This window comes from Mycobacterium sp. 852002-50816_SCH5313054-b, from assembly GCF_001667185.1.
Lineage (GTDB): Bacteria > Actinomycetota > Actinomycetes > Mycobacteriales > Mycobacteriaceae > Mycobacterium.
Map to the genome: position 1 here is coordinate 56,304 of NZ_LZIC01000068.1, position 56,234 is coordinate 112,537.

Here is a 56,234-nt window from a genome sequence, read left to right on the forward strand (position 1 = left end):
TGCTCGATTTGAAGATGCCCGAACTCGATGGCCTTGAAGTTATCCACGCGGTGTTGCGTGATCAGATACCAACCAATGTCGTGTTGCTCAGCGCATTCGATGACAATTCGGTTGTCTACAAGGCTCTCGCCGAAGGCGCCACGGGCTACTTGACGAAGGAGGCCGACAGCGACGAAATCGTCGCCGCGGTCGTCAAGTGTGCGTCAGGCGCCACGTACCTTTCGGCGCATTTGGCCGGTGGCTTGGCCGCCGAGGTCAAACATCGGGCTAAGGGCGAGGCGACGCTGCTGACGCCGCGCGAGCATGAGGTGGTGCGGGGAATCGCCGACGGGCTATCGGTCCCCCAGATCGCGGATCAGCTGCATCTGGGAGCCAGCACGGTGAAGACACATGTGCAGAACCTCTACGAGAAGCTCGGTGTGTCTGACCGTGGCGCTGCCGTGGCCGAGGCGATGCGCCGTCGACTTGTGGAATGATCCCACGGTCGCGGGCTATGGCCGCGGCGGCGCTCGACGCGGATGTCTGCCTCCGTGCCAGTCAACCGGTTCCCGGCGGGGCCAGGAGCTACGCGCCGGCGAGGCAGGGCTACAGCGCGCGCCCGATGATGTCCTTCATGATTTCGGTAGTGCCGCCGTAGATGGTCTGAACACGAGAGTCCATGAAGGCCCGCGAAATCGAGTACTCCCGCATGTAGCCATATCCGCCGTGCAGCTGCAGGCAACGTCGGTCGACCAGATGCACCCGCTTTTCAGCGCTGTACCACTTGGCCAGGGCGCAGCGACGTCGTTGTGCAGGCCGAACCCGAGCCCACTGTGCTGGCCGCCGCTATTTCTTCGGCGATGACGGCGTTGTAACGGACGTCTGAATTGCGCGACCGCCCCCTATTCGCTGGGCATGGCCATGCCCAGGAATCCCTGTTTGCCTGCCTCCAATCACACCGTTCGGTCGACGATATTGTTCTGCTCCTATTGCGGCTTGAACGGCTCGGCGTGGCGCTTCAGGAAGGCATGAAGTGCGGTCCCCGGTTGGGGACGGCGCCTGTAACAATGATCAGAAGGTCTGGCTATCGCCTTGTTCCGTCTTATTGAAGCGGTGACGAAAGTTGATGAGCCCGGCGACATCCTGGTTCGGGTGACTGACCTTGGCTCTGCACGATCGGTGGAGTGGTTTTCGTCCGCGGCATCCGGCATTTGCCCGAGAGACGCGAAGCCATGGAGGCGGAATCCTAGTCAGTACCGGATAAAACGCCGGATCGCAATGAAAAACCTACCAACAACACCACCTACAGGAGTAAATAGATGACCAACACCATTGTTCGCCGGATGACCCGGAGCGGACTGCTTGTGCTTGCGGCGGGCGGCATTGCCGGCGCCGCCGCGATAGGGATGAGCACGATCGCGGCGGCGCAGCACCAACACCACGGTGTCACAGCGCCGGCCGCCCCCGCGGGGCCTGCCACCCCGGCGCCTATGCCCGCACCGGCCGCCAAGCCTGCGCCGGCCACGCCCGCGCCGGCCGCTAAGCCTGCGCCGGCCACGCCCGCGCCGGCCGCTAAGCCTGCGCCGGCCACGCCCGCGCCGGCCGAGAAGCCGGCGCCGGCCACGCCTGCGCCGGCCGAAAAGCCCGCACCCACCGCGACCGCGACGGACGCCGAGCCGGCGCCCACCGAGTAGGCTGCCGATGCGCTGTCAGACCACAGATCTCAAAGAAATTTGCGATCTGTGTTCTGACGCGCCGACGGTCTCGCCTCCGTAGTGACGCCGTCAGATCCAAGGGCCCCATCGAGCGGCGCCCACCGCAGAGATCGGCAGCCACAATGCAAGCCAGGCAGGCGAACTCGTCACGATTGCTCGAAAGCCTCCATCACTGCTGCTGGCGCGCCGCGCCCGGCGTGATGGTATCGGCCGGCCTGCGCGTCGAAGCGTCGAGGCGCCGGCAGTCCAGTTCTGCGGCAATCGACCGCTACTGCCGCCGATTACACATCAGAACAGCTGGCGACCACCTTCCCTGGCACCGGGATCCGGCCGCTTCCAGCGCCGCGGCGATGAGGCCCGGCCGTATTGCTCAACAAGCCGATGCTCAGTAGACCCTGGCCGATGGGATCGGCCGGACCATAGGTCCACTTGATAGCAGCTTCCTCATCTCTTCAGCCCTGCAGACCTTCCGCGTCGCCGTGACGGCGCTCGGGTGGGCCCATTTCGGCGGCGCAGCAAGCATATTGGCCTGATCGCGAAACCGGCAGCGTTCGTCGCGGGTGCGTGGGAACACCTCACGCATCGCCTTCCAAAATCCAGCGCGCCATCGCGGACGGCCAGCACCGGTGCGCTCATGGTCCGACGTTTGCGGTCCCGCAGCGGATCAGCCCACGACTCGGTCGATTCCCGGTACACGTCAAGTCGGCGCGAGGAGCTCTTTGCGGCCAGCACGTTCCCGCCGGCGTTGGCGCCGCTGGACCGGCCAGAAAGCTGTGTATCAGCGAGACTGGTCGACTCGCGCAGATACGGGGCGACCGGGACCGGTCATTGCACCGGCACACCCACCCGCGCCCGGCGGGCGGTGTACACCCGCGCAGGTAGCACGTTGGGCCAGACAGTGCGGCCGACGATGACCTCCTCGAAGGTCTCCGTGAGCAGGCCATGGAAGCGGCGGGCGCGGGGCATGCCGCACAACGCCGTGTACGCGACCGCGGTGAACGCGCCGTCCGCGGCGAGGCAGCGCCCGATCACGTCGACCAGGTCACGCTGCAGCTGCGGCGCAAACGACGCCCACGGCAGACCACTGACGATCACGTCGGCAGTAGCCAGGCCGCGGCTGGCGAGCAGTTCCGGCAGCTGGGCGGCGTCGCCGACGGCGACGTCCAGGGTGGGGAAGCGGCGGGTGAGCTGCCCGGCGAACTCGCTGTTCAACTCGACCGCCAGATGGTGGCCGCGGCCCGCCAGGCGGCGGTCAATCGCGGCGGAAAACGCTCCGGTACCCGGGCCGAGCTCGACGACGACGGGGTCACCCCGCTCGGGCACTGGTGCCGCCATGCGGTCGGCGACCCAGCGCGAACTCGGCAGCATCGAGCCCGTACGGGCGGGGCTTTTGGCAAATTCCCAGGCAAAGGTCCGAAACTCCCCGTGCTTGATCGGAGTTTCCGGATGTAGCTGTGCCAGCGCCGTATTCGTTCTGGCGATCGCAGCGGCCTCGCCAAGGATCACCGGGGTAGTGGTGACGGCGCCGTTGGTGCTGACCCTCACGGGCGTACTCCTTCTAACGTGGGTGTGTCTGTTGCAGTGCCGGGGATTTCGGCGTTACCGCAACTATGTCGCGAACAATCCGGTCGTGTCTTTCCTCTAAACAGTGCATGCAGGGGATGAACTGGGCTCAGCCGATTTGCGGATTGCTGGACATCGGCGTTCTCCGCAGACAGCGGATGGTGGCTGCTCGCGAGACCTACAAAATCCACCGGTCGGGAGTCGGACAAACCGGATGGATGGCCGCGCGGCAGCAGCACGATCGCGCTCTAGGAGGCGACCACCGGGCCGCCGTCACACACTCGAGCGCTCGCGGGAATCAACCGACCTCAACTCGGTGCAGATCCTGGCCCAGCTCGATGCGGCCTTCGAACGCCGATGCGGCGCGTTCGCGCCACTGCCCTTCCTGCTCCGGGACCAGCCCGGGCACATAGTGGGTAAGAATCAAAGTACCGACGCCCGCCCGGGCCGCCGTCGCCGCGGCTTCCTCGACCGACGAGTGGTAGTCGCAGATGTCTTTGATGCGCTGCAGCGGGGCCAGCTGAAGGAGATCCTTGCGGATCGCGGTGTGCACGAGCGCATCCGCGCCACGTGCCAGCGCGTCCAGGCTTGCACACGGCACCGTGTCACCGGCCAGCACGACGGACACGTCGTCGTGTTCGACGCGAAATCCGATGGTGGGCTCAACGGGCCGATGGTCCGTGGGTGCCACCACGATACGCACGCCGTCGCGATCCCAAACCACGCCCGTGATGTGCTCATGTACCTCAATGGCTGGTGGTTCCGCGAGGTCGCCGTGATGGGCAATCCGGTAGTCGATGTCGCTGCCGAACGCTTTCAAAGTAGCCTCGACCACGGCCGCGGTGCCCGGCGGCCCGATGACCGTCAGCGGGTTGGGCTCGGGCCCGAAAGTAGTGATCCATCGGGTGATGAGCAGGTCGCCGAGGTCGGCGATATGGTCGCTGTGTAAGTGCGTGAGCAGCAGTGCGGTCACTGCGTTGGCGCCGATGCCGATGGCAGCGGTGCGCTGCAGCACGCCCCGCCCGCAGTCCACGAGCAGCAGCTGACTGCCGGCGCGTACCAGCGTCGAGGGCCCCGCCCGCAGCGGATCGGGGACGGGGCTTCCCGTGCCGAGCAGCGTGATCTCGATCATGACTGGAGCGCCGCTGGTGCGGACCGTGGGCCCGCGCTGAAACCGACCGAAAGTGCTAGAGACATGCCGGAAGTGTAGGAGCGCGTACCGGCGCTCCGCACCCGCCGATTAGGTGCCTGCGCGGTGGAATTGTGGTCCTACGACTGGGGGATTCACGTTTCTAGGTCGGCGTGATCGTAGGAGCCCTCGTCGGCCAATCGACGGAGTAGCACATCAACGAGCGAATCATCTCAACGGTGGATGTAAACCGCGACGTGGTCTTATAACTTCGCCTCATCGACGGCTTTCTCCCGCAGTACCGAAGCAGGTTTGGGCCCGCCGCGATCAACCCGTCCACGGAGCAGCACGGAGCATCATGTGACCGACCCGACCACGCGCGCGACGTTGCAGCGGCCCGATACCGTTGGCGGTTCACGCGATCATGCTGCGGCGGGCAGGCTCGACACGACTTTGAGTGACCAGCGCCCTGACAACCTCGCCGGCGACAAGAGCGCACAATGCCTAGTCTGAATGTGAATCGCCCAGGGCCTTCCGAGTAATCGCTACGCGCAGATCGCCCAACAGGTTCAGGCGGTGTGCGCCACCTATGACCTGCCCTATACGACCGGGCCGCTGGCTCGCCAGTACCTGCTCACCCTGCGCACCGTTTTCGCGCTGGCGCTTCCAGATTGGCTCCATTGCATGCCGTCGCCGAAGCCTTCGTATCGGAGGGCATCGCGCTGATCGGAGGTGCCGCCGGACCGGCGCTATGCAAGACCACACGGCCGGCGCCGAATCGACCCCCGATCCCGCGATCTCGCAGCAAGATTCATCCGTCCCTGACCATGAGGCCACTGCCGTAACGAAGGCACGTTCGAGGGCCCTCGTCAACGCTCGCGCAACGTACGCCGCTCAGACCGATGCCGCAACCCATTCCGGCTCTCGCTGAGCCTGCGCTGTGAAAGGTTCGTTGCGCCGCCGGGCTCGGCGCGCGTGGACCACGGCTTGTGCACCCAGCGCGGGCGCGCCCGAAACCCCGCGCGTGTCATGCGGCTCGTCCGTGGCGGATGTTGTGTCGAACTCGAATTCGCGCAGCAGGGTTCGCAACACCACGGTCATCTGCATATTGGCGAACGCTGCGCCGATGCAGCGGCGCACGCCACCACCAAACGGAATCCACATGTAGTTCTGCGGCGCGTTGCCGATGAACCGGTCAGGGTTGAAGGTGTTGGCGTCCGGAAAGTTCTCCTCACAGGAGTGCGCCAGGCCGATACTGGCGATCACCGTGTGTTGCTCGGGGATAACCCATTCCCCCAGCCTGATCCGCTGTTTTGTCACGCGGAAAACCCCGTCGATGACCGACCGCGTTCGCTGGACCTCCCAGATCGTCGCTTGCCGCAGCTCCGACCCGCCTGCGTCCACCTCTTCGGCCAACCTGGCAAGGAGTCGCGGGTGCCGGCGCAGCCGCTCAACTGCCCATGCGAGAGTCGTCGCGGTGGTCTCATAGCCGGCGGCCAGCAAGGTAAGAAGCTCGTCGGCGATGTGCTGCTTGGGTATCGGCGAGCCGTCCTCATAGCGAGCCCGCAGCATTAGCGAGAGCACGTCGTTGCGCTGCTCGAAGGCCGAATCGGTAAGCGCGTCGCGGATCAGACTATCGATGATCGCGTCATAGCGCTTGCGGTAGGCCCGGTGGCATCCCCCCGGGCTCCATGGGCCGAAATCCCGTCGCGCGATGGACGGCAGCACCGCGATCCGGGAGCCGAGTGCCACCCAGGGTGGGAGCAGCCCACGCAGTTCGTCAAGCGCGGCGCCCTCGGCGCCAAACACTGCCCGCAGGAGCGCGTTGAGGGTGATGCGCATCATCGACGGCAGCGTCTCGAACTCAGTGCCCTCGGGCCAGGTCGCGGTCTCGCGCATCACCTCGTGTTCGATGAGGGATTCGTAGCACTGCATCCGCTTGCCGTGAAATGCCGGCACAACTAGCTTGCGGCGCTTGCGATGTTCGTCGCCGTCGAGGCTGAACGTCGACCCTGGACCGAACACTGCGCCGAGGAGTGTCGCCCCTCCGACGAGGTCGGCGCTCATCGTAAAGAGGTCCTTGATCTGGGCCGGGTCGCTGATGACGACGGTTTTGCCGAAGATCGGCATGTTGAGGGTAAAGGCCCTGCCGTAGCGCCTGGCCAGAGTCCTCTCCGTCCTTTCCCGCGCCGTAGCAAAGACGACGCCTTGAACGACCTTCGGTATCCGCGGCCCACGCGGAAGCCGCACGGGGTCGGTCGTTGCTGCGCCCATGTTCTGACGCCTCCTGACGTGGCCGACGGTTATTGAGAAGTCGCAGACGGGCACTGTGACGTCCCCGCCTGAAGGCTAGGGGGTCCGCGACAGTCGCCGACGAATCTCCTTGTGCCGGTGGGTGTACAGCGATGCGGATACTTGCGGCACTCGCACCACAGTCTGCAGCGATCGCGGGGAAAGGCCCATCCGGTAAAGGGTTGATTAAGCAGACGAGTCGCTGTCCCCCGATTGGGGACTGCTGGCTGTCCCGACCGCCGCGCGCCGGCGCATGTCGCCGGGCCGGCGCAGCTGTGGGTTCTGCACCGGCTGCTGTCAGCCTGGTAAGCGGGGTTGCTAGTGCCCTCAGGACCCCGGCGGTCGGTGCCGTCTAACGGCCGCGCAAAGTCAGACCACGCTGGCGCGCGCCAAGCAGGACATGGTCGGATGGCGCAAATCGCGACCCCACCCGATTGTCGGAACACCCAGCCCCGGGCGCGACTTACCCACGCGCGTGCACGTTCCCGCCGGTTTTGATATCGATTACGACGATGTATTCCGAGCGGCCTCGTTTGATCCATCACCTGAATTGCACACTGTTTGCGCCGGGCTCATCTCAGGAAAGGGGAGGTCACGTGGTTCCCAGAAGCCTCATCGTTGGCCAGGTAGGCGAGGTCAACAAGCAGGCAGCGGCGTTTCCGGTGCACCCGAAGCTGGTTGCACACAATGATTCTCGACTCTTCGTGCGTGCCCGGACCACCCTCAACTCGAACACCGATTGTTATGGACGGCCCGCAATTTCCAACCCGGTGAGCAGGGTGAGCAGTTCCTCGGCCAGCCGCTCGCCGCGATCTTCCTGAAGGAAGTGCGCGGCGCCCTCGATCCTCACCTGGTCGCTCGCGGTCGGGATCAAGTCGCAAAAGAGTTGTCCGGCCTGAGGGTAGGGAAAGACGGGGTCGGTGTCGGAGAACGCAACGAGCGCGGGCTTATGCCACCGTGACAGCTCATCGGAGATCGCTAGCATCTCCTTGGCACCCACGGCGTCGTCGCCGGTGGGCACCAGCAGCGGGAATTGGGCTGCGCCGGCTTTTGACTCAACGGTAGGAAACGGAGCGTCGTAGGCGGCGACGACGTCATCGGAAAGCTCACTCGTGGTGCCGCCTTGGACAACAAAGCCAACGGGTAGGTCAGGGTTCTTTTCAGCGAATGCGCGCCAGGCCAAAAAACCTTTGGACACCCGCCCGCTAAACAGACCGGTATTGAGGATCATCAGCGCACCAACCCTGCTGGTGTTCTCCACCGCCCATCGCAGCCCGATCGGGCCGCCCCAGTCCTGCACGACAACAGTCGCGTCGTGCAGGTCAAGAGCACCAAGCACTTTGGCGATCAATTCACTGTGGCGATCGAACGTGTACCAGCGGCGGTCAGTGGGCTTGTCGGAGCGGCCGAAGCCGGCGTAATCGGGAACTATGACCCGGTGCCCGGCCGCGACGAGCGGTGGCAGCATCTTGCGGTAGAGGTAAGCCCAGGTTGGCTCGCCGTGAAAACACACCACCGGCGATCCCTCGCGCGGGCCCTCATCCAGGTAATGCATCCGCAGCCCATCCAGTTCCAGGTAGTGCGGTGCGAAGTCGTACCCCGGCAGATGCTCGAAACGCGAATCTGGCGTGCGGAATACCTCCGCGGGATTGAGGCTCAACGTCGTCTCCGTTCGGTGCGGGGGCCGCGCCATTGACGCGTGTGGACACTGCACAACATAACTGGGTTTTGACCGACCGGTCAACTATCCGATACGATTCCTGGATGCCGCGGACCTCCGACGCTCGTGACCGCATCGTGTCAACGGCGGCGCGATTGTTCCTCGAGCGCAGCTACCACGATGTGGGCGTGGAGGAACTTTGTGCGGTGGCTGATGTTCGCAAGGGCAGTTTCTACCACTACTTCTCCTCGAAAGCCGAACTGGCGAACGCGGTTATCGATCTGCACATGCAGGTATTCCAAGCGCGTCTGGAAATCGCGCCGGGCGCTACATCCGCCGAGAAGTTGCGCGCGATTCCCGAAGCAATCGGCGCCATCCAGGCAGCTCTCCATGCGCAGTTCGGGCGGTTCGTCGGCTGTCCATTCGGCAACATTGCCGCCGAACTGTCGACCACCGACGAAGTGGTACGCGTCCATCTGGCTGCACGGTTGGCCACGCTGGAAGATCAACTCGCGAAAGTTTGCCGAGAAGCCGCCGCTCACAACATGTTGCGAAAAGGTGTCGACCCGGACCGACTCGCACATGCCTTGTTCGCCCACTACCAGGGACATATCTTGCTCGCCAAGTTGCATGGTTCGAGTGTCTCTGCCCTGGCGCCCGCGCTGCACGAGTTCATCGACGGCTACCTAAGTGACCCGGCCGGGAAGAGGTCGCGCAAGCCTGTGTGACGCTGCTCGGTGATGCGGTCGCGGCGGAGCTGATCGCCTCCTCGAAGGGTTTCGGTTTCCTCATAGACAGCCAGAAAACCGGCCGCACCGATGTGATGCTGCCGGCGATCTCCTGCGCGCCGGTTTAGGCATTCTTTGGACCCCGGGCCCGACGCTAGAGCGCAGCGCACTCGCACTTTTCCACGCTGCCGTCGATTTCGACGAAGAGTTGCCGCAGTGCGAGTGCGCGGCAACAAAACCGGCTTTCCAGCGCTCCGCCCCGATCATCACGATCATCAGAAGAAGAACCCGGCGTGCGGCGCGTCGGGCACCGCGAACATGCGATCGGCGAGGGCAAGCGTCGCCGGGTTGTCGGCTCGGGCCAGCCTGGCGACGGCCAGGTCGCGCCAGGTGGCGCCGCCGAGCAGCGCGGCACCCAGCGCCTCAACGCCGGTGCGCAGCTGGGCGGGTCGGTCCGTCAGTTCCGCGCCGTCGACGGTGATGGTGAAGCTGGCCGAATTGTGCGGCAGCAGAGGGTCATCGACCGCGATCGTGACCGACTCATCGCCGGCGTATCGACGCGCAGCCAGTGCGGCTTGCGCGTCGACGACGCGCAGCCACGTCTCGTCCCGCACCGCGGTTACCCGCACGGCTCGCCGATCCATCAGCAACCAGGGCAGCGGATCGTCGACGGGCAGCATCCAGAACACCACGCGGTCAATGAGATCGAGCCCGAGCAAAAAGCGCAACAGGCCGACGTAGGCGTCGGGAGTGGGCGCGAAGAAGTCCTCGACGGCGATGGTGCGCTGGTCGCTGACGAACCACGCCCCGGTGTCGACGGGACGGTAGCGGGCGAAACCGGTCTCGGACCCTGGGTCGCCATGCACCGCGACATACGAAGGGCCCGGCGAGGATTCGGTGCGCAGTCGCACGCTGTGCCACCACACCTCGGGTCGGTCGATGGTACCCGGGCGCGCCGGTCGATGCGCGGTGTAGATCCCGGGCAGGACATCCCACGCCTGACCCGGGTCCAGCAGTCGCACCGGACCCCCCGGCGCCGCCTCGGGACGCAACGCCGCCCGTGCCGTCTGGACCTCCACCGTCTGCGACGAACTCGCCACACCGTAGCCGAACCGCTCATAGATCGTCGCCTCCGAGGCGCGCAGCGTCGCGACCACCTCGCCCCGTGCGGCGAAGTCGTCCAGCTGATGGCGGATCAGCTCGGTGGCGATCCCTTTGCGGGTGAACGACGGCAGCACCCCGATGTGCGTCACGGCGGCATGACCGACGATCGCTCCGCCGGGGAGGGTGAGTCCGCTTGTCACCGCATCGGCGGTGCCCACGAGTTGCCCTCCGATGAAAGCTCCGATCGTGCGGCCGGGCTCGAGCAGCTCGGTGATCTGACCGGGCGCCAGGTTCGACAGCGGGGGAAACCCGACCATCGCGGCGCGAAACACATTCGCCGCGGCGATCAGGTCGTCCTCGCTGTCGAGGACGCGGATGTCGGAGGTCATGCCGCCATCATGGCGCGTGGCCTTGGCGACGGTTCCGGCGCGGTGCCTAACGGATCTGCAGGCCGGTCAGCGCGCGCGAAATGACCAGGCGCTGAATCTCGCTGGTGCCCTCGAAGATGGTGAAGATCTTCGCATCGCGGTGCATCCGCTCCACGGGGTAGTCGCGGGTGTACCCGTTGCCGCCCAGGATCTGGATGGCCTCGTCGGTGACGTAGACCGCGGTCTCGCTGGCCACCAGCTTGGCCATCGACCCCTCCGCCGAGTCAAAGCTCTGGTTGTTGCGCGCCATCCATCCGGCGCGCCACACCAGCATGCGCGCCGCGTCGATGCGGCTCTTCATGTCGGCGAGCTTGAACGCGATGGCCTGGAACTCGCCGATCTTATGGCCGAATTGCTCGCGCTGGCAGGCATAGTCGAGCGCGTATTCATAGGCCGCCCGTGCCACCCCGACGGCCATCGCGCCGACCGTGGGCCGGGTGCGCTCGAAGGTCTTCATCGCGGCCTGTCCGCGCGACGAGGCGCCGGACTTGACCCGGGCGATGCGCTCCTCGAACTTCTCCCGGCCGCCCAGGATGGTGTCCTCGGGGAGCCGGACGTTGTCCAGCACCACCTCGGCGGTGTGCGACGCGCGGATGCCGTGCTTCTTGAACTTCTGGCCCTGCGACAGCCCGTGGGCGCCCGGCGGGATGACGAATGTGGCCTGGCCGCGGGTGCCGAGTTCGGGATACACCGACGCCACCACGATGTGCACGTTGGCGATGCCGCCGTTGGTCGCCCACGTCTTGGTGCCGTTGAGGACCCATTCGCCGGTCGCCTCGTCGAACCGCGCGCGGGTGCGGATGGCGCCGACGTCGGAACCCGCGTCGGGCTCCGATGAACAGAACGCCCCGAGTTTGGGTTCGTCGGGCGTGCCGAACATCTCGGGCAGCCAGCGGCCCAGCTGTTCGGGAGTTCCGTTGCCCGCCAATGCCGCTGCCGCCAGCCCGGTGCCCAGGATGGACAGCGCGATGCCGGCGTCACCCCAGAACATCTCCTCGAACGTCGTGAGAAAGCCCAGGCCCGTCGGCTCGGCGGCCTGCTGCGCAAAGAAATCGGGGGAGTACAGGCCCACCTTCGCGGCCTCCTGGATCACGGGCCACGGGGTTTCCTCCCGCTCATCCCATTCCGACGCGGCGGGACGTATCACGTCGGCTGCAAACTTGTGCACCCAGTCGCGCACCTCGATCACGTCGTCGCTCAGTTGCAGTGAGAATGTCACAGCTTCACTCCTGAAATGTATTGATAGTTAACGGTTCCGGTATTGGGCGAGGACGCTCACGGTCTGGTTGACCCATGCCTCGAAGTAACGGTCCTCGTCGATGTTGCCGGGCAACCGCCCGGTCAGGGCTTGCAGCGTCGCGGCATAGGACAACGACCCGATCGCCGCCGCCGCGGTGGCCTCGGGATCGGGTATGCGCGTGCGGCCGGAGTTGTTGGTCGCGACCAGCTCGTCGGCGAAGCGCTGATACGCGTTGTCCGTGATGACCTGCCACGTCTTCTCGTCGAGATCGCCCAGCTCGTCGGGCTCGCGCAGCATGACCTTGAGCAGTTCCTCACTCTGTTTCAGGTTGTCCCAGATCAGCCGGCCGGCGGTGCGCACCGCCTGCTCGACGCTGCCCGGCGCCCCGGCGTCGTACTGCTCCCGCGCCGCCACGATGCCGTCGATCCGGTGCGCCACCGCGGCCTCCAACAGCTCGCGCTTGGAGCCGAAGTGCTTGTACAGCGCGCCGGAACCGGGCGCCAGGCCGGACGCCCGCTGGATGTCGGCCACCGAAGTCGCCGCGTAGCCCTTGGCGGCGAACAGGCTCATCGCCGCGGCCAGCAGCCGATCACGACCCGACGTCTGCATAGGTGAGAGAGTACTCACTCACCCCGGCAACGGGAAAGGCCGTGTAGCGCAACTCACAGCGCGGGGTTTCGCTGCTCGGCCAACGACGCCGGAGCCGGTGTGTGACCTGGGCCGGCACACGCCACGCCTATATTCTGAGTTCGATGTCCAACCCCGGGGCGAACACGGAATGCCGGCTGAGCGACGGCGCCGCGGCCGAATGTTTCGGCGGCCGCCACGGGTGGGCTGAGCGATGACCCCCGACGCTCCTCTGTTCGGCCAAGTTCGCCTCCCGATGCGCGTGCTGTCGCTGCGCACCATCGTCATAGTCGCCGCGCTGTCGGTGATCACTCTGGTCGTCCTGTTGGGCGCATGGGTGTGGATCGGCGTCACCAACGATCAGTACAGCCAGCTCGATCGCCGGCTGGATTCCGTGAGCAGTTTGGGTGACATCAATACGTTGATCAACAGTGGGCGGCTCACCAGCCCCGACCACACCCTTCCGGACGGCAACTTGGTGCGCACCGCCCGCATCGGCGACATGACAGTGTCCGTTCCCGGCAACATAGTGCTGCCCCGACTGCCCAACGGGTACGCCAACACCACCATCAACGGGGTGCAGTACCGGGTGCGCACCTTCACCGCCGGGCCCGCCTCGATCGCGCTCGCCGCGCCGCTGGCCGAGGCCCAGCATCGAATCAACGAACTGCACCTGCGGGTGCTGTTGATCTGCGGCAGCGTCATCGGCGGCACCGTGCTGGTCGGCTGGGTGATCTCCTTGATCATGGTCAATCCGTTCCTGCTGCTGGCGCAGCAAGCCCGTGCGATCAGCGCTCAGTCCAGTCCGGACGAGGTACAGGTCCGTGGCGTCCGCGAGGCCGTGGAGATCGCCGAAGCGGTCGAGGGCATGCTGGCCCGCATCGGCGACGAGCAAGGGCGCACCAAGGCCGCGCTCGAGTCGGCCCGCGACTTCGCCGCCGTCGCCTCACACGAGCTGCGCACACCGCTGACCGCCATGCGCACCAACCTAGAAGTGTTGTCCACCTTGGAGTTACCCGCCGAGCAGCGCCACGAGGTGCTCGGCGATGTCATACGCACCCAGAGCCGGATCGAAGCGACGTTGACGGCGCTCGAACGGCTGGCGCAGGGGGAGCTGACCACCGTCGATGATTTTGTCCCCTTCGACATCACCGAGCTACTGGATCGCGCCGCGCACGACGCGTTTCGCATCTACCCCGGTGTGGACGTGTCGCTGGTGCCGTCGCCCACGGTGCTGATGGTGGGGCTGCCCACCGGGCTGCGGCTGGTCATCGACAACGCCATCGCGAATGCCGTCAAGCACGGCGGGGCCACCGAAATTCAACTCAACGTCAGCAGTTCCGGTGAGGGCGTGGAGATTGCGGTCGACGACAACGGCACCGGTGTCCCCGAAGACGAACGCACCGCGGTCTTCGCGCGCTTCTCCCGCGGTTCCACCGCATCGCGCGCGGGTTCGGGGTTGGGGTTGGCGCTCGTCGCCCAGCAGGCCGAGTTGCACGGCGGCTCGGCCGCCCTGCACGCCAGTCCGCTGGGCGGCACGCGTCTGCTGCTCAAGCTGGCCGGCGACGGGCGCGGCCCGGCATAACGCGTGGCCTGATATCAGGCATCTTGACATGTATCAGCCAGATTGATATCAATTGAGGCGAAATGTCTGATTCCAAACCACCGGCCTGGCTCAAACCGATGAACAAGGCCGTCATGGCCGTGCAGAAGCTGGGCATCGCCACCGGGCCGGTGCGGGTGCTGACGGTGCCGGGCCGCAAGTCCGGCGCGCAGCGCAGCACACCGGCGACCCCCTTCGCGCTGGGCGAAGGCCTGTACGTCGTGGGTGGATATTCCCGCGCGGACTGGGTGCTGAACGCGCGCGCGGCCGGCGCGGGCACCGTCACGCGGGGTCGCCGGTCGAAGCGTGTCGCCTTCGTCGAGCTCACGGCGGAGGAAGCGCGCCCGGTGCTGCGCGCGTTTCCCGCCAAGGTGCCCCGGGGCGTCGGCTTCTTCAAACGCTCGGGGCTGGTACAGCGGGGAACCGCGGATGAGTTCGAGGCCCTCGCGGGTCGGTGCGCGGTGTTCAGGCTCGATGCCGTCCCTCCGCCGAGCGGGTGATCGTCCCGCCGCGATCGGCTACGCCGGTGACACCAAAATCGTCGCGCCCCTGCTGGGCGACGAACCGATCGAGTAGAAGCTCTTACATCGGGGTGGCCTGCTGGGCCAGGTTCAGCAGGACGTAGGCGATGCAGAAGAGGAAGTTCAGGACCACCAGGACCAGGCCGGCGAACATCAGCGACCGGGTGCCTTGGCGCTTCAAACGCTTGACCCGCGCGCCCCGCGCCTCCCGGTTCAGCTGCATCGCGATCAACGCGAAATTGACATCCGTCACTTCGTCTTCCCCGACGGGGGCGCCGGCCACCATCTGCCGCAGCCGATCGGGAGCGGTGTGCACGCCGACGCGCTCGAAGCGGTGACACAGCCGTCGCGCACGCCTTCGGCCGAGAGCCTGACATCGCATCTGTACCTGATGCATGACCTGCCGCCGTTCGTAGCCCCAAGCGTCGGACGCACTCGTCACAAGCCGGGATTCTAATTCGCTTATACCCGTTTTCGGGAGGTCTACAGCGATTACGTCGGTGCCTTTTCATCGCGGCTCAGCCGCTCGGCCTCCGGCAGTTCCCCGGATAGATTCAAGTAACGCTCGAGGTTTCGATGCATGTTGATCACGCGCCGTTCCTCGCTGGAGAGCACCAGGTGGGTGAAGCCCGGCTGGTGCAGACCGCGCTGCAGGCCCGCGAGCAGGCGGATGTCCTGGGTGAGCACCAGGCCCGGTTCGGCTTCGCCGGCGGTCGAGCGCATGTCGGCGGGTTTGCTGCGCGGGGCGCCCGGGGCCATCCGGGTCATCAGGAACATGACCAGCTCGCCGTGATCAGGGTCCGGGCCGGGGCGCGAGCACATGACGGTCAGGTGGTCGGCGTTGGCCAGCAACGTCATGTTGGGGAACACGTTGTACTGGTGCAGCCGGGTGATCCGGTCGGTGTCGGCCCAGTCCAGGTCCACCCCGCGGCTGGCCGCGAAGGCTCGCGTGCGCGCCGCGATCAGGTCGGCAACCGTGTCTGTAGTCCGGCGCTCGTCGGCGGGGAAGGGCGTGCCCTCGGCGGCGCCCATCAGCGCGCCCTGGGTGTAGACGTACGCGTCCCAGACCTCCTCGTCGCTCAGCGCGCCGTCGAAGCGCGGGCTCTGCACGCCGTAGGGCTGGTCGGACTTGCCGGTGTGACCCCAGATCTGTTGTGGCGCATGGATGTCGTCGACGCAGCGCAGCAGCTCGGGATGCAGCGTCTGAATGTGGTAGGTCTCGCTGTAGCCATCGGCGATCGTCTTCCAGTTGGCCTCGACGTCGATGGTGAGCGTCGCGTAGCAGCGGAAGTCGCTCAGGTGACACCAGGCGATGTCGTCGGGCACCGCCTCCAGGTACTCGGCCAACGGCATCGCGTCGATGTCGAGGTTGACGAAGACGAGCCCCTCCCAGGTGTCGACCCGGGCCGCAACCAGCGGAAAGTCGGACATCCGCAGCGAGCCGAAGCCCTTGCGGTTGGGCACCCGCTTGAGCGTGCCCGCCAGGTCCCAGGTCCAGCCGTGATAGCCGCACTTGAGTTCGCGCAGTCCCGAGCCCGAGCCCGCGCACAGGGTGTTGCCGCGGTGGCGACAGGCGTTCTGGAACGCCCGGAGCTTCCCGTCGTCGCCCCGGACGATCAGCACCCCGTACGGGCCGCAGCGGTACTCGAAATAGTCCCCCGGCTCGGCGACGTGATCGACCATGCAGGCGAGCTGCCACACCTTCGGCCACATTCGCTCGATCTCGAGTGCGGCGAATTCCGGAGAGTAGTAGCGCTGCGCCGGCACCAGGGTCGGGCACTCGGGCGGGGCGCCAATCGCGTCCTCGTCCCGGGTGCGGGCCGGATTGCCGGTGGGCGCGTTCATGGGTGGAGCCCTATCGCGCTCCGCGCACCAACCGGCCCGGGCGCGCCCCGGTGTCGACGTCGTTGCGCCGGGTCACGGTCCCGCTGACGATGGTGGCCGCGTAGCCGCTGGCTCCCTGCAGGATCCGTTTCCCGCCCGCGGGCAGGTCGAAGGCCATCGCCGCGGGATGCAGCGTCAGCGCGTCCATGTCGATGACGTTGATGTCGGCCTTCTTGCCCGGCTCGATGGTGCCGCGGTCGGTCAGACCGAATAGGTGAGCCGTGTCGCGGGCTTGCTTGCGGATCACGTACTCGAGCGCGAGCTTGTCGCCCCGGTGCCGGTCGCGCGCCCAGTGCGTCAGCAGGAAGGTGGGATAGGAAGCGTCGCAGATCATCCCGCAGTGGGCGCCGCCATCGGAAAGCCCGAGCACGCCGGCCGGGTGCAGCAGCATCTCGCGGATCGCGTCGTGGTTGCCCTCGGCGTAGTTGAACAGCGGCAGCATCAGCATCGCCGTCGCGTCCCGCTCGAGCATCAGGTCGTACAGCGTGGACAGCGGGTCGTCGCCGCGGGCCTTGGCGATGGCCGCGACGGTGCGGTCGGCGGTGGGCTCGTAGTCCGGCGGATCGCCGAGCGCGAAGAGCCGTCCCAACGAGTGCTGCACCAGGGCGAACATGCCGTCGAACAGCAGGGTCGGGTCGGCGGGCAGGTCGTCCTCGGAAAGGATGGCGGCCTTCACCGCAGGGTCGGCCAAGCGCTGGGTGAGCTCGGCGCGGCCGCACTCGGCCTTCAGCCGGCGGTAGGTGGGCCGGTGGCTGAACCCGTGATGGCCCTGGAATCCGATCATCATGCCGAACGGACGCGCGGCGACCTGCGGGTACAACCGGGCGCCCTCGGCGTGCGCGTCCGCGGACAGGTCCAGCATCTCGCGCCACAGGTTCGGGTCGGCATCCACCTGGATGAGGGCGAACGACACCGGCCGGTCGATCTCACCGCTCAACCGGCGCATCCAGTCCAGTTCCTTTTTGGGCGCGACGATGTCCTCGCCGGCGGATCCCTGCGGGGCGAGCTCGAACACCGCCTGGCCGCCGGCGGCCATGGCCCGCCCTAGGCCGAACAGCTCGTCCTCGGCCGCGTAGGTGCCGGGAACCGGCTCGCCGTCCATCGCGCGGTGGCCCATCGTGCGCGACGTCGAGAAGCCGAGCGCGCCGGCTTCGATCGCCTCCCGAACCAGCCGGCCCATCGCCTCGATGTCATCAGGTGTCGCCGGCTCGTTGCGCGCACCCCGCTCGCCCATTGCGTAGGCGCGGATGGCGCCGTGGGCGACCTGGCTGCCCACGTCGATCGCGAACTTGTGCTTGCCGATCGCGTCGAGGTACTCGGGATAGGTCTCCCAGCCCCATTCGATGCCCTCGGTCAGGGCGGTGCCGGGGATGTCTTCCACACCCTCCATCAACTCGATCAGCCACTGCTCGGTGCCCGGCCGCACCGGCGCAAAACCGACGCCGCAGTTGCCGGTCACGATCGTCGTGACGCCGTGGCCGCTGGACGGCTCGAGCAGCTCGTCCCAGCTCACCTGCCCGTCGTAGTGGGTGTGGATGTCGACGAAGCCGGGGGCCACCACATGCCCTGTCGCATCGATGGTTTCGGCCGCTTCGCCCGTCATCGCGGGGTCATCGGCGCCGCGCCGGACGACGTCGACGATCACGCCGTCCTTGATGCCGATGTCGGCCCGGTAGCGCTCCGCGCCGGTGCCGTCGACGACGGTGCCGCCGGTGATCTTCAGATCGAACATGAGGGCCTCTCCTTGTCGCCATGCGTTGTCGACGTCGGACACGCGGCATTACGCTACTCGGCGTAGCGTAACTACTGACGATATTCCTCCGGACAGGTCGAGTCAATGAATCGCCGGAACTTCGCGGCCGCACCGCCGCGCTAGAGAGAACCCTTCAGTGCCGCAACGGTTTCCAGGTCGTCGAGGGCCGCGACGCCGCGCCGCAGACCCTCCATGGCGATGCCTTCGACCTGCATTCCGCCCATCCCCGCGGTGATGAGCGGAGCGACATATCCGTACAGCGCGCTCTGGCGGTACCGCAGCCACAGGTCTTCGCGGTCCAGGTCGGGGCCTCCGGCAGCCGCGAGGGCGCGCCGGTAGTCGTCGAGGAGGTCGCGTTGCGTTGCCCGCCGGTCTTCCGGCGTCAGGCTGGTGATCAGCGTGTACGCCAGTTCGCGGGAGGGGTGTCCTCGCCGCACCGCCTGCCAGTCCAACAGGCCCGCCTTGCCGCCGTGGAAGTACATGTTGCCGGGGTGGGCGTCGCCGTGCATGACGGTGTGCGGGGGAGTGTCGATCAGCGCGGCGACGGCGCGATAGTTGTCGGCAATGAACCGCCCGTTGTCGACGGGGAACGGGCTGCGCTCGGCGAGGCGCTTCATCGATGCGTGCATCAGTGACCCGGTCAGCAGGGACGTGACGTCTCCGGACGGGGTGTAGAGCCAACCCAGGGGGCCGCGACCGTCGCGCGGCAGCCGGTCCCAAAAGACGGCGTGCAGATCGGCCAGCAATTCGATGACGAGGCTGGCCTGGTCCGGGGAGATCGGGTGCAGGGTGTCGGGAAACTCGCACGACTCGGCGGGCAGGTCTTCCAGCACCAGCAGGTACCGGCCCGTCCAGGTGTCGAAAGCGGCGCCGTAGGCGTACGGGAGGCCGTTGAGCTGCGGCGCGAGTTGGTTGTAGAAGCGCACCTCGGTCTGCCCCAGCCGCCCGAGTTCGCCCATCAACCGGGTGGCGGCCGTTTTGGCGGCGACCTTGACGAACACCGACTCGGGCACCTCTTTTCCGGTCAGCACCAGCCGGGCCCGCGACGACGTCCCCGCGTCGCGGTCCAGGACACGGACCGACCTGACGGTGGTCCCCAGGACCTTGGACAGGACCCCGGCGTCGATGTCTTCGACGGTGCGGGGCAACCCCAAGCGCCCGCCCACCACAGCGTCGGTGGTCACTCGGCGGACCCCGTGGCCCAGGTGGGCGGCCAAGCCGGCGACGGACAGAGCTTGTCCCGCAAGGTTTTTCATATGTGTCCGTCCTGCGTATGCCCGTCACCTGCAGGGAGCGGGCCGCAATCGGCTCAGCGCCCCGTCAGACAAAACTAGCCGAATGTCTGGACTTCAGACAATACCCGATTATTGTCTGATTTGTGGCACCAGGGCCCGCACCACGAATTGCTCGACGAATTGGCGCTTGTCGGCTGTCGGGCGGCGCCGCCAGGAGGGCGCCAGCAAAAACAACGTCGTGGTGTGCAGCCACTGGACGATCGACCGGGGGTCGAGGTCGTCGTGGAGACGCCCCGCCGCCTTCCACCGATTCAGCAACGGCTCGTAGTGCCGCAGCAGCAGCCTCACGATGGGTTCCGAGCCCTTCTCGAGGGCGGTGGCCACCGCGGTGCTCTCCGCGGCGAACAGCGCTTCGTTCAGCGGGTTGCCGTCCACCGACTCGACCCGCGCCAGGACCATCTCGGGAACCGAGCGGACGGGGTCGTCGGGCGCGGGCAGCGATCCCACCAGGTCGCCGAGCGCCTCGTCCACCCGCATCAGCATCAGGCCCAGCAGCACGTCGTCGCGCGCGGGGAAGTAGCGGTACACCGTGGATCGCGACACCCCGGCCTCGTCGGCCACCTCGCCCATCCGGAACTGGGTGTTGCCGCGGCGGACGATGCAGCGGCCCGCGGCGTCGAGGATCAGTCTGCGCGCCTCCTCGTCGTCGTGGATCGCGCGGTCATCACCCCACCACCGGCTCGGTTCCATGGCGCCGATGCTACGGGATGCGTTGTGCTACTTCAGTATCTGATGCGACGAGTGACCGCGGCCCCACCGGGCGCCCTCGAATCATGATGTGGCACAAGCGCTCAGCACGACAGAGAGGGCAATGATGGGGTACTCCGCCGCCGACGAGTCGTTCACCCACCAGCTCCCGACGACCTTCGACCAGGTGCACGATCCCGATCCGACGTGGTCGGATCGGTGCTACTTCTTCGCCGCGTCGCCGGACGGCACGATGCTGCTGGCCAGCGGCTACGGCAACAACCCGAACACCGCCGGCGGGCTGGGTTACGTCAAGGTCAGTCTGGCCGACGGCCGGCACTGGGATCTGTTGGCCGGCCGGCCGGTGACCGGCGACGACCGCGCGGACCTGCGTGCCGGACCGATGCGCTGGACCTGCGTGGAGCCGATGAAGAAGTGGCGGCTCGACGTCGAACCGAACAACTCGGGAATCGAGTGGGAGCTGTACTACCAGCCCACCGCCCCGATGTGGGAGCTGTTGCCCATGAAGGTGCGCGGGGAGGACGGCCAGACGCTGGCCGACATGTATCACATGAAGGAGCCCGGGCGATGGAGCGGCTGGGTGCAGATCGACGGCGAACGGATCAGCGTCGACGGGTTTCACGGCGGCCGCGACCGCACGTTCGGGGTGCGCGTCTCGGACAAGATCGACTTCTGGCTGTGGCTCGACGCCGGGTTCGATGACTACGCCATCGAGGCCTGGGTCATCGAATCGGCCGACGGCACAGTCAAATACGTCGACGGCGGCGTCACGCGCACCGACGGCACGCTGTCGAAGCGATTCGTCAAGATCGAACACGACGTGGAATTCGACGGCGACCGCAAGCGCCCGGCCCGCGCGGTGCTGCTGTTCACCGACGAGGACGGCAAGGCCTACCGCGTCTTCGCCGACGCTGCACACCAGCACGTCAACGCCTACTACGGGCTGCCGATGGCGCACTGCGAGTACGAGGATCTGGGCGGCGGTGGCTATTTCATCCATTTCCACTGGGACAGCGCCGATTCCGGGGAGCTGGGCGAGACCGAGGGCAAGTCGATGGCGCTCGATCAGCTGATGCGCTTCGAGCAGGACGGCGATACCGGTTGGGGCATCTTCGAATTGCTGGTCGGGGGGCACGGCTACCGTCGCTACCCCAACTGGTCCGCGATGGACATGTCCGCGTTCACCCAGGACAAGACCCCGGTGGAGCGCCTGCCGGCAGACGGGAAACGAGTCAGTCAATGATGCTGGACGCCCACGTGAGTCAGCGCCTGGCGGCGTGGCTGGCCGCGCAGCTGCCCGACGCCGACGACGTTCGCGTCGAAGGCCTTGACCGGGTGAACTTCGGGCATTCCGCCGAAATGATGATGCTGAGCATCGTCACCCGGCGCGGCGACCGGGACCACCGCCAGGACGCGGTGCTGCGCCTGCGACCCAAACCACCGGCGCTGCTCGAGCCCTACGACCTGGTGCGCCAGTTCACCATCCTGCGAGCGCTGGCGAACACCGAGGTGCGGGTTCCGCGGGCGCTCTGGCTCGAGGAAACCGGCGAGGTGCTCGGGAGGCCCTTCTTCGTGATGGAGCGGGCCGCCGGCCAGGTCTACGAGATGGAGCCGCCCACCGACGTCGCCGACTCGGTGGTGGTGCGGATGTGTCAGAGCCTGGTCGAGCAACTCGCGGCCATCCACACCGTCGACCTCGCACGCACCGGGCTCGACGCCTTCGACAGCGGTGCCGACCATTTAGACCGCGAACTCGACCACTGGGGGGCGGAGCTGGACCGGGTCAAGCGCGGTCGCCTGCCCGCCCTCGAACGGCTGCAGCAGACGCTGCGGGCAGGCAAGCCCGAGCCGTGCCCGAACGTCACCCTGGTGCACGGCGACGCCAAACCGGGCAACTTCGCGTTCGTCGGCGGCGAGGTCAGCGCGGTCTTCGACTGGGAGATGACCACGGTCGGCGATCCGCTGACCGACATCGGCTGGTTCGAGATGCTGTGGATGCAGCCCGTCGGCATCAACACCCACCCCGCGGCCCCCGGCGTCGATGCCCTGCTCGCGCACTACGAGTCTTCCGGCGGGGTCGCGATCCAAAATCGCCCGTGGTACCGGGCGTTCAACGCCTACAAGATGGCCGTCATCTGTCTCATCGGCGCGATGCTGATCGACGATGGCCACAGCGACGACCAAAAGCTCGTGCTCGCCGCCTACGGCACCTCGCTCATGACGAAAGCGGGTCTCACCGAGCTGGGTGTCGAGGAACTCCTCGACGACGGTCCCGTCCTGCCCCGCGACGAACGCATCCAGCAGGTCCTCGCGCCCGCCACCTGAGGCGTTGTTTCAGGCGTCGGACCGCTGGACCTGTCGTGACAAGCCGGTCCACACCAAGGTGACATGCGTCCCCTGGGGGCTGCGGTCGATGGTCACCCGATCGGCGAGCGCCCGCATCAGCGGAATGCCGCGCCCCCGGACCTGTGGTCGGGGCGGCATGGTGGCAGGTTCGGGCGCCTGCTGGCGCCACCGGCCGCGGTCATTGACGGTCACGGCGAGGGTGTCGGCCGCGTCGTCGTAGGTTGCGCTGAGGTCCACGGTCCCGCGCCGCGCCGCGTCGACATAGGCGAATTCGGCCGCGTTGGCCAGCGCTTCGTCCACCGCGAGGAGCAGGTCGTTGCCGCGCTCGGCACCCAGCCTGAAGTGCCTACCGAGCCACATCCCGAACTCGGCTCGGGTCCGAGCGGCGCTTCGCGCGTCGGCGGCCACCCGCCTGCGCACGAAGCGGGATCGATCATCGATGTCGGACACCTCATCGGGCCCACGTTCAGAGCGTCCCATCGCCCAGCTGCATCCTCACTCTGTCAGGGTTCACCCATCGGCGATACGGCTCAGCGCGCTGTCGAGCGTGCTGTAGAGCGCCAAGACGTTGTCCAGGCCCATGAGCTTGATCGGCCGGCTGGTGGCCGGCCCGTTCGCGACCACCGCGAATCGCGTGGGCGGCGCGACCTCGGCCTGGGCCGTGACCAGGACGGTCATCCCGGCCGAGGCCAGAAAATCCACCTTGGTCAGGTCAATGACCAGAGCCGGCGGTTCCGCGGCCAGTGCGGTGCGTACCGCCTCAGCGAGCCGCGGCGCGCTGAGCATGTCCACTTCACCCGAGACGGTCAGCACGACCGCGTCGTCCACCTGGTGTTTTCCGACGTCGAAGGTCGTCGGATCGACTGAATTGCCCGATTGTTCGATCATGCTTCGTCACTCACATTCGCCCCGTGCGGGACACCAAGGATCACACAGCCTTCGCCAAGCCGGGGCTGTCGACTCAACCCGCGCAACACGCCTTACTGGGGAGAAACATTCCATCTCTTCTGCACCGCTAGGCGGAGGCGCAGCCGCACGTGTTCAAACAATTTTAGGCCATGGCGAAAACGACGGTTGCAGCCCTCGCTTTGTGACCAATCCAACTGAACGAATGCCGGGGCATTGCCGTAGTCCGGATGTGCGCGATCCTCGCCGCAGATGTTGCGCACGGCAGCCTCTCGTGGGTGAATGCGTCCACCGAGTTCGTGCCCAGGGCTGCGCGGTTTGGCCCGGAAAGTGGGAGAAGGACGGTGGGCATGGAGCCCGGTGATCACGATGGCAAGCCGGACGACGAGACCGGTGCGACCGAGCCCGCGCGCCGCCTCGCGCTGACCCGACGAAGCGCCCTGCTCGGCATGGGTGCGGTCGCGGGATTCGCGGCGGTGGATGTCGGCGGGTTCGCCTACGCCGGCGGCTGGCTGCGGCCGGGCACACCGCCACCGCTGACCCCCGCGCGGTTCGCCGATCGCTTCGAACAGGTCGCCGGCCGCCATGACGGTTTTCGGCGAAACCACGCCAAAGGGCTGGCGGCCACCGGGTTTTTTGCGAGCAACGGGGCGGGCGCGGCCATCTGCCGGGCGGCGGTCTTCCGGGCGGGCACCGTTCCGCTCGTCGGCCGGTTCTCGCTGGGTGGGGGCCTGCCGGATCAGGCCGACAAGTCCGACACGGTGCGCGGTCTCGGGCTGCTGTTCCAGGCGGGCGGTCAGCAGTGGCGCACCGCGATGATCAACCTGCCCGTCTTCACCGACAGCACCCCCGAGGGCTTCTACGAGCGCTTGCTCGCGTTCAAACCCCTGCCCGGGACCGGCAAGCCCGACCCGCAGAAGATGGCCGCGTTCCTCGATCGCCATCCCGAGACCGTCGCGGCAATGAAGATCATCAAGCAGTCGCCGCCCAGTGCGGGATTCGCGGACAGCACGTTCTACGGTCTGAACGCTTTCTGGTTCACCAACCGCGCCGGCGCGACCGTTCCGGTGCGGTGGTCGGTCGTTCCGCAGAGTGCCGTCGGGGACGGCGGCCCGCCGCCACCGCGCGGCAAGGACTACCTTTTCGATGACCTCATCCGCGCGCTGGCGCAGGGGCCACTGAAGTGGCGGCTGGTGCTCACCATCGGTGAGCCGGGCGATCCGACCAGTGACGCCACCAAGCCGTGGCCGCAATCGCGGCGGTCGATCGACGCCGGCACCATCACCATCGCCGCGGTGCAGACCGAGCAGGCCGGCAACGCGCGCGATATCAATTTCGACCCGTTGGTGCTGCCGGACGGCATCGCCGCATCCGACGATCCGCTGCCCCCGGCGAGATCGGCCGTGTACGCGCGCTCCTTCACGCGCCGCGCCGAGGAGCCCAAGTCGCCCAGCGAGGTCAATGTGGGCAAGGTGCTCGCGTGACCGCCCAGGCGAAGGAAACCACTACCGCGCCAAGTCGTTTCGCCCTACCTTCCCGGATCCTGCACTGGCTGATGGCGCCGATGGTGATCGCGCAGCTGCTCATCGGCGTGATCATGATCGCTTCGTTGAGCTACTACCCGCTGCTGCTGGCCATCCATCGGCCGTTGGGGGTGTTGATCCTCGCGTTCGCCGTCGTGCGGCTGGTGAATCGGCTCACCCACCGGCTGCCGCCCTTCCTCGCCACCATGAGCCGCGCCGAACGCCGCATCGCGTCCTGGTCGGAATACCTGCTGTACGCGCTGTTGCTGCTGCAGCCCCTGATCGGGTGGGCCATGCTCTCGGCGGCGCGATTCCCGATCACCCTGGCGGGGCCGGTTCAGCTGCCGGGCATCGCGCCGCACAACCTCGACGTGTACGCGGCGCTCCGCCAGGCCCACAACGCGGGGGCCTTCCTGCTGTTCCTGACGTTCACCGCCCACGTCTGCGCGGTGCTGTTTCACACGCTTGTGCTGCGCGACGGGCTCTTGGACCGCATGGCGGTCTGGCCGACGAAGCGGGCCGCACGGCAGGAGGACGAGACCGCGGTGTGACGCGGCCGCGTCGTGCGAATATGACCGGCGTGACGTACGAGAAGGACCTCACCGGCCTCGTGGTGATCGATCCGTACAACGACTTCATCTCCGAGGGCGGAAAAGTGTGGGATCGCCTCAAGGGCGTTGCCGAAGCCACCGGGTGCGTTCCGCACATGCGCCAAGTCCTCGACGCCGCGCGGGCCGCGGGCATCCGCGTTTTCTACGCGCTGCACCACCGGTATCGGCCCGGCGACTACGAGACCTGGAAGTACATCGCGCCGATCCAGAAAGCCGCGTGGTCGCGCAGGACGTTCGAATATGGAACCTGGGGCGGTGAGCTGCACCCCGGGTTCGAACCCCAGCCGGGTGACCTCGTCGCCCAAGAGCACTGGTGTTCCAGCGGTTTCGCCAACACCGACTTGGACCTGCTACTCAAGAAACACGGCATCCATCGCCTGATCATGATGGGGCTCATCGCGCACACCTGCCTCGAGGCGACCGTTCGGTACGGCGCCGAACTCGGCTACGACGTCACGGTGGTCAAGGACGCGACCGCAAGCTATTCGGACAGGGAGATGCACGCCGCGCTCGAGGTCAATATCCCGAACTACGCCGGCGCCATCCTCACTGCGGACGAGGTCGTGGAAGCGCTGAAGCCGCGCTGAAGCGGGGCACGGCGCGAACACCCGCGCGTACGGGACCGAGTGACGACCTGGCTGCCCGCGCCCTGATGGGACGAATATGATCGGCACCCGACAGTGCCACGAGGGAGTGGGGAAGTTCCATGCCGAACCAGCAGCAAGCCGACCGGATGACATCGGGCAAAGGGTTCATTGCAGCGCTCGACCAGAGCGGGGGCTCGACGCCCAAGGCGCTGCGCCTATACGGCATCGAGGAGGACGCGTACTCCGGCGAGAAGGAGATGTTCGACCTCATCCACGAGATGCGCTCGCGGATCATCACCTCCCCGGCGTTCACCGGCGACAGGGTGCTGGCGGCGATCCTGTTCGAGCAGACCATGGACCGCGACATCGAGGGCAAGCCGTCGACCACCTACCTCTGGGAGACCAAGGGCGTGGTGCCCATCCTCAAGATCGACAAGGGCCTGGCGGAGGCGTCCGACGACGTGCAGCTGATGAAGCCGATGCCCGGTCTGGACGATCTGCTGGAGCGGGCGGTGGGCAAGGGCGTGTTCGGCACCAAGGAACGGTCGGTGATCGGCGGCGCCAACCAAAAGGGCATCGCCGCGGTGGTCGCCCAGCAGTTCGAGGTCGCCCTGCAGGTGTTGTCGCACGGGCTGGTGCCCATCATCGAACCCGAGGTCACCATCTCGATCTCCGACAAGGCCGAGGCCGAGGGCATCCTGCGCGACGAGATCGCCAAGCAGCTCGAAACGGTGCCCGACGGTCAGCGGGTGATGCTCAAGCTGAGCCTGCCGACCGAGGTCAACTTCTACCGTCCCCTCCTCGAACACCCGAAGGTGATGCGGGTGGTCGCCCTGTCCGGCGGCTACTCCCGCGAGGAGGCCAACGAGCTGCTGGCGAAGAACTCGGGGTTGATCGCCAGCTTCAGCCGCGCACTCACCGAGGGCCTTTCGGTCGACCAGTCCGACGAGCAGTTCAACGCGACGCTGGACAAGTCGATCCAGTCGATCTACGACGCTTCCGTCGCCGGCTGACCCCCACGCGTCAGTAGTGATGGTTCGCCATCGGCGGGCCGCCCCGGCCGGCGTCGCCGTCGTCCGACACCAAAGCGGGGACCATTTCGCTGGTCACCAATCCGTCGTCGCGGGTGAGTTCGTCGACCACGTCGAAACAGTCGGCGATGTTGGCCGGCGTGTCGATGATGATGGTGACAACCGGGACGCGGCGGCGCAGCGAAAGCAGCGTGTCGCCGTGGGGTTGATGATCCCCGTGGTAACCCCAGATTCCCCGGACCACCGTGGCGCCGTCGGGGGATTCCCGCTGACGAAGCCGCTGGACCAGCGCGCGGTGGATCGGCACACCGCCATGAAGCGCCGATTCGGACGTGTAGATCATCAGCTTCTGCCACAGCGGCAGGCCGTGTTCGTCAACGCCGGGCAAGGCGTGCGGCCGTTCCAGTAATTCGCCGTCGCGCTTGCACACCCGGACCCGTTCGAGCGTGAACATGGGCTGCCGGAGCAGCTCGCCCAGCTCCGGCAGCACCCGGCCGATGCGGTCGCCGGACCCGACGGCCACGACCATCATCGGGACGTTGGCATTGCGCCCGAAGAAGCGCGCGCGTTGCCGGTGCCCGTGGGTGACGCCGTCCACGCCCAGAAACACCGATGCGCCGGCGATGCGGCGACGGTGCAGCAGCTCGCAGAGAGCGATGTAGGCCGGCACACCGTCGACGCGCTCCTTGCGCCCGACGTAAATCGTCAACTTGACCGCTTCACGCAATTCCTCCGGCAGCTCCAGCCCTCCGATGCCGTCGCGCAGCAGACGCGCGCGTTCCAAAGTGAGAAGGCCGCGCTGCTTGATCGCGAGCACCGGATCGAGCAGCGCCTCGATTGTCGTTTTGGTGTCGACCGCGATGATCGCCACGGGCGGATCCTCGGACAGCGTCAGGGACTCATCCGTTCGCAGGTTGCGCCCCGTACCGAACCCGCCGATGCCGCGCAGCACGATGCTGGTGGCAATTCGGTGCCGTCGGTACAGCCCGAGCAGCACATCGGAAACGAAGCCCTCGTCGGTTCGTCGCCGCTCTGCCAAATAGGTGGTGAGCTTCAGACAGTCTTCGTCCACGGCCGCTCCTCAGGCGCAAAACCAGCCATCGCTGAAGGTTTCTGGCGCTGCGCGAAAGCTTAGCGGGAGCCCGGCGCCGGCACGGATTGGGGACCAATTCCTCTGCAGCAAACCCATGAAGAATCAGTAATCTCATGTCTGCCTTGATCATTCGCGTCGAGAACCGTTACACCGACGTTAACACCGTGTGGCCGCGAGACCACCAAACGAGGAGTTTTCGTGCCCACCGAGCACATGGCCGACCGGCTGAGCGGGACCCAGGACGGTGTTGCGCCACCGGCCGAACCGGCGACCACCCGGCGACTGGTCGGTTTGCTCGACACGGTCGACGGCCTGTTGACCCGATTGGCGGACGCCGAGCTGGCGTGGGCGGAATGGATATCCGCTGTCGCGCCCGAAAACCGGCCGAGTGCGCGGAACCTGGTGCATTACTGGGCTATTCGCCAGTTCGACCTGCGGGAGCTTCAGACGGGCCTGGCAATGTTCGGGCTTTCGTCGCTGGGTCGCAGTGAATCACACGTCCAAGCCACGCTTTCGGCGGTCCGCTCGGCGATCGCTGCCATCGTGGACGGAAGGTGGCAGCCGCCCGCACCGGCGGCGGTGCCGATCGAGCGGGGGGCCGAGACCCTGCGGCGTCACACCGTGGAGCTGCTGGGCCCCGAACCGCCGCATCGCGGCACCCGCATCATGGTCACGCTGCCGTCGGAGGCCGCGACCGAGGCCGGCTTGGTCCGCGGATTGGTGGACCGCGGCATGAACATCGCGCGGATCAACTGCGCCCACGACGACCCACAGGCATGGCGTGCGATGGCGCACCACGTCCGGGACGCGGCTGCGGGCGCGGGCGAAACATGTTTGGTGGCAATGGATCTGGCCGGACCGAAGCTACGGACCGGGCCGCTGGAACCGGGACCACGCGTCATCAAATTGCGACCACAGCGAAACACGCTCGGTCAGGTCGTCAGCCCCGCGCGGGCCTGGCTGACGTCGACCGAGGACCCGATGGGTCCGCCGCAAGCCGGTATGGCGGTGATTACGGTGCCGCGGGCGTGGCTGACCAACCGGGCCGCCGGGGATGTGCTGGTCTTGCGGGACGCCCGCGGATCCAGGCGCCGCCTGGTGCTCGAGGGCGTTGACACGCCCGCCTGGGGCGGATTCGTGATGGCCGCGCGCCAGACGACCTACCTGGAAACCGGAACGGCGCTGCGCCCCGACGGCGGCGGGGAACCGGCCGAAGTTGGGCCGCTCCCCCAAACGGAACAGAGCTTGGTCTTGCGCGCCGGGGATCTCGTGCAGCTGACCGGCGACTGTTCACCGGCCCCGGTCGAGGGTCGGCACCGCATTTCGCGAATCGGCTGCACGCTGCCCGAGGCGTTCGATCACGCTCAGCCGGGCGACGCGGTTCACTTCGACGACGGCAAGATCGGCGGGCGGGTGCTGTCGGTCGACCACGACGTCCTCACCGTGCGCATCGATCACCCGGCGCAAGGGGAAGCCCGCCTGAAGGCGGGCAAGGGCGTCAACATGCCCGATACCGACCTGCCGATATCGGCGATCACCGACCGCGACGTCGCCGACCTCTCGGCGGTGGTCGAACTCGCGGACCTTGTCGATATGTCGTTCGTTCGCACCCCGGCGGATGTCGAGCGGCTGCTGCGTGAGCTCGATCGGCTCGGCGGGGGCCACTTGGGCATCGTGCTCAAAATCGAAAACCGGCGCGCGTTCGAGCACCTGCCACAGCTGCTGCTGACCGCGATGCGCCGGCCCCGGGTCGGCGTGATGATCGCGCGAGGCGATCTCGCCGTCGAGTGCGGCTATGACCGCATGGCCGAGCTGCAGGAGGAAATCCTGTGGCTGTGCGAGGCCGCCCACCTTCCGGTGATCTGGGCGACCCAGGTGCTCGAGCAGCTCGCCAAGACCGGACTCCCGTCGCGGGCCGAGATCAGCGACGCGGCGATGAGCGAGCGGGCCGAGTGCGTGATGCTGAACAAGGGCCCCTACCTCAACGACGCGGTTACCCTGCTCGACGACATCATGCGACGCATGGCGGAGCACTACTACAAGAAGAACGCGTTGTTGCGCCCACTGCGGTCATGGTCGGGGGCGCGGCCCGAGCGCCCCGACGATGATCCGGGTAGTGCGTTCGGCCCGGCGTCGTGAATATTGTTGCGGCTCAGACAGTATCGGGTACACCACGCCGCCCACGATGGCGTCCGCCGCCGACTCCGCGGCAGCCGCCTCGACCCCTTCGGCGACGAGCCGAGCCCGGACGCTGTCGTGCAGCGGCGCGCTGAACCCGGCACGCAGCTTGACGGCGGTCTCCTCGTGCTCCATGCCGGCGACGGTCAAGATCCGCAGCATGGCCATCCCGCGCGCCGTGGTCAGGCTCGCGACGAGCCTGCCCACCCACCGCACCAGGTCGGCGGACACGTCATCGGTGTGGTCGACCGACGCCAGGATCTTGTCGGCGTCCTCGAGCATGACGTCGGCGACAAGGGCGGGACGGCTGGGCCACCAGCGATAGATGGTCTGCTTTCCCACGCCCGCCCGGGCGGCGACCGCCTCGATGGTCAGCCCGTCGAAGCCGCGCTCGAGCAGCAGCTCACGGGTGGCGGTGACGATTGCCGTGCGCGACCTTTCACTGCGGCGCCTCGGCGGGCTCACCCGGGTGAGATCGCTTGGCATTTGAAGATCCTCACTGCTGCGCTGGCCCGCTTTACATATCCCGACTACCACCGGTAGTCTGCCACAAGACGAGACGGTTCGTCTTGTATGGAAAGGGTAGCGGTCTTCGATGGCGTGTCGTCTCAGCCGCGTGGGCTCGCCGCGATGACGCTAGGACTGAGCCCCGAGCAGCAGGCCGTCAGCGACGCCGTCGTCCAGTTCGCCACCCGGCACGCCCCGATCGCCGAGACCCGCGACAGTTTCGACGCACTGGCGGCGGGACGGCTCCCGGCTTGGTGGGACGCCCTGGCCGCCAGTGGCTTTCACGCGGTGCACCTGCCGGAGCGCCTCGGTGGGCAGGGTGGCCGGCTGATCGACGCGGCATGTGTACTCGAAGCGGCGGGCAAGACGTTGCTGCCCGGCCCGTTGCTGCCCACCGTGACGGCGGGAGCCGTTGCGCTGCTGGCGGATCCGACGCCGACGGCCGAATCACTGCTGCGGGAGCTCGCTTCCGGGTTACCCGCGGCGGTCGTCCTTCCCGACGGCGGAGACTTCCGTGCGCGGGCCGATGGCCAGGGATGGCTGCTCACCGGAGAGTCGGACGTCACCGCGGGCGTGTGTTCGGCGCGGGTGATCCTGGTGGCGGCCCGAGCCGAGGACGGCGAGCTCACGTGGGTGCTGGTTGACACCCAAAAACCCGCGGCGGCGGTCGAATCCGTACACGGTACCGACCTGGTCACCGACGTCGGCGTCCTGCGGCTGAACGACTACAGCCCCGAGTCGGCGGCGCTGACCGGGATCGACGCCGACCGCGCGCATGGCGTCGCCGTGGGGCTGGTGGCCAGCATGACGGCCGGCATCGCGCAGTGGTGCGTCGACGCGGTCACCGCGCACCTGCGCACGCGGGAACAGTTCGGCAAGGTGATCGGGACGTTCCAGGCTCTGCAGCACAGCGCGGCCATGCTCTTGGTCAACAGCGAGTTGGCGACCGCGGCGGCCTGGGATGCGGTGCGGGCCGCCGACGAGCCGCCCGACCAGCACCGCCTCGCTGCGGCCGGGGCTGCGGTGATCGCGGTATCGCCGATCCCGGACCTGGTGCTCGATGCGTTGACGATGCTCGGCGCCATCGGTTTCACGTGGGAACACGACGTGCATCTTTACTGGCGGCGGGCCATCAGCCTGGCGGGATCGATCGGTCCGGCCAATCGCTGGGCCCGACGGCTGGGCGAACTCACCCGCACCCAGCAACGCGACATGTCGGTCAATCTGGGCGCCGCCGAGTCGGATTTCCGGTCCTGGGTGTCCGAGACGCTGGATGCGGCAATGCAGTTGCGCAACGACACCCCAGCTCCGCACGGCGATTACCCGGACCAGGCCTCCGGGCCGCAGCGCACATTGATCGCCGACGCCGGTCTGATGGCGCCGCACTGGCCGGCGCCGTGGGGCGTCGATGCGGATCCGCTCAAACAGCTCATCATCGACGAGGAGTTCGCCCGGCGACCCGGGCTGGTTCGGCCCTCGCTCAACATCGCCGAGTGGATCCTGCCCTCGGTGCTGGCCGCGGCGCCAAAAGAGCTGCAGCAAAGGCTGATTCCGCCGACGCAGCGCGGCGATATTCATTGGTGCCAGCTGTTCAGTGAGCCGGGAGCCGGCTCGGACCTCGCCTCGCTGGCCACCAGGGCGACCAAGGTCGAGGGCGGCTGGCGGGTTAACGGCCACAAGATCTGGACGTCGCTGGCGCAATACGCCGACCTGGGCGCGCTGCTGGCGCGCACCGACCCCGAAGCCAGCAAGCACCGCGGCATCGGTTACTTCATCATCGATATGAAATCGCCCGGCATCGAAATCCAGCCCATCAAGACGGCGACCGGTCAGGCGCACTTCAACGAGGTCTTCCTCAACGACGTCTTCGTCCCGGACGAGATGTTGCTGGGCGGTCCCACCGACGGCTGGAGTCTTGCGATCGCCACGATGGCCGAAGAGCGTTCGGCCATCAGTGGATACGTCAAGTTCGACCGGGCCGTCGCGCTCCGCCGGCTCGCCGCACAACCCGGGCCGGATCGTGAGGACGCGCTGCGAGAGCTCGGCGAACTCGACGCCTACACCAACGCCATCCGGGCGCTCGGCGTGCGGGAAACCATCCGGCTGCTCGACGGGCAGTCGTCCGGCCCGGCGTCGAGCATCGCCAAGGTCGCGATGAACGTGTTGCTGCGCCGTACCTTCGAGGCCACGCTGCAGTTGACCGGCCAGGTGGCGATGGTCGATGACGCCGACGCCGCGGTCGTGGAACCCTACCTGCATCTCCCGGCCGAACTGATCGGCGGTGGAACCAGGGAGATCCAGCTGAACATCATCGCGCAGATGATTCTCGGGCTACCCCGGAAATAAGGACACAGCATGGGATTACGTGGCGAAGCCGCAATCGTCGGATACGTCGAGCTGCCGCCGGAACGCATGACCAAGGCGTCGCCCGCCCCGTTCGCCATCGAACAATGGGCGGAACTCGGCGCCGCCGCGCTGGGCGACGCGGGACTGCCGTTCGAGGTCGTCGACGGCATCGTGGCCTCGCACCTGGCCGAGTCAGAGATCTTCGTGCCCTCGACCATCGCCGAATACCTCGGCGTGGGAGCGCGATTCGCCGAACACGTCGACCTCGGTGGGGCCAGCGCCGCGGCCATGGTGTGGCGGGCCGCCGCCGCCGTCGAGCTCGGCATCTGCGACGCGGTGCTGTGCGCGTTGCCCGCCCGGTACACCACCCCCATGTCTGCCAAGAAGCCCAGATCGCTGGGCGATGCGTTGTATTTCGGTTCGTCGAGCAACCAATACGGCTCTCCACAGGCCGAGTTCGAGATCCCGTACGGCAACCTGGGCCAGAACGGCCCCTACGGTCAGGTCGCGCAGCGCTACGCGGCGATCTACGGCTACGACGAGCGGGCCATGGCCAAGCTCGTCGTCGACACGCGGGTCAACGCCAACCACACCGACGGCGCGATCTGGAAGGACAAGCCGCTCACCATCGAGGACGTGCTGGCCAGCCCGGTGATCGCCGACCCGCTGCACATGCTGGAGATCGTGATGCCCTGCGTCGGGGGCGCGGCCGTCGTCGTGGCCAACGCCGACCTGGCGCGACGGTCGCGCCATCGGCCGGTGTGGATCAAGGGATTTGGCGAGCACGTCCCGTTCAAGACGCCGACCTATGCCAAGGATCTGCTGCACACCCCGATAGCCGAGGCCGCCGACACCGCCTTCGCGATGACCGACCTGACCCGCGACCAGATGGACATGGTGTCGATCTACGACTGCTACACCATCACCGTGCTGCTGTCGCTCGAAGACGCGGGCTTCTGCGAAAAGGGCAACGGCATGGAGTTCGTCGCCGACCACGACCTGACCTTCCGCGGCGACTTCCCGCTGAACACCGCCGGCGGGCAGCTGGGGTTCGGTCAGGCCGGATTGGCGGGCGGGATGCACCACGTGTGCGACGCCACCCGCCAGATCATGGGGCGGGCCGGAGCGGCACAGGTCGCCGACTGCAACAGCGCCTTCGTGTCCGGCAACGGCGGCATCCTGTCCGAGCAGACGACGCTGATCCTGCAGGGGGACTGACGATGGCTTTCGAGCGGCCCATGCCCGTCAAAACGCCTACCACCGCACCGTTCTGGGATGCGCTGGCGCAACACCGCATCCTTATCCAGTACTCGCCGTCGTCGCAGAGCTATGTGTTCTACCCGCGGGTGCGCGCGCCGCGTACGCTGGCCGACGACCTGGAGTGGCGAGCGATATCCGGCATGGGAACGCTGTACTCGTTCACCGTGGCCCGTCGACCCGTCGGCCCGCACTTCGCCGACGCGGTTCCGCAGCTCCTGGCGATCGTCGAATGGGACGAGGGCCCGCGGTTTTCCACCGAGATGGTGAACGTCGAGCCGGAAGACCTGAGGGTGGGGATGCGGGTGCGGCCGGTGTTCTGCGACTACCCCGACCACGACGTCACCATGCTGCGGTACGAGCCCGCCGAACAGGGCTGACAGCGACGCTTCGGTTTCAGCTACGCAGCCGATCTCGCATCCAAGCGACCCCGCCGCTGATGTCGTACGGGGAGTAGTGCGGATTGGGCTGGTCGCCCAGGAATGCCACGCCGCTGACGATGGCCGTGACGATCGCCAACACCTCCTCGACCGGCTCCCCGAACAGGATGGCGATCTGTGCGGCGAGGGAGAACGGGTTGGAGAAGAAGTCGGAGCGCGCCACGGCCTGGTACACGGCGGCCTTCACCTCGCTCGATTTGTCGTCGGTGTTCTCGGCGAAGATGTCGCCCTCGCGGTATACGTCAACCCAGATGTCGGGCTTGTCGGGGCAGCCGGGTAGCCCGAATCGTCGGATCGGGTCCAGCCCATGGCTTCCGGCGTGGGTGATCCAGGGCCGGGCCCAGTCCGCGATGCTGTCAGTCTTGCGACCCGGATTGCCATAGGCCAGAACGCCTTTGAGCTCCGGAGTTCGCCAGTCGAGCGGCTTACCGGGCGCCAGGTAGTCGAAGTAGAAGTCGGAGATGACGATGCCCCCTTGGGAGAACCCGCCGAGTGACCAGGGCGTCCCTTTCGGGAAGGGGACGAGGTTGTCCATGACCTCGGAGCCGATCAGCCGGGCCAACTCGTTGACACCGCTGGCGTTGTCGAACGGGATCGGGCCGTTGTTGTAACCGATCGGCTGGTGGTGACAGAGGCCTTCGGCCTCGAGTTGCGTGCCGGTGTCGGCGACGGGCCCGGCGAACATGTTCGAACTATGCCCTTCGACAGTGAACATGATGGGCCGCAGGCCAGGGGTCGGTGGCACGTAGCCGACGCGGCTGGCCGTGGTGGTATCGAATTCTCCCGATTGCGGGAGGCCCAGGCGGCGTTGCATTTCCTTGACCGCGGCGACTTCGTCCTTGCCGTAGCTGCCGTCTTGCGGTGGCGCGTACGCCCGGTACTCGCGCTTGAACCATGCCTGCCAGTATTCGATTTCCGGGCCATGGGACCCGCGTTTGTAGGGGAGCGGCATTTCGATGAATCTCCTTGAATGGCAGGTAATTTGTCGGTGTTGGTCTCACCGCTTCCTGCCGGGGGCCTTTCGTGCCGGCGCCTTCTTGGCAGACGTGGCCGGCCTCGACGCCGCCCCGTTGCCGGCCGCGGGAATCACTATGCGGGGGGCCGCCTTTTTGTTGGTCGGCAGGGGGGCCTGGGCGAGTAGAACATCCAAGGCCGGCTGGTACTTGGCCAAATAGTCCACGATCGTCAGGTTGCCGAGCTGCGGCCAGCCGTGCCCGTAGCCGTCCGAGCCGACCGGCCCCGCCAGCTGCTCGTAGATGAGCCGCTGATAGTCCGCCGGCACGGTAGGTATCACGAGCGGCGTGGGGGTCACCGGTGCCGCATCGCCTACCCCGAGCACCGAGGCCAGCTGGGAGGGCGACAGGCCGTCCGCACTGTTCATGTCGCAGTTGCCGAAGGGTGGTGCCCCTTCGGGGAGGCCGCCTCCGTACCCTTGGCCGTCGGTGTATTGGTGCGCGACCTTGAATACGGCCGGATCATTGGGATTTGAGCCGTACCCGGCGATGATCATCGGCACGTGCTCCGGCCTGGTCTGCCACATCTGGCGCATGTCGTTGAGGTTGCAATACCCGATCACGCGGCGCGCGTCGCCGAGCCACTTGGCCAGCCCGTAGTACATGCCGTTGACCGCGGCGCTTTGGTCGCAGGTCGGATTCCCATCGCCGCATTCCACGTCGATCATCGCCACCATCTTGGGGTGGGGGCCGCCGTTGGAGTTGACCTGATCCTGGAGGGTCGCCAGCGTCGCCTGCCAGTCGGGGCGCCAGTAGGAGTAGACGATGAAGCCGTTGAGCCTGCCATCGTCGGCGGCTTGCTTGCACCAGCCGTAGTTGTGGGCGAAGTTGTTGTCGCGGTGTGTGCCGTCGTTGGCTCTGATGGACAGCCAGCGATAGTGCCAGTCAACGCCGTCCTGGTGGTACGTCGCGTTGGCGTAGTCGTCGCTCACCGCCACCTGGTGCTCGGACACGTCGGCGAACAGCGTGTCCCGCGGCTCGCCTTGGGGTGCGGGACGGGCTCCGCTGGGCTGGTGCGGAATCGGTGTGCCGTCCTCGACGATGGGGCCGGGTACGAACCACCAGTCGTTGGCGTAGGGGTTGTCCACCGCCATCGCCTGGTCGCGTAGCACGGTGCCGTTGTCGCCGTTGGTCTCCACGCGCAGATCGCCGATCTGGCACCACATGTGGGAGTTCATCCCGCCGCCGGGCCCGTGGTGCAGGGCAATCTTGATCGCCGCGTCGGCCGGGAACGTGCTGGGGTTCGCTACCTGGATGGTGTGGAATGGGCCGTCGAGCGGATTGGCCTGGCCGCCGTGCGACGGCGCCCGCCAGCTCTCCGTGCAGAGGCCGTGGCGGGACCATTCCATGGCGGTGCCGTTGATGCCACCGTCGAGTTCGTCGACGACGCAGCCCGAGCAGTCGGTGCCCTTCTCGCGGTTGAAGGGGTCCCAGTTTCCGCCGTAGTCGTACGGGTTACCCGCGCGGTCGATGGCGATCTGCTGTCCGAAGGATATGGTCTTGCGTGGCACCGGCATTGGTCGGCCTTTCTATGTTGGGCGTGTTTTTGGGGTGCGGTGTTACGGCCGTTTCAAGCGGTTGCCCGAGCGAGCAGCGCGTCGGCCTGCCTGAGCCGGCGCCGGGTGCGGGCCCATTTCCCCGACTTCATTTCCTTGCGCCAGTCGGGAAACTCGTCGCCGAACTTTTGGTGCTCGGCCCCGGCCGCCTCGTAGACGACGTAGCCGCCCTTGAGAAGGCTGAACGGGGCGTGCAGCTTACCCAGCTTGTCGTATTGGGAGGTCGCGTGATTGGACATCGGGTCGAACCATGCCGGTGTCACGAAGTTGGACACCGACACGCCGTCGACGGCGTAGGTCGGGGCCTCGACCGGGTCGCACACCTCGAAGCTGTAAGCCTTGCCGTGCCCGTCGTTGGCCCACAGGTTGCAGTTGGGATCGATGAACATCTCCAACACTTCGTGTGACAGGACGCTGGAGACGCTCCAGTCGCCCTTCGTCGCCGTCCCGCCGTTGTCGAGTTCCGGCTTGGCCGCGACCACGCCCCAGAGCTTCCCGCCCCGGTCCTCGGTGTGGTAACCGAGCACCCCGTCGGGCTGGTCGTTGATGGTGTCGACGAGCGTGATGCCGTGCGCCGCCGGGGGCACGTCATTGGAGTTGGTGTAGAAGATCACCGCCGCGGCGGCCCGATCCCAAAGGGGTGCAACGTCCATCCGGATTTGCTTGGCGATCGCTTGGGTCATGACCGCGGCGTCCGCATTGGACACCAGCTTCGACTGGTTGAGAATCGCGATGAGCATGTTCAGCTCCTGTCGTCGGTGATGTGGATGCGAATCTGCCACCTGGTATCCGTCCGGCGCATGAGTAGTTGACTACGTCATCGGGTGCGGAAGGGGTGCGCGACGGGTGCTGCACGAGCGAGTAGCCGACTACGCTATTGCGGCCCGGCCCCCGGGAGTGAACTCAAGGCGATTCTCTGGCCCGACCTGTTCACCCTGGGGAGGAATCCATGTCTACACCGCCGAACGCCGGCTCGACGCCGCACACCCCCAATGTCCGTGGCGACACGTGGAACGGCTTCGAGTCGGGACTGCCGAAGTCGTGGCGGTCGACCTCGCCCTGGAGGCAGACGGTCCAACGCCGTCGGATCATGCTCTTGGACGACCTGGCCCGCCTCGAGCTGAAGAATCGTCCCGAGCAGGAGCAGCGCGCCTTCCTCATCAACAGCCTCCTGTCCGACGCCAATATCGCGTCGCAAGCCAAAGTCGGCATCCGAAAGTGGTGGTGGGGCACCGAGATCGAGCGTTCCTGGGCGCGCATTCATGAGGTCGAGGAACGCACGGTCGATCTGCTGCCCGACACGGAACTGCCCGCACGCGCAAACGAAGCCTTGGGATATGCAAGCGTGCACCTCAACGGTGACGACAAGAGGCAGAAGCATCTGCAAGCGTTGCTGGCGGATCCGTCCCATCTCAACACCGCGGATCTGCGCCCATCCATCGTCGGTGTGTTGCGCACCGCCCACGAGAACTCTGATCGCAGCAACCAGGAGGCGCGGTATCTCAGGAACCGGTTGATCCTGGCGTCCGGGGTTTGCCTGTTCTTCGCCGCAGTTACCCTGGTGACCCAGCGGTTGTTCCGAGACAATCACTTTCTCACCTTGCCCGACGACAGCTTCAAGGCTTCGCCCTGGCAGTACCTCTTCCTGGTGATGTTCTTCGGGTCCGTCGGTGCGCTGTTCACCGCGATCCCGGCCATGTCCAAGGTGCCGCTGGACCACAGTCCGTTCAATCTGCCGCTCCAGCAGGGCTTACTGAAGTTGGTCCTCGGCCCGTTGGTCGCTGTCGTTGGGCTCTTGATCCTGGGCGCGGATGTGCTGCACGTTGGATCGTCGAACACGTTGATCGGTAACCTGCTCCTCGCGACCGTATTTGGGGCGGGTCAGCACGCCGTCACCCGGTATGTCGACCAGCGTGCCAGCGAAATCCTCACGGCCGAAACGGGTCCCGCGAGCAGTGGTTCCGCCAACAAGGGTTGAGACGCCGGGTACCTCAGCGCAATTGCTCCGTCGGCACCCCGTAGCGGTCCTGGTAGCCGCCGACCCTGTCACGGACCTCTGCGGCGTCCAGGCCGGTGTCCGACCACGTGTAGCGGCTGCCCCCACCGTCCCCGGGGTGGGCGGCCAGGAAATCCCGCATCTTTTGTGCGGTCTCGGGTTTCAGCTCGCGGCCCAGCTTCCGGTAGATGTCGTCGATCGTGGTCCACGGGTCGTTCATGAAATCGGTGAACAGCACGTCGATTACGCGGCCGGCGGGAATGGCGCCGGCGTCGCGCAGCGCCATTTCGCGGTCCAGGCCGACGACGATCTCCTCATAGGACTGGGCCGCGCATTCGGCGATGTTCGACTCGTCGCTGCCCATCCGCCGGAGGTGGTGGGTCAGCGCGGCGATCGACGAGATGACGTTGAGGGGATCGCGGTGGGTCTGCACGATCAGCGCGTCGGGGTACTCCGCGAGCAGGTCGTCGAGGTGCCACAGGTGCGCCGGCGACTTCAGCAGCCACTGGCCTGGAACCCCGGACTGCAGGTGTTGCAGGAAGGTTCGGTGAAATCGGTAGGCGCCGGCATGATCCGCCTCATACAGCAGCCAGCGGTAGTAGCCCGGCAGGCGGTACTGCACGGAGAAGATCATGCTGGTGAACTCGCCGGCGGTGATGCGCACGCACTCCTGCCCGACGAGGGCGCCCATCGGGTGAAACGCCAAGAAGCCGGGGATGATCTGTTCGGACATCTCGATACTGGCCTGCGCCTGCGCGATGCGCGGATCGGAGTGGTAGGTCTCGGGCTGCGGGACCGGGCAGGGCGCGTCGACCTCCCAGGTCAGCGGCGCCCGCAGGTCGGGGTCCTGGGCGAGCAAATCGTAGAGGATCGTGGTGCCGGTGCGCGGCTGGCCGACGATGAAGATCGGCGCAGTGATTGGCTTGCCGGCGATTTCGGGATGCTGTTTGCGCCAGGCGATCACCCCGAGCCGGTTCTTCAGGGCGCGCATGACGTCGAGGTAGGCGATCTCCACACCGATGGGCGAGAGTCGCGCCTCGTCGACCAGCCCGTCGGTGAGCCGCTGCAGCCCGGGCTGCCACCCGTCCGCGCCGAAGTCGTCGCTTCCGGCCTCCTCGCAGGCGGTGGCGATGAGCCGTTCCGGCGCGAACCGCTCCTGCAGTGTCATCGCCCGTCCGTTCCTTCGCGGACCGACACCGAGACGTCGGGTGCGCCGGGGTTGTCCAGCCAGCGCACCACGATGAACCCGCGGTGGCGGCCACCGGTGTCGAGCCAATGGCCGAAGCCGAAGTCCTCCGCGGAGATCGCGATCCGCACCCGCCCGTCGGCGCCGGGCTGCACCGCGCGATTGGTCACCGAGCTGTGCCGCCGGCGCGGCTCCAGGCACTCGTGCCAGACGCTTTCCAGGGTGACGTTCCAGTAGCGAGTGTCGGGCGGCTCGATGTCGAGCACCAGCGCTTGACCGGGATCCAGCCGGAAGGTCCCCATCATGTAGAGGTTGTCCGGCGTGGTGTCGGCGGCGCCCAGATCGGCGGCCTCGGCAGTCAGCAGCGTATTGGGTTGTTGCAAGAGCTCGGGCTTGATGGTGCGGTGCATCGTGGTGAGTTTCATCAGCGACCACGCCATCGCGGTGAACTGATCGGCGAGTTCGTCGTCGGTCAGCGGCGCCACGGGGTCCGGGTCCAGCGCGTCGATGCGCAGCGTGGCCAGCGTCTCCGCGGCGGGGTCGCCGATGTATTCCCGGACGACGACGGAGGATGCGTCGTCGGGAATCTTCACCCAGCGGGCGCCGGCGAGATCGGCGGGTTCCTCCGCCGAGAGGACCAGCGCGAATTCGTCGCCGCGCAGCTGCAACTCGGTGTCGCTGACGTAGTTGGCCATCCGGCGCGGGGTCAGGCCGGTGCCGGCGAGGATCTGGAATCCAAGGTAGGCACTGGTGCCCCGGGTGCCGGTGATCCGGTAGCGCCGGTCGCCGCGAATCATCGCCAGGTAATAGTTGCCGTCGGGATTGGGGCCGCCGATCATCCTTGTCGGAGAACACATATCGAAGAACGACGGCCGGTCCGGGTCGGCCTCGACGGACAGCTGCGCGCACAACGACGAGACGCGCGCGATGACGCGCAGGCCTTCGAGGAGTTCGCGCTCGGATTCGGCGTCCTCCATCACGATCTTGGTGACGTCGCCCAGCATCCGCTGGAAGAACTGCCACGCGGCGCGCGCCTTCGGGGCGACCTCGTCGGCCGACCCCGTCGCCAGGGTTTGAGACATAGTCTTATGCTTAGACTATGTCTCACCCGTTGGCAACAGCTTCCCGTGGCGATGGTGAGCGAATCTCGCTCGCGGAACGGCGGCGCACCGCGACGCGTCAGCGCATCGCGGACGCGGCCGCGCAGCTGGTCGGCAGCGTCGGTCTGGCGGGTGCGACGGTGGACCGGATCGCGGACGCGGCAGCCATCGGGCGGGCGACCTTCTTCCGCTACTTCAACTCGAAAGAGGACGCCGTGGCCGAGGGGGTGAACGCCCATTGGCTGAACCGCATCACCGGCGCGCTGGCCGCCCAGCCCGCGGGCCTGACCGCCACCGAGGCCGTCGTCGGCGCCTTTCACGAGCTCGCCCTCGGCTTCGCCGAAATCGAGGACCAGGTCCGTGAATTGGCCACGCTGACCAGGTCATCCGAGACGCTGGACGCCTGGACGCTGCGCATCTATGTGCGGTACGAATCGGCGATCGCCGAGCTCATCGCGCCCCGGCTACCCCGGTTGGCAGCGCAGGATCCCAGGCCACGGCTCATCGGCGCGTTGGCGATGGCGGCGGTGCGCATCGCCCTGGACGACTGGCTGAGCGACGGCGGATCGCTACCCGAGCGGGTGCGTCAGGGCCTGGCCGCGGTCGCGATCGCCTAATTCACCCTCATATGGACTAATAGTCGCTGAGACGCGGCGCGATCCGGGCACCGCCGCCGCACCTCCGGGCCGCACTATCTGCCGATACCACGGCGATTTTGGCGCCCTGGGCGACGGCCAGCGCCGTTGACACTGTGACTGGCGTCATTGTCTACTAGTCCCCATATCTGCGGGCGAGGAGCGGGGCAATGCACAAGGACGACCTGATCTTGATCAGCGTGGACGACCACATCGCCGAGCCCGCCGACATGTTCGACGCGCATGTCCCGGCCAAGTACCGCGACCTCGCGCCCCGGGTGGTCGTCGAACCCGATGGGGTCCAGCAGTGGTACTACGGCGACGTCCGCGGACGGAACATGGGCCTGAATGCCGTCGCCGGAAAACCCCGCGAGATGTACAACATCGACGCCTCCCGCTACGACGAGATGCGACCGGGCTGCTTCAACGTCGACGAGCGGGTCCGGGACATGAACGCGGGTGGCCAGCTGGCGGGCCTGAACTTCCCGAACTTCACCGGCTTTTCGGGCCAGGTCCTCAACCAGGGTCCCGATCGCGACGTCAACCTGGTGATGATCAAGGCGTACAACGACTGGCACGTGGACGAGTGGTGCGCCTCCTACCCGGGCCGATTCATCCCCTGCGGCATCCTGCCGCTCTTCGACGTGGCCGAGGCCGCGAAGGAAGTCGAGCGACTGGCCGACAAGGGCTGCCACGCGGTGACGTTCTCGGAGAATCCGGAAGCGTTGCAAATGCCCAGCATTCATACCGAGTATTGGTATCCGTTGTTCGAGGCGGTGTGCGAGAACAAGACCGTGCTGTGCACCCACGTCGGGTCCGCGTCGCGATCCCCGCAGGTGTCGAGCGACGCGCCGCCCAGCGTGCAGATGACGGCGTCGTCGATGATGAGCATGTTCACCTTCACCGAGTTGATCTGGGCCGAATTCTGGTCCGACTTCCCGCAACTGAAGTTTTCTCTCACCGAGGGCGACGTCGGCTGGATTCCGTATTTCCTGTGGCGCGCCGAGCACGTCTACAACCGGCACTCGGGCTGGACGCTCGCGAAGTTCCCACCCGGCTACAGCGGACCCACCGACGTCTTCAAGCGACACTTCTACACCTGCTTCATCAGCGACAAGGTGGGCGTGCAGAACATGGGCTGGTTCAACGAGGACATGCTGTGCTGGGAGTCCGACTTTCCGCATTCCGACAGCAATTGGCCGTTCGCGCCCGAGGACGTCATGGAGACCATGGGTCATCTCGACGACGCGGTCATCAACAAGATCACCCACGAAAACGCCATGGGCGCTTACTCGTTCGATCCGTTCCGCTACATCCCGAAGGAGCACGCCCGCGCCGGCTACCTGCGTGCGCAGGCCACCGACGTCGACGTCGTCACCCATGTGGGCCGGCGAGCCAGTCAGCGCGACCGCGACGCGTGGACCCGGATGACGCAGTTCGCCCTGCAGGCACAGGGGGCGGCAACGGTGACGGCGGAGGCCTCCGGTATCGCGGGGCGCGCCACCACCCTGGGCAACTGAGCGTGGCGGCCCGGGCACCGTTCGCCGGGTGGCGGGTGCTGGAGCTGTCCAACGGCATCGCGGCGTCGTACTGCGGCAAGATGTTCGTGGACGCGGGCGCCGAGGTCGTGAAAATCGAGTCACCGCAGGGTGATTCGGTGCGGGGCTGGTCGGCGTCCCCGGGCGGTCCGAGCGGGGCGCTGTTCGGCTACCTGACCGCGGGCAAGAAGTCGGTGAACGACGGCGCGGAGGCCGCGGCGCTGCTGGCCGGTGCCGACCTCGTGCTCACCGACCTGACCGACGGCTGGACCGTCGACGCCATCAGGGCGCACACCGGCGACGCGGCCGTCGTCGCGGCCGTGACGCCGTTCGGCATGACGGGTCCCTACGTCGAGGATCAGGTAGTCGCCAACGAGTTCATTCTGCAAGCGTTGTGCGGCTCGATCGCAAGCCGAGGCTGGCCGGGTGACGAGCCGGTGCAGGCCGGCGGGCGGCTCGGCGAGTGGTTGGCCGGCACCTTCGCCGCGGCGGTCGCCGCCGCGACGGCCCGCCACGCCGCGCGCACCGGGCGCGGCGAGGTCATCGACGTCTCGATCTACGAGGCGATGGTCATCGCGATGGGCGGGTTGTCGACCATGTCGGCCAGCGTCCTGGGCGCGGATTCCCTGCTGTACCAACGCAGCCTGGAGTTGCCGTCGATCGTTCCCACCGCCGACGGCCTGGTCGGGTTCTGCACGATCACCGCGCAGCAGTTCCAGGACTTTCTGGTCATGATCGATCGCGCCGATCTGGTCGGCGACGCCGAACTGGCCTCGTTCGCCGGGCGCGTGCAGCGCCGCGACGAGTTCCTTGGCATGGTCACCCAGTGGACCCAGTCCCGCACCACGCGGGAGATCATCGACCTCGCGGTGGCGTTCCGAATCCCGGTGGCGCCCATCGCCACCCCGGCCACGTTGCCCATCGTCGACCACTTCGTGCAGCGCGGCGTCTTCGCCGAATCGGAGCTCGGGGTCCTGCAGCCACGCGTGCCGTATCGCAGCGAGGCGATGATCACCGGGCCACCCGGGCTGCCGCCGCGACTCGGTGCCGACAATGGCCGCCTGCACTGGCCGCGCCGCCCGCGGCGGCCCGGCGGATTCGGCGCCGATGCCGACGCTCTTCCGTTGTGCGACGTACGGATCACCGACCTCACTGCGTTCTGGGCCGGACCCGTCGCCACCCAGTTGCTCGGCGCCCTCGGCGCCGACGTGATCAAACTCGAGGGCGTCCGCAGGCCCGACGGCATGAGGTTCTCCGCGGGCCGTCCGCCCGACTGGGACCAATGGTGGGAGTGGGGCCCGGTGTTCTTGTGCAGCAACAACAACAAGCGCGGGATCAGCGTCGAGCTCAGCACCGACACCGGGCGCGCCATCGCGTTAGAGCTCATGGCGGCAAGCGATCTCGTCATCGAGAACTTCTCACCGCGGGTGATGGACAACTTCGGATTGACCTGGGATGCCGTGGCGGCGACCAATCCCCGCGCCATCATGATCCGGATGCCCGCGTTCGGGCTGGACGGCCCTTGGCGCGACCGCGTCGGGTTCGCGCAGACGATGGAGCAGGCGACGGGCATGGCGTGGATGACCGGACATGCCGACGGCCCGCCGGTGATCCCGCGCGGGGTGTGCGACCCCATCGCGGGGCTGCACGCCGCATTCGCCGCGATCGCGGCGCTGGCGATCCGCGACCGGGACGGGGCCGGGATGCACGTCGAGTCCACCATGGTCGAGGCGGCGCTGAACGTGGCCGCCGAGATGCTGGTGGAGTACTCGCGCAACGGAATCGAGCTGTGCCGGGAGGGAAACCGGGGCCCCGGCGCAACCCCCCAGGGCGTGTATCCGTGTCCGGGTGACGACGAATGGGTAGCGCTGGCCGCGACGGACGACGCCGCGCGGGCGTCGTTGGCGAGGCTCATCGAGCGACCGGAGCTCGACCCGAACGAGACCGCGTGGCGGGAACGCGCCGACGAGATCGACAAGCTGATCTCCGATTGGACCGCGCGGCACCCGGTCGCCGAAGCGGTGGCTGCGCTGCGCGGTGTCGGGGTGGCCGCCGCGCGTGTCACCGCGCCGGCGGCCCTGCTGAGCGACCCGCAGCTGCTCGCACGCGGCTTCTGGGAAACCGTTGACCACCCGGTCGCCGGCTCCTTCCTGTGCACGGGCATGCCCTTCGCATTCGTCGGAAAGCCCCGGCGCTGGATTCGGCGGGTGCCGCCGCTGTATGGCCAGCACACCGACGAAGTGCTGACGGGCATTCTCGGGCGCAGCGCACAGGACCTGCTCGAATTGCGCGCCGCGGGGGCCACCAGCGCGCGGCCGGCGGGATTGTGACGTGGCGGTGACGCTGTGCGTGCCGCCGCGCGCCGGCGAGCTGTGCGCACCGGTCCGGTTCCTGGTGCGGCAGGATTCCGTGGTGATGGAGCTGACTTCCCGGCACCGGATCACCGGTGTCGAGTGGGACGCGAGCGAACGCGCCGTGGCCATGCTCGTCGAGATCACCGACCCGCAAACCGCCAGGCCCATCGACGTGCGAATCGACGTGGTCGAAGTGGGCGCGGAGCACGCCCCGGGCACGGCGGCGCGCGCCACGAAGATCGGAACCATCACGCGCGACGGGCGAGAGTATGACGTCGTCGGCACCTATCTGGGAGTTGTCGCGGATGAAAACTAGCCGTATCAACCCAACCGCCGCGATCGTCGGCGTGCACAACACCCGGCAGGGCCGCCGGCTGGACGGCGAAACCTCACGGGGCCTGGCGCTCAAGGCCGTTCAAGGCGCACTGGACGACGCCGGCCTGACCCTCGACGACGTCGACGGCATCAGCGCGAGCCCGCATTCCACGTCGTTGATCTACGACCTGCGTATCGGCCCGGCGTGGCAGGGCCTTGCCTTCGGGGTCGGCATGATCACCGAGGCGGTGACCGCGATCGAGCATGGCATGGCCGACGTCGTCGTCCTGGTCGCCGCGCAGGCGGGTGAATACCGCGACCACGAGGCCACGGCGCCGTGGACCAGGCCGGAGAACGAATTCGTTGCGCCCTGGGGGATGTTCACCACCGCCGAGTTCGCGCTCATCGCCCGGCGCCACATGCACGTCTACGGCACGACGCGCGAACAACTGTCCATCGTCGCGGCGACGATCCGCAACAACGGATCGCGAAACCCCGAAGCCGTTTACTACCAACGGGGTCCGTTCACCCCCGACGACATCACCGCGTCACGGCCCATCGCCGAGCCGTTTCACCTCCTTGACTGCGCCACCACCTCGGAGGGCGGCTGCGCGGTGGTGGTCGCCAACGTGGACAAAGTGGATGTCGCGGGCCGCCCGATCTACGTGTTGGGCAGCGGCGCGGACTTTCACGGCCCGTCGTATCAGCACCCACCCGCGTGGGACCTCGCCGGTCGGCGCGGCGATCACGTGAACGGCGTGGTCGGCAGGCTAGCGGCCGAGCGCGCGTTCACCCACGCCGGGCTGCGGCGCGACGACGTCGATGTGTTGGAGCTCTACGATCCGTTCTCCTTCGAAATCATCCGCCAGCTGGAGGCTTTCGGCTTCTGCGCCGACGGCGAGGGCGGACCGTTCGTCGCCGACGGCCACATCGCCATCGACGGCAGCCATCCGGTGACCACCGACGGAGGAACCATGTCCTTCAGCCACGCGGGCTCCAACCCGCAGATGATGCAGCGGGCCGTCCGCGCCGTCCAGCAGCTGCGCGGTCAGGCGGGCGACCTGCAGGTGCCCGACGCGCATATTGCGTTGTGCAGCAACGGGGGAGCCGGGGCCCTGTTCACCACGGTGCTGATCCTGGGGGACGAACCGAGATGACCACCGACGCGTTGCGACCCCAGAGTGGCCCCGTGCCGCATGCCAGCAGCCACCTCAGCCTTCCATTCTGGCAGGGCTGCCGAGCCGGGGAGTTGCGCTACCAACGCTGCGCGGCCTGCGGTGTGGCGAACTTCCCGCCGAGCGAGCATTGCCGGCAATGCCTTTCGGCCGATTTGCGGTGGGAGCGCAGCGACGGCCGCGGCGAGATCTACAGCTGGACCGTGGTGCACCGACCGGTCACCGCGGAGTTCGAACCGCCGTATGCGCCGGCGATCGTCACGCTGGACGAGGGCTACCAAATGCTGACCAACATCGTCGGCATGGCCCCGGCCGACCTGGCGATCGGCCTGCGGGTGCGGGTGGAATTCCACGCTGTCGGCGCCGACCTGACCCTGCCGTACTTCACCAGGTTGCCATGAGTCCGGCGCGCACCAGCAACGGCCTGCCGGTGACCGCCTACCTGGTCCTCGGCGTGCTGGCGGCCAACGACGAACAACTCACCGCCGGCGAGGTCAAGATGCGCGCCGAACTGTCGGTAGGCCACTTCTATTGGTCGCCGTCGGTGAGCCACGTACGGCGCGAACTGAACCGGTTGCTGGCGCGAGGGATGGTCAGCGAGATCGGAGCGCAATCGGGCAAGCGCGCGATCACGCTGTACGAGACCACCGACGCCGGCCAAGACGCGCTGCGCCGGTGGGTCCAGCATTTTCCGGGTCAGGACCAGGTGGTGATCAAACACCCCGTCATCCTGCGGACCTGGCTCGCCCGCGGCGAGGATCCGGAGCGCGTGATCGATACGCTGGACCGGCATCTCGAATCGACCCGGGCCCGCCTGGACGAGGCCCTCTGGTCGCGGCAGCGCTCCCGCGACCTCGGCATCATCGATGATCCGGACCAACGCTTCTCGTTCGCGGTGCTCGACTACGCCATCCGCGGCCTGTATGCCGAGATCTCCAACATTTCCCAGCTGCGCGACGAAATCGCCAGCGGGACAGGCCGGGATCCCGTCAAACGGGTCCGACGGGCGAAGGGGCAGATCCGTCGCCGAGCACGCCGGGAGCCGGGCTAGACCGATGGTGGCGACCCGCAGCGCCCCGCTACGCCGAGCTTGCGATCGCCACTAGCCGCCGCGCGCCGGTACGCGGTGCCGCGCGCTTCGCGCTCCCAGAGGACTTCGCCCTCGCCCACGGCGGTGCCCTGGGCGATCAGCTGGCGCTTGAGCACCTTATGGGTGGCGGTGCTGGGCAGGTCGGCGGCGATGCGAACGTAGCGCGGCCAGGCCTTGGGGGACAGGTCGGGCTGCGCGCCGAGGAACGCTTCGAGCGCATCGGGCTGGAGCTCGGCACCGTCGTTGAGGACGATCGCGGCCATCACCTGGTCGCCGACCCGCTCGTCGGGGACGGCGTACACTGCGACGCGGTTGATGGCGCTGTGCCGCAACAGGATCCGTTCGATGGGCGCCGCCGCCAGGTTCTCGCCGTCGACCCGCATCCAGTCGGCGGTGCGGCCGGCCAGGTAGATCCAGCCCTCGGCGTCCCGGTAGGCGAGGTCGCCGGACCAGTACATGCCGTGGCGCATCCGTTCCGCGTTGGCATCGGGATCGTTGTAGTAGCCGGTGAAAAAGCCCGATCCGGTCGTGTTGACCAGTTCGCCGACCGCTTCGTCGGCGTTGGCCAGCGCGCCCTTGGCATCGAAGCGCGCGACGGCGCATTCGGTGACGGTTTCGCTGTTGTACACCGCGACCCCGTCGGCCCCCCGACCGATCGAGCCCTTCGGTGTGCCGGGTTCGCGGATCACGATGACCGCGTTCTCCGTCGAGCCGAAGCCGTCCTCGACCTGAACCCCGAACCGGCGCGCGAACTCCTCGATGTCCTTGTCGTTGGCCTCATTACCGAACGCCACCCGCAGGGGGTTGTCGGCGTCGTCGTCACGCTCGGCGGTGGCGAGAATGTAGGCGAGGGGTTTGCCGACGTAGTTCATGTAGGTGGCGCCGTAGCGGCGAATGTCGTGGAGGAAGTTGGTCGCCGAGAATTTCGCCGGCACGATCGCGGCGCCGGAGACCACCGCGGGCGCCCATCCCGCCACGACGGCGTTGGAGTGAAAAAGCGGCATGGACACGTAGCAGGTGTCCTGTGGCGACAGCGCGAAGCGCTGGACCAGGTTGATACCGGCGAACGTCGCCATCAGGTGGGATACCTGGACCGCCTTGGGATTTCCGCTCGTTCCCGACGTGAAGATCATCATGAACGGGTCCATCGCGGTGACCTCGCGATGGGGGACCAGTTCGCCCGCGCCGTCGATGAACTCCGCCCATTGCGGCGTGGAGGTGTCGAGGATCTGCGTTCCCTCCAGGTCCAAACCGTCCAGCAACGGCCGATGTTCGGCGTCGGTCACCAGGAATTGGCAGTGCGCCCGCCGGACGTCCGCGGCCAGTGCCTCGCCGCGCCGCGTGATGTTCAGCCCGCACAGCACGTAGCCGCCGAGCCCGGCCGCCGCCATCTGGGCCAGCATCTCGGGCGTGTTGCCCAACAGAGCACCGACGTGCAGTGGCCGTTGCGGGTCGGCGGCGGCGATGAAGGCCGCGGCGCGCGCGGTCGCCTCGGCCAGATATTCACCCCAACTCCATTGCAGATCGCCGTGTTTGACGGCGACGGCGGAGTCAGTCAGACGCTTGCGCAGCAGCGCCTGAATCGTGTCGTCGGCCATCGGATCGGTCCACCTTCGGTTACGAGACGAGACGGTCCGTCTTATGATAGCGGGTGGCTCCGCTCGCAGTTATGCCGGACCGCAGGCGCGACAACACCTTGTGTTGTAAAAGTTTTCATGGCTATTTCGCCAGCGATTCCCTCCCGAACACCGTGTACATAACCGGGCTGTTCGCATCCATGGGCCATCATTGCCCCATGCTGTTTGAGCTACACAGGTCGCTGGTCGTGCTACGGAATCGAGCGCGCGAATTTCGCCGCGAATTCTCACAATCCCGATCGGTCCGATCCTCCGGCCCACGCCGCGGAGTGCCTATCCGCCGACCATCATCAGGCCGCCGTCGACGGCGAGCAGTTGCCCGGTGATGAAGCCCGAACCGGGGCCGGCCAGAAAGACCAGCATCGGCCCCACGTCGCGCGCCGGCTCGCCGAGCGCCCCGCCGATCGGGATCATCATCTGCATCTGCTGGTCGATGAGCGCGCTGGCGTCCGGACCGAGGAAGTTCCGGAAACGGTCGGAGCCCGGCGTCTGCACCGCCGGTGCCAAAGCGTTGACGGTGACATTGTCGGCGCCCCAGGCTTTCGCGGCCGACCGGGTCCAGGCCTGCACCGCACCCTTCGTCGCCGCGTAGACCGCCGAGATAGCGCTGCCCATCACGGCTTCGGACGACCCGAAGTTGATGATCCTGCCGCCCTTGGGATCTTGGCCCTTCATCACCGCGTAGGCGGCCTGATTGGTCAGGATGGTCGCCTTCACGTTGGTGTCCAGCAGGAACGAGATGTCGTCGGCGCCGATGTAGCCCGGGATTCCGGCCTGCCACAGCCCCGCGGCGTTCACCAGGACGTCGAGCCCGCCGAGGTGGTCCGCGGCCTGCTGCACCATCGCCGAAACGGCGTCGGCGTCGCGTGCGTCGCACTGCAGCCAGGTGGCCGCCAGCCCATTCGGCGGCGGGGTCTGGTGATAGGTGCCGACGACCTCGGCCCCCGCCTCGGTGAGGACTCCGATGGCGGCCGCGCCAATGCCGGTCGCCCCGCCGGTCACCAGGATCCGTCTGCCTTGCAGCACGTTTTGCATGTCGCGAGCGTAGCGCCCGCCGAGCGTCGGGCCGCGCTAGGTGCGCACCGCTATCGACGACAGCAGATCGGCCAACCGTTGCGGCTGATCCACCATCGAGAACGTGCGCGCTCCCTCGATGACCTCGAGGCGGGCGTTCGGGATGATCGCGGCCAGCCGTTCGCCGTCCGCGAGCTCGAAGAACACGTCATCGGCCGACCAGGCGACGAGAGTGGGTATGTCGATCTCGGGCAGCCGGTCGGCCACGCCGGTGGTCACCTCGGTGCGCATGGAAAGCGTGAACTGGCGCAGGTCTTCGGCGATGGCGGGATCGGCTAGCCCCGGGCGCACCCACGCTTGTGTGAGGTCATCGATGTTGCGGTGCGCCAGGCCGTCGAAGGCGCGCTTGCGTGCGGCCGGCGCGCGCATGGCCTGGGCCACCGCCTTGAACATCGTCTTGGACTTGGCCGCCAGGATCACCGGCTTGAGAATCGGCGGCGGAAAGTGTTCGAACGCATCGCAACTCGTGAGCACCAGCGCGCCGAGCCGCTCGGGATGATGCACCGCGACGAGTTGCGTGACGACCCCGCCGGTGTCGTTGCCGACCAGCACCACGTCCTCCAGGTCGAGCGCGGCAAGCACGTCGGCGACGATGCGGGCCGCGCCGGTGATGGTGCGGTCGGCGCCGGGGCGCAGGGGTTGTGGGTGCGCGCCCAGCGGCCAGGTGGGGGCGATGCACCGCAGGCCGAGTCGCGCGAGGCGTTCGCTGACCTGGCGCCAGAGCTGGCCGCCCATCATGTACCCGTGCACGAAGACGACGGGCCTGCCGCCCTCGGGTCCGGTTGCTTCGTAATGAATGGTTCCGGCATTAATGTCGATCGTCGACATAGCTAGCTCCCACCTTCGAGATACACTTACAAACAGGCTGTCTGTTCGTAAGTTACCAACAGGTTGTATGGAAATCAAGAGACGGACCCAGGAAGAGCGCTCTGCGGCGACCCGCGACGCGCTGATCTCCGCTGCCCGCAAGCTGTGGGGCCAGCGCGGGTACGCGGAGGTCGGGACGCCGGAGATCGCGACCACCGCGGGCGTCACCCGCGGCGCGATGTATCACCAATTCGCAGACAAGGCAACGCTTTTCGCCGAGGTGGTCGAGGCCGTCGAGCAGGACGTGATGGCCCGGATGGCGACGCTGGTCGCCGAATCGGGAGCGACGACGCCCGCGGGCGCGATCCGGGCCGCCGTCGATGCCTGGCTCGACGTCTCCGGCGACCCGGAGGTGCGCCAGCTGATCCTGCTGGATGCGCCCAGCGTGCTTGGCTGGCCCGCCTTCCGCGACGTCGCCCAGCGCTACAGCCTGGGCATGACCGAACAACTGCTCACCGAGGCCGTCCGGGCCGGCCAGCTCGCCGAGCAACCGATACGGCCGTTGGCGCACATACTGATTGGCGCGCTCGACGAGGCGGCGATGGTCATCGCTACCGCCGACGATCCGAAGCGCGCGCGCCGGGAGACCGGGGAGGTGCTGCACCGGCTCATCGACGCCATGCTGAGCTGATTTCGTTGCCGAGCGTCGAGTTGTTGCGTGAAAAACCCGACAATGGCGCGAACAACTCGACGCTCGAGGCTGAGAACCTAGTGGCTGAAGAACTGCCAGATGGTTTCGGTGGCGTTAAGCGCCGTGGACGGCTCGGGGATTCCCGCGACCTCGGCAAGCGGGCTGGGCTGGCCACCGGGCCATTGATGGCCGGCGCCCGCCACCGAGATCAGCTCCACGGTGCGCCCGTCGGGGCACCCGGCCGTCTGGGTGGTCACGCTTCCGGTGGTCGTCGAGGTCGGCGGCCCGCAGGCGTCGATGGAGCGCCAGATGGCGTTGACCGACTCCACCGAGGGGCCGTCGACGCGCGGGTTTCCGTTGATGGCGAAGGCTTTTCCGGGCCCACCGTTGTAGGGGACCCTGTCGTCGGCGGTGCCGTGAATCTGCAGTACCGAGGTCGGCCGGGCCTGGGAGCAGTCGGTCAGCAGGGTTCCCGCCACGGGGGCGACCCCGGCGAAGGTGTCGGTCTGGCATCCCAGCCGCAGCGCCATCATGGCCCCGTTCGACATGCCGGTGGCGTACACGCGCGCCCGATCGATCGGTATCTCCCGCTCGATGGCTCCCACCATCGCGGTGATGAATCCGACGTCGTCGACGTCGTCACGCTGCGGTTGCCCGCAACAGGTTCCGGCGTTCCAGGCGCGATTGAGGCCGTCGGGGTAGGCGACCAGGAAGTGACGGTTGTCCGCCTCGGCGTCCCAGTTGTAGGACCGCTCGGCCTGCGCACCGTTGCCGAAGCCCCCGTGCAGCATCACCACCAGCGGCGCCGCGTCGGGCAGCCCCTGCGGCCGATATAGGTGGAATGTCCTGTCGACTCCGCCCGAGTCGATGGTCTGGGTGGACTGCCCAACCGGAATCGATTGGGAGCCGGGCGATCCCAACGCGTGGCCACCGCCGACACAACCGCCGACCACGACGCCCAAAACCGAAACGAGGCCAATGCCGAACACCCGAGCGCGTAGCGATCGCATGAAGCCATCCTGGCATCGACACGGATTTTTGACAAGTATCTTGTCAAAGTGAGGCGTAGTGGCACACTCATCTGCATGCGACGCGTTACCCATGCAGAGTGGACGCCTACCGTCCCGGCGCTGGTGAATTTGGTGGCCGCCTCGGGGGCGCCCCATTTGAGAGCGGCCTTCGCCGCCGCCGGGCTCGACGGGATCCGGCCGGCCCAAGCCGTTGCGCTGGTGCCGCTGGCGGCCGGCGGCCTGCACGCATCCGATCTGGCCGACCGGCTCAAGGTGAGCCGCCAGGCGGTGGCCCAGGGGATTGCCAGCTTGGAACGGCACGGGTATGTGACACGGGTGACCGATCCCGGCGACGCCCGGGCCCGCCTCATCGAGCTGACCCCGCGCGGTCGGCAGGCGCTGCGCGTAATGCGCTCCAATGCAGTCGCTTTGGAGAAACGTTGGGCGGGGCTCCTCGGGCCCCAGCGGTTGGGGGAATTGCGGGAGACCTTACAGCTGTTGTTGTCCGACGAGGCGGACATCGCGGGCCACTGATACCAACCGGAAATTTGCTGGTGTTGAGCGTTGCGCGGGGCGTAGGTTCGACCCAAGACAATGACAGGAGTCCGTCGTGCCCATCTTCATGGTCGAGCGCAACTTTGCCGAGGAATTGGAACCCAGCTTCGAGGCCGCCGACGGCATCAACCGGATCAACGACCACGAGGGCGTTCGCTGGATGTACTCGTTCCTGTCGGCGGACAAGCGGAAGACGTACTGCCTGTACGAGGCGCCGTCGCCCGAGGCCATCCGAACCGCGGCCGCGCGGGCCGGCCTCCCCGCCGACGTCATCGTCGAGGTGCGTGGTCGCGTGCTGCCTGACGGGGCGTTGTCCGATATTTGAGGCCGCTCACCCGAGCAGTTCGTGGTCGGCGGCATACATCGCCGCCTGGGTGCGGTTCGCGGCGCCGGTTTTGATCAGGATGTTGCGCACATGGTTGGCGGCCGTGTTGGTGCTGATGTAGAGGCGCTCGCCGATCGCCCGGTTGCTCAACCCCTCGGCGAGCAGCCGCAGCACTTCCACCTCCCGGCCGGTCAGGCCGTCCGGCCCCACGCTCAGCAGCGAATCCACCAACGCCACCACCCGGCTCTGGCCGATCTGGGCGGCGAGGACGCGCGCCTCGTCGGCCAGGCTGCGGGCCTCCTCGGTGTCCCCGCGCGCCGCCGCGAACAACGCTTTGCGGGCCAGCGTCTCGCTGATGTGAACCACCGAACCCATCCGGCGGTCCATCTCGAGGGCCGCGCCGAAATGCCGCTCGGCCGCGGCGTTGTCGCCGTCGAGGGCCGCCATCCGGGCGAGATACCGGTCGGCGCTGCCGAAGAGGGCGACGAACTGGCCGGCGACCAGGTTCTTGCCGGCATAGCGGGACACGTAGGGACGCAACGCGTGCAGCGCTTCGCGGTTGCCCAGCTCCAACGCCGCCTCGACCATGAACACCAGCTCCATCGGCCACTGCGCCTCGTTGGTGCGGTCGCCGAGTTTGCGGTTGATCAGATGATTGAGGGCGCGGGTCATGCCCGCTTCGCAGCCGAGCTCGGTGTACAGCGCGAGCAGGCCGGGCACCCAGCGTCCGGCGAAAGTCTCGCTGCCGTCGATGAACTCGGCGAAATTCTTCAGCTCTCCAGTTTCGCGTTGGATCATGAACATCTGGACTCCGTTGGAGCCCTTGGTGTCGTCCGCGTCGAACAAATCACCGGTGCGCAATGCGATGTCGGCCCACCGATGCGCCCCGGTGAAGTCGCCGCGCAGAAAGGCGAGCGCTTGCTCGACACACGCGCCGACGAAGCCGAAGACCGGCTGTCCGATGGCTTCGCCCGCCCGCCGCATGTCCGCGGTCGACGCGGCCAGGTCGTCGGGGCTGCCGGCCAGATAGCTGACCATGGCGCGAAAGTGTGAGGACGCCCCGAGCACCTCGTAGTTACGGCGCTCCAACGCCATGCGCGATACCTCAGCCGAGCGTTCCGCC

The 56,234-nt window shown here is 67.2% G+C and carries 52 protein-coding genes and 4 pseudogenes (2 of these 56 cut by a window edge); 28 read left to right on the forward strand and 28 right to left on the reverse strand.

Annotated elements, in window-relative coordinates; genetic code table 11:
* Nucleotides 1-476, forward strand: partial view of a response regulator transcription factor gene (locus A5787_RS14580; RefSeq protein WP_066968162.1) — the 3' portion only. The gene continues 172 nt to the left of window position 1, outside the view; the window shows 476 of its 648 coding nt (coding positions 173-648); its start codon lies beyond the left edge, outside the window; the stop codon is at nt 474-476.
* A gap of 109 nt (nt 477-585) precedes the next feature.
* Here the strand turns inward: A5787_RS14580 and A5787_RS26740 are convergent.
* Nucleotides 586-780 (reverse strand): annotated as a pseudogene (locus A5787_RS26740) (acyl-CoA dehydrogenase family protein); the annotation flags it as partial.
* 518 nt (nt 781-1,298) lie between these two features.
* On the opposite strand from A5787_RS26740, the gene A5787_RS27750 reads away from it, so the two are divergent.
* A complete protein-coding gene (locus A5787_RS27750) occupies nt 1,299-1,673 on the forward strand; it encodes a hypothetical protein (protein ID WP_197507139.1) in 375 nt (124 codons plus the stop codon).
* A gap of 460 nt (nt 1,674-2,133) precedes the next feature.
* Here the strand turns inward: A5787_RS27750 and A5787_RS28185 are convergent.
* The 3 genes and pseudogenes from A5787_RS28185 to A5787_RS14595 form a co-directional block, all read right to left on the reverse strand.
* A pseudogene (locus A5787_RS28185) lies at nt 2,134-2,421 on the reverse strand (transposase); the annotation flags it as partial.
* Between the two features lie 98 nt (nt 2,422-2,519).
* Nucleotides 2,520-3,239, reverse strand: coding sequence for a class I SAM-dependent methyltransferase (locus A5787_RS14590; protein ID WP_197507141.1), 720 nt, complete (start codon nt 3,237-3,239; stop codon nt 2,520-2,522).
* Nucleotides 3,240-3,555: 316 nt separating this feature from the next.
* Nucleotides 3,556-4,389, reverse strand: coding sequence for a ribonuclease Z (locus tag A5787_RS14595; protein ID WP_066967963.1), 834 nt, complete (start codon nt 4,387-4,389; stop codon nt 3,556-3,558).
* 528 nt (nt 4,390-4,917) lie between these two features.
* On the opposite strand from A5787_RS14595, the pseudogene A5787_RS28190 reads away from it, so the two are divergent.
* Nucleotides 4,918-5,112, forward strand: a pseudogene (locus tag A5787_RS28190) (acyl-CoA desaturase); the annotation flags it as partial.
* 168 nt (nt 5,113-5,280) lie between these two features.
* Here the strand turns inward: A5787_RS28190 and A5787_RS14600 are convergent.
* Nucleotides 5,281-6,660: a cytochrome P450 gene (locus tag A5787_RS14600; protein ID WP_066967965.1), complete on the reverse strand. Its 1,380-nt coding sequence runs from the start codon at nt 6,658-6,660 to the stop codon at nt 5,281-5,283.
* A 760-nt stretch (nt 6,661-7,420) separates the two neighbouring features.
* Complete coding sequence (locus tag A5787_RS14605) at nt 7,421-8,338, reverse strand: haloalkane dehalogenase (RefSeq protein WP_231993987.1); 918 nt, start codon at nt 8,336-8,338, stop codon at nt 7,421-7,423.
* Nucleotides 8,339-8,442: 104 nt separating this feature from the next.
* Here A5787_RS14605 and A5787_RS14610 point away from each other — a divergent pair, with 104 nt between their 5' ends.
* The gene (locus A5787_RS14610; RefSeq protein WP_066967971.1) at nt 8,443-9,066 is read left to right on the forward strand and encodes a TetR/AcrR family transcriptional regulator; all 624 of its coding nucleotides are present in this window, start codon (nt 8,443-8,445) and stop codon (nt 9,064-9,066) included.
* Between the two features lie 17 nt (nt 9,067-9,083).
* A pseudogene (locus tag A5787_RS27375) lies at nt 9,084-9,176 on the forward strand (ABC transporter permease); the annotation flags it as partial.
* Nucleotides 9,177-9,341: 165 nt separating this feature from the next.
* On the opposite strand, the gene A5787_RS14615 reads toward A5787_RS27375, so the two are convergent.
* The 3 genes from A5787_RS14615 to A5787_RS14625 are packed head-to-tail and all read right to left on the reverse strand — an operon-like array spanning nt 9,342 to nt 12,447.
* Nucleotides 9,342-10,559, reverse strand: coding sequence for a GNAT family N-acetyltransferase (locus A5787_RS14615; RefSeq protein ID WP_066967974.1), 1,218 nt, complete (start codon nt 10,557-10,559; stop codon nt 9,342-9,344).
* A 46-nt stretch (nt 10,560-10,605) separates the two neighbouring features.
* The gene (locus A5787_RS14620; protein WP_066967977.1) at nt 10,606-11,817 is read right to left on the reverse strand and encodes an acyl-CoA dehydrogenase family protein; all 1,212 of its coding nucleotides are present in this window, start codon (nt 11,815-11,817) and stop codon (nt 10,606-10,608) included.
* A gap of 27 nt (nt 11,818-11,844) precedes the next feature.
* A complete protein-coding gene (locus tag A5787_RS14625; protein WP_066967980.1) occupies nt 11,845-12,447 on the reverse strand; it encodes a TetR/AcrR family transcriptional regulator in 603 nt (200 codons plus the stop codon).
* Between the two features lie 274 nt (nt 12,448-12,721).
* Here A5787_RS14625 and A5787_RS14630 point away from each other — a divergent pair, with 274 nt between their 5' ends.
* Both A5787_RS14630 and A5787_RS14635 read left to right on the forward strand, forming a co-directional pair.
* On the forward strand, nt 12,722-14,050 hold the full coding sequence (locus tag A5787_RS14630; protein WP_066967983.1) for a sensor histidine kinase KdpD: 1,329 nt from the start codon (nt 12,722-12,724) through the stop codon (nt 14,048-14,050).
* Nucleotides 14,051-14,112: 62 nt separating this feature from the next.
* A complete protein-coding gene (locus A5787_RS14635; RefSeq protein ID WP_066967985.1) occupies nt 14,113-14,568 on the forward strand; it encodes a nitroreductase family deazaflavin-dependent oxidoreductase in 456 nt (151 codons plus the stop codon).
* A gap of 82 nt (nt 14,569-14,650) precedes the next feature.
* Here A5787_RS14635 and A5787_RS14640 read toward each other — a convergent pair whose 3' ends face one another.
* The 5 genes from A5787_RS14640 to A5787_RS14660 all read right to left on the reverse strand — a co-directional run bounded on the left by A5787_RS14640 (nt 14,651) and on the right by A5787_RS14660 (nt 20,211).
* Nucleotides 14,651-15,031, reverse strand: a complete 381-nt coding sequence (locus A5787_RS14640; RefSeq protein WP_231993988.1) for a hypothetical protein — start codon at nt 15,029-15,031, stop codon at nt 14,651-14,653.
* A gap of 50 nt (nt 15,032-15,081) precedes the next feature.
* Nucleotides 15,082-16,434, reverse strand: a complete 1,353-nt coding sequence (locus A5787_RS14645; protein WP_066967988.1) for an SRPBCC family protein — start codon at nt 16,432-16,434, stop codon at nt 15,082-15,084.
* 10 nt (nt 16,435-16,444) lie between these two features.
* Nucleotides 16,445-18,205, reverse strand: a complete 1,761-nt coding sequence (locus A5787_RS14650) for an amidohydrolase family protein (RefSeq protein WP_066967991.1) — start codon at nt 18,203-18,205, stop codon at nt 16,445-16,447.
* 140 nt (nt 18,206-18,345) lie between these two features.
* Nucleotides 18,346-19,482 carry a phosphotransferase gene (locus A5787_RS14655; protein WP_066967995.1) on the reverse strand — a complete coding sequence of 379 codons (1,137 nt, stop codon included), beginning with the start codon at nt 19,480-19,482 and terminating at the stop codon, nt 18,346-18,348.
* A 108-nt stretch (nt 19,483-19,590) separates the two neighbouring features.
* Complete coding sequence (locus A5787_RS14660) at nt 19,591-20,211, reverse strand: TetR/AcrR family transcriptional regulator (RefSeq protein WP_066967998.1); 621 nt, start codon at nt 20,209-20,211, stop codon at nt 19,591-19,593.
* A gap of 124 nt (nt 20,212-20,335) precedes the next feature.
* Between A5787_RS14660 and A5787_RS14665 the strand changes: the two genes are divergently transcribed.
* Together A5787_RS14665 and A5787_RS14670 are read left to right on the forward strand one after the other, a co-directional pair.
* Entirely contained in the window at nt 20,336-21,472 is a 1,137-nt protein-coding gene (locus A5787_RS14665; RefSeq protein WP_197507143.1) for a hypothetical protein, read from the forward strand.
* Entirely contained in the window at nt 21,469-22,554 is a 1,086-nt protein-coding gene (locus A5787_RS14670; RefSeq protein WP_066968008.1) for a phosphotransferase family protein, read from the forward strand. The genes A5787_RS14665 and A5787_RS14670 overlap by 4 nt, the downstream gene beginning before the upstream one ends.
* 9 nt (nt 22,555-22,563) lie before the next feature.
* Here A5787_RS14670 and A5787_RS14675 read toward each other — a convergent pair whose 3' ends face one another.
* A complete protein-coding gene (locus tag A5787_RS14675; RefSeq protein WP_066968015.1) occupies nt 22,564-23,055 on the reverse strand; it encodes an ATP-binding protein in 492 nt (163 codons plus the stop codon).
* 30 nt (nt 23,056-23,085) lie between these two features.
* Nucleotides 23,086-23,463, reverse strand: coding sequence for an STAS domain-containing protein (locus A5787_RS14680; RefSeq protein ID WP_066968017.1), 378 nt, complete (start codon nt 23,461-23,463; stop codon nt 23,086-23,088).
* A 368-nt stretch (nt 23,464-23,831) separates the two neighbouring features.
* Between A5787_RS14680 and A5787_RS14685 the strand changes: the two genes are divergently transcribed.
* The 4 genes from A5787_RS14685 (at nt 23,832) to A5787_RS14700 (ending at nt 27,215) form a co-directional block, all read left to right on the forward strand.
* Entirely contained in the window at nt 23,832-24,965 is a 1,134-nt protein-coding gene (locus A5787_RS14685) for a catalase family peroxidase (protein WP_304441156.1), read from the forward strand.
* Nucleotides 24,962-25,555 carry a cytochrome b gene (locus A5787_RS14690; protein ID WP_066968019.1) on the forward strand — a complete coding sequence of 198 codons (594 nt, stop codon included), beginning with the start codon at nt 24,962-24,964 and terminating at the stop codon, nt 25,553-25,555. Before A5787_RS14685 ends, A5787_RS14690 begins: the two co-directional genes overlap by 4 nt.
* Nucleotides 25,556-25,584: 29 nt before the next feature.
* Entirely contained in the window at nt 25,585-26,202 is a 618-nt protein-coding gene (locus A5787_RS14695) for an isochorismatase family cysteine hydrolase (RefSeq protein ID WP_231993990.1), read from the forward strand.
* Nucleotides 26,203-26,321: 119 nt separating this feature from the next.
* Nucleotides 26,322-27,215 (forward strand): fructose bisphosphate aldolase, encoded by an 894-nt coding sequence (locus tag A5787_RS14700; protein ID WP_066968031.1) that lies wholly within the window; start codon nt 26,322-26,324, stop codon nt 27,213-27,215.
* Nucleotides 27,216-27,225: 10 nt separating this feature from the next.
* On the opposite strand, the gene A5787_RS14705 is transcribed toward A5787_RS14700, so the two are convergent.
* Nucleotides 27,226-28,305 (reverse strand): DUF190 domain-containing protein, encoded by a 1,080-nt coding sequence (locus tag A5787_RS14705; RefSeq protein ID WP_066968034.1) that lies wholly within the window; start codon nt 28,303-28,305, stop codon nt 27,226-27,228.
* A 219-nt stretch (nt 28,306-28,524) separates the two neighbouring features.
* Between A5787_RS14705 and A5787_RS14710 the strand changes: the two genes are divergently transcribed.
* On the forward strand, nt 28,525-30,465 hold the full coding sequence (locus A5787_RS14710; RefSeq protein ID WP_231993992.1) for a pyruvate kinase: 1,941 nt from the start codon (nt 28,525-28,527) through the stop codon (nt 30,463-30,465).
* Here A5787_RS14710 and A5787_RS14715 read toward each other — a convergent pair.
* Entirely contained in the window at nt 30,397-30,990 is a 594-nt protein-coding gene (locus A5787_RS14715; RefSeq protein WP_066968037.1) for a TetR/AcrR family transcriptional regulator, read from the reverse strand. The genes A5787_RS14710 and A5787_RS14715 overlap by 69 nt on opposite strands.
* 144 nt (nt 30,991-31,134) lie before the next feature.
* On the opposite strand from A5787_RS14715, the gene A5787_RS14720 reads away from it, so the two are divergent.
* The 3 genes from A5787_RS14720 to A5787_RS14730 are packed head-to-tail and all read left to right on the forward strand — an operon-like array spanning nt 31,135 to nt 34,994.
* The gene (locus tag A5787_RS14720) at nt 31,135-33,357 is read left to right on the forward strand and encodes an acyl-CoA dehydrogenase (protein WP_066968040.1); all 2,223 of its coding nucleotides are present in this window, start codon (nt 31,135-31,137) and stop codon (nt 33,355-33,357) included.
* Nucleotides 33,358-33,366: 9 nt separating this feature from the next.
* Nucleotides 33,367-34,575: a thiolase family protein gene (locus tag A5787_RS14725; protein WP_066968043.1), complete on the forward strand. Its 1,209-nt coding sequence runs from the start codon at nt 33,367-33,369 to the stop codon at nt 34,573-34,575.
* A 2-nt stretch (nt 34,576-34,577) separates the two neighbouring features.
* Complete coding sequence (locus A5787_RS14730) at nt 34,578-34,994, forward strand: Zn-ribbon domain-containing OB-fold protein (protein WP_066968045.1); 417 nt, start codon at nt 34,578-34,580, stop codon at nt 34,992-34,994.
* A gap of 16 nt (nt 34,995-35,010) precedes the next feature.
* On the opposite strand, the gene A5787_RS14735 is transcribed toward A5787_RS14730, so the two are convergent.
* Genes A5787_RS14735 through A5787_RS14745 form a run of 3 tightly spaced genes read right to left on the reverse strand, consistent with a single transcriptional unit; the run spans nt 35,011 to nt 38,363 of the window.
* Nucleotides 35,011-36,006, reverse strand: coding sequence for a peptidoglycan-binding domain-containing protein (locus A5787_RS14735; protein ID WP_082977231.1), 996 nt, complete (start codon nt 36,004-36,006; stop codon nt 35,011-35,013).
* Nucleotides 36,007-36,051: 45 nt separating this feature from the next.
* A complete protein-coding gene (locus A5787_RS28195) occupies nt 36,052-37,584 on the reverse strand; it encodes a hypothetical protein (protein ID WP_066968048.1) in 1,533 nt (510 codons plus the stop codon).
* 53 nt (nt 37,585-37,637) lie between these two features.
* Nucleotides 37,638-38,363, reverse strand: a complete 726-nt coding sequence (locus tag A5787_RS14745) for a hypothetical protein (RefSeq protein ID WP_066968051.1) — start codon at nt 38,361-38,363, stop codon at nt 37,638-37,640.
* Between the two features lie 356 nt (nt 38,364-38,719).
* On the opposite strand from A5787_RS14745, the gene A5787_RS14750 reads away from it, so the two are divergent.
* A complete protein-coding gene (locus tag A5787_RS14750; protein WP_156763949.1) occupies nt 38,720-39,601 on the forward strand; it encodes a hypothetical protein in 882 nt (293 codons plus the stop codon).
* Between the two features lie 13 nt (nt 39,602-39,614).
* Here A5787_RS14750 and A5787_RS14755 read toward each other — a convergent pair whose 3' ends face one another.
* Entirely contained in the window at nt 39,615-40,787 is a 1,173-nt protein-coding gene (locus A5787_RS14755) for a sulfotransferase (RefSeq protein WP_066968058.1), read from the reverse strand.
* Nucleotides 40,784-41,887 (reverse strand): DUF1214 domain-containing protein, encoded by a 1,104-nt coding sequence (locus A5787_RS14760; RefSeq protein ID WP_066968060.1) that lies wholly within the window; start codon nt 41,885-41,887, stop codon nt 40,784-40,786. The genes A5787_RS14755 and A5787_RS14760 overlap by 4 nt, the downstream gene beginning before the upstream one ends.
* 17 nt (nt 41,888-41,904) lie before the next feature.
* On the opposite strand from A5787_RS14760, the gene A5787_RS14765 reads away from it, so the two are divergent.
* From A5787_RS14765 to A5787_RS14795, 7 genes are all read left to right on the forward strand, one after another.
* Nucleotides 41,905-42,522: a TetR family transcriptional regulator gene (locus tag A5787_RS14765; RefSeq protein WP_066968063.1), complete on the forward strand. Its 618-nt coding sequence runs from the start codon at nt 41,905-41,907 to the stop codon at nt 42,520-42,522.
* Nucleotides 42,523-42,710: 188 nt separating this feature from the next.
* On the forward strand, nt 42,711-44,060 hold the full coding sequence (locus tag A5787_RS14770) for an amidohydrolase family protein (RefSeq protein WP_066968066.1): 1,350 nt from the start codon (nt 42,711-42,713) through the stop codon (nt 44,058-44,060).
* Between the two features lie 2 nt (nt 44,061-44,062).
* Nucleotides 44,063-46,408, forward strand: a complete 2,346-nt coding sequence (locus A5787_RS14775; RefSeq protein WP_066968069.1) for a CoA transferase — start codon at nt 44,063-44,065, stop codon at nt 46,406-46,408.
* Between the two features lies 1 nt (nt 46,409).
* Complete coding sequence (locus A5787_RS14780; RefSeq protein ID WP_066968071.1) at nt 46,410-46,748, forward strand: hypothetical protein; 339 nt, start codon at nt 46,410-46,412, stop codon at nt 46,746-46,748.
* A complete protein-coding gene (locus A5787_RS14785) occupies nt 46,738-47,904 on the forward strand; it encodes a thiolase family protein (RefSeq protein WP_066968075.1) in 1,167 nt (388 codons plus the stop codon). The genes A5787_RS14780 and A5787_RS14785 overlap by 11 nt, the downstream gene beginning before the upstream one ends.
* Entirely contained in the window at nt 47,901-48,323 is a 423-nt protein-coding gene (locus A5787_RS14790) for a Zn-ribbon domain-containing OB-fold protein (RefSeq protein ID WP_066968078.1), read from the forward strand. The genes A5787_RS14785 and A5787_RS14790 overlap by 4 nt, the downstream gene beginning before the upstream one ends.
* A complete protein-coding gene (locus tag A5787_RS14795) occupies nt 48,320-48,973 on the forward strand; it encodes a PadR family transcriptional regulator (RefSeq protein ID WP_066968081.1) in 654 nt (217 codons plus the stop codon). The genes A5787_RS14790 and A5787_RS14795 overlap by 4 nt, the downstream gene beginning before the upstream one ends.
* Here A5787_RS14795 and fadD1 read toward each other — a convergent pair.
* From fadD1 to A5787_RS14810, 3 genes are all read right to left on the reverse strand, one after another.
* Nucleotides 48,970-50,610, reverse strand: a complete 1,641-nt coding sequence (gene fadD1 / locus A5787_RS14800; RefSeq protein ID WP_066968084.1) for a fatty-acid--CoA ligase FadD1 — start codon at nt 50,608-50,610, stop codon at nt 48,970-48,972. The genes A5787_RS14795 and fadD1 overlap by 4 nt on opposite strands.
* Before the next feature lie 312 nt (nt 50,611-50,922).
* Nucleotides 50,923-51,684 (reverse strand): SDR family NAD(P)-dependent oxidoreductase, encoded by a 762-nt coding sequence (locus tag A5787_RS14805; RefSeq protein WP_066968087.1) that lies wholly within the window; start codon nt 51,682-51,684, stop codon nt 50,923-50,925.
* A gap of 36 nt (nt 51,685-51,720) precedes the next feature.
* The gene (locus A5787_RS14810) at nt 51,721-52,551 is read right to left on the reverse strand and encodes an alpha/beta fold hydrolase (RefSeq protein WP_066968090.1); all 831 of its coding nucleotides are present in this window, start codon (nt 52,549-52,551) and stop codon (nt 51,721-51,723) included.
* A gap of 67 nt (nt 52,552-52,618) precedes the next feature.
* Between A5787_RS14810 and A5787_RS14815 the strand changes: the two genes are divergently transcribed.
* Nucleotides 52,619-53,221 (forward strand): TetR/AcrR family transcriptional regulator, encoded by a 603-nt coding sequence (locus A5787_RS14815; protein WP_066968094.1) that lies wholly within the window; start codon nt 52,619-52,621, stop codon nt 53,219-53,221.
* Between the two features lie 77 nt (nt 53,222-53,298).
* Here the strand turns inward: A5787_RS14815 and A5787_RS14820 are convergent, their stop codons facing one another.
* Entirely contained in the window at nt 53,299-54,231 is a 933-nt protein-coding gene (locus tag A5787_RS14820; RefSeq protein ID WP_066968098.1) for a PHB depolymerase family esterase, read from the reverse strand.
* 75 nt (nt 54,232-54,306) lie between these two features.
* Here A5787_RS14820 and A5787_RS14825 point away from each other — a divergent pair, with 75 nt between their 5' ends.
* Together A5787_RS14825 and A5787_RS14830 are read left to right on the forward strand one after the other, a co-directional pair.
* Nucleotides 54,307-54,765 carry a MarR family winged helix-turn-helix transcriptional regulator gene (locus A5787_RS14825; RefSeq protein ID WP_066968180.1) on the forward strand — a complete coding sequence of 153 codons (459 nt, stop codon included), beginning with the start codon at nt 54,307-54,309 and terminating at the stop codon, nt 54,763-54,765.
* A gap of 76 nt (nt 54,766-54,841) precedes the next feature.
* Nucleotides 54,842-55,111 carry a DUF4242 domain-containing protein gene (locus A5787_RS14830; RefSeq protein WP_066968101.1) on the forward strand — a complete coding sequence of 90 codons (270 nt, stop codon included), beginning with the start codon at nt 54,842-54,844 and terminating at the stop codon, nt 55,109-55,111.
* Nucleotides 55,112-55,117: 6 nt separating this feature from the next.
* Here A5787_RS14830 and A5787_RS14835 read toward each other — a convergent pair whose 3' ends face one another.
* Nucleotides 55,118-56,234: the 3' end of a helix-turn-helix transcriptional regulator gene (locus A5787_RS14835; protein ID WP_066968103.1), read on the reverse strand. 1,784 nt of this gene lie beyond the right edge of the window; 1,117 of the gene's 2,901 nt are visible here — the last part of the coding sequence; its start codon lies beyond the right edge, outside the window; its stop codon occupies nt 55,118-55,120.

What these genes read in the sequence shown, in the direction of transcription:
- A5787_RS27750 (WP_197507139.1), top strand. Translation starts at nt 1,299, where the DNA reads ATGACCAACACCATTGTTCGCCGGATGACCCGGAGCGGACTGCTTGTG.
- A5787_RS14595 (WP_066967963.1), bottom strand. Translation starts at nt 4,389, where the DNA reads ATGATCGAGATCACGCTGCTCGGCACGGGAAGCCCCGTCCCCGATCCG.
- A5787_RS14600 (WP_066967965.1), bottom strand. Translation starts at nt 6,660, where the DNA reads ATGGGCGCAGCAACGACCGACCCCGTGCGGCTTCCGCGTGGGCCGCGG.
- A5787_RS14610 (WP_066967971.1), top strand. Translation starts at nt 8,443, where the DNA reads ATGCCGCGGACCTCCGACGCTCGTGACCGCATCGTGTCAACGGCGGCG.
- A5787_RS14615 (WP_066967974.1), bottom strand. Translation starts at nt 10,559, where the DNA reads ATGACCTCCGACATCCGCGTCCTCGACAGCGAGGACGACCTGATCGCC.
- A5787_RS14625 (WP_066967980.1), bottom strand. Translation starts at nt 12,447, where the DNA reads ATGCAGACGTCGGGTCGTGATCGGCTGCTGGCCGCGGCGATGAGCCTG.
- A5787_RS14630 (WP_066967983.1), top strand. Translation starts at nt 12,722, where the DNA reads ATGCGCGTGCTGTCGCTGCGCACCATCGTCATAGTCGCCGCGCTGTCG.
- A5787_RS14635 (WP_066967985.1), top strand. Translation starts at nt 14,113, where the DNA reads ATGTCTGATTCCAAACCACCGGCCTGGCTCAAACCGATGAACAAGGCC.
- A5787_RS14645 (WP_066967988.1), bottom strand. Translation starts at nt 16,434, where the DNA reads ATGAACGCGCCCACCGGCAATCCGGCCCGCACCCGGGACGAGGACGCG.
- A5787_RS14650 (WP_066967991.1), bottom strand. Translation starts at nt 18,205, where the DNA reads ATGTTCGATCTGAAGATCACCGGCGGCACCGTCGTCGACGGCACCGGC.
- A5787_RS14655 (WP_066967995.1), bottom strand. Translation starts at nt 19,482, where the DNA reads ATGAAAAACCTTGCGGGACAAGCTCTGTCCGTCGCCGGCTTGGCCGCC.
- A5787_RS14660 (WP_066967998.1), bottom strand. Translation starts at nt 20,211, where the DNA reads ATGGAACCGAGCCGGTGGTGGGGTGATGACCGCGCGATCCACGACGAC.
- A5787_RS14665 (WP_197507143.1), top strand. Translation starts at nt 20,336, where the DNA reads ATGGGGTACTCCGCCGCCGACGAGTCGTTCACCCACCAGCTCCCGACG.
- A5787_RS14670 (WP_066968008.1), top strand. Translation starts at nt 21,469, where the DNA reads ATGATGCTGGACGCCCACGTGAGTCAGCGCCTGGCGGCGTGGCTGGCC.
- A5787_RS14675 (WP_066968015.1), bottom strand. Translation starts at nt 23,055, where the DNA reads ATGGGACGCTCTGAACGTGGGCCCGATGAGGTGTCCGACATCGATGAT.
- A5787_RS14680 (WP_066968017.1), bottom strand. Translation starts at nt 23,463, where the DNA reads ATGATCGAACAATCGGGCAATTCAGTCGATCCGACGACCTTCGACGTC.
- A5787_RS14685 (WP_304441156.1), top strand. Translation starts at nt 23,832, where the DNA reads ATGGAGCCCGGTGATCACGATGGCAAGCCGGACGACGAGACCGGTGCG.
- A5787_RS14700 (WP_066968031.1), top strand. Translation starts at nt 26,322, where the DNA reads ATGCCGAACCAGCAGCAAGCCGACCGGATGACATCGGGCAAAGGGTTC.
- A5787_RS14715 (WP_066968037.1), bottom strand. Translation starts at nt 30,990, where the DNA reads ATGCCAAGCGATCTCACCCGGGTGAGCCCGCCGAGGCGCCGCAGTGAA.
- A5787_RS14720 (WP_066968040.1), top strand. Translation starts at nt 31,135, where the DNA reads ATGACGCTAGGACTGAGCCCCGAGCAGCAGGCCGTCAGCGACGCCGTC.
- A5787_RS14725 (WP_066968043.1), top strand. Translation starts at nt 33,367, where the DNA reads ATGGGATTACGTGGCGAAGCCGCAATCGTCGGATACGTCGAGCTGCCG.
- A5787_RS14730 (WP_066968045.1), top strand. Translation starts at nt 34,578, where the DNA reads ATGGCTTTCGAGCGGCCCATGCCCGTCAAAACGCCTACCACCGCACCG.
- A5787_RS14735 (WP_082977231.1), bottom strand. Translation starts at nt 36,006, where the DNA reads ATGCCGCTCCCCTACAAACGCGGGTCCCATGGCCCGGAAATCGAATAC.
- A5787_RS28195 (WP_066968048.1), bottom strand. Translation starts at nt 37,584, where the DNA reads ATGCCGGTGCCACGCAAGACCATATCCTTCGGACAGCAGATCGCCATC.
- A5787_RS14745 (WP_066968051.1), bottom strand. Translation starts at nt 38,363, where the DNA reads ATGCTCATCGCGATTCTCAACCAGTCGAAGCTGGTGTCCAATGCGGAC.
- A5787_RS14755 (WP_066968058.1), bottom strand. Translation starts at nt 40,787, where the DNA reads ATGACACTGCAGGAGCGGTTCGCGCCGGAACGGCTCATCGCCACCGCC.
- A5787_RS14760 (WP_066968060.1), bottom strand. Translation starts at nt 41,887, where the DNA reads ATGTCTCAAACCCTGGCGACGGGGTCGGCCGACGAGGTCGCCCCGAAG.
- A5787_RS14765 (WP_066968063.1), top strand. Translation starts at nt 41,905, where the DNA reads ATGTCTCACCCGTTGGCAACAGCTTCCCGTGGCGATGGTGAGCGAATC.
- A5787_RS14770 (WP_066968066.1), top strand. Translation starts at nt 42,711, where the DNA reads ATGCACAAGGACGACCTGATCTTGATCAGCGTGGACGACCACATCGCC.
- A5787_RS14785 (WP_066968075.1), top strand. Translation starts at nt 46,738, where the DNA reads ATGAAAACTAGCCGTATCAACCCAACCGCCGCGATCGTCGGCGTGCAC.
- A5787_RS14790 (WP_066968078.1), top strand. Translation starts at nt 47,901, where the DNA reads ATGACCACCGACGCGTTGCGACCCCAGAGTGGCCCCGTGCCGCATGCC.
- A5787_RS14795 (WP_066968081.1), top strand. Translation starts at nt 48,320, where the DNA reads ATGAGTCCGGCGCGCACCAGCAACGGCCTGCCGGTGACCGCCTACCTG.
- fadD1 (WP_066968084.1), bottom strand. Translation starts at nt 50,610, where the DNA reads ATGGCCGACGACACGATTCAGGCGCTGCTGCGCAAGCGTCTGACTGAC.
- A5787_RS14805 (WP_066968087.1), bottom strand. Translation starts at nt 51,684, where the DNA reads ATGCAAAACGTGCTGCAAGGCAGACGGATCCTGGTGACCGGCGGGGCG.
- A5787_RS14810 (WP_066968090.1), bottom strand. Translation starts at nt 52,551, where the DNA reads ATGTCGACGATCGACATTAATGCCGGAACCATTCATTACGAAGCAACC.
- A5787_RS14815 (WP_066968094.1), top strand. Translation starts at nt 52,619, where the DNA reads ATGGAAATCAAGAGACGGACCCAGGAAGAGCGCTCTGCGGCGACCCGC.
- A5787_RS14820 (WP_066968098.1), bottom strand. Translation starts at nt 54,231, where the DNA reads ATGCGATCGCTACGCGCTCGGGTGTTCGGCATTGGCCTCGTTTCGGTT.
- A5787_RS14825 (WP_066968180.1), top strand. Translation starts at nt 54,307, where the DNA reads ATGCGACGCGTTACCCATGCAGAGTGGACGCCTACCGTCCCGGCGCTG.